Genomic DNA, 54,055 nt, shown 5'->3' on the forward strand with positions numbered 1-54,055 from the left:
ACGTTATGAGAAGAAGGCCAGCCATTTCAAGGGAATGCTGGCCTTTGCGGCTGCTCTGCTATGGCTACGCTGATACGTCAACAGAACCTAGTCTATTTTGGCCAGCCATGACAGGGGCCGAACCTTGTCACTGTCCCCATCCAACAAGGAGTGTATTTCATGCCCCGCCTGTCCCTACTGATTGCCGCTGCCCTGCTCTCTGCAGCCACCAGTGCCTCGGCCACCAGCCTCGTTGTCACCACCGATGCTGTCGGCCGCGCCACCGTCGGCAGCAGCGATGCCACCTCCGATGCCTCTTCCTCCGACGATGACGATGACAAGCTGGTGCGGGAAGCCCGCGACGACGCCGCCAGCTTCGTCGCCTCCCAGGGCGAGATCCGCGGCGCCAGGCTGGAAGCAGCCCTGCAACATATCCGCCACCAGACGCCCCAGCTCGAAGCTAGCGACATGCAACTGGCCGAGGCCATTCTCGCGCACTGAGATTGCATCGGCAGCCGGCCACGACCGGGTACCCGGGCGTGCAAGGCGCGATCATCGATCTTGCAAGGCACTGGCTGGCCAAACTCCATCGCTGCGGCATGACCAACGAATCCGCACGGGCACAGCTCCCACCGACGTTATCCACCTGTCCCGGGGTACTGGTCCATCCGCCGGGATTCCTTTAGCCTTTCCCACCCCCATGGAGGCCGGCTGTCGCTTGAGCGGCACATGCCATCGAACCATTGGCAAGCCCCGGACCGCCGCTCCAATCAATTGTCTCTTGCCGTAACCGAGATATCCGCCATGCGTCATTCCCTGCTCGCCATCACCCTGCTGCTCAGCGCCACCACCCAGGCCCAGACCCTGAAGGCCACCAGCAACATCGTGGTGCGCGCCCTCGACCGCACCGTCGACTTCACCTCCGACACCACCACCTCGATCCGCGACATGAAGGTGGTGATCGATGCTCGCGACGATGCCGCCAGCTTCGTCGCCAGCGCTGGCGAAATCCGCGGCGCACAGCTGGAAGCCGCCCTCGGCGCAATCCGCGAGCGCCTGCCGGAAACCCGCGAAGCCAGCGACCAGGCCCTGGCCGAAGCCATCCTCGCCCGGTGAGCAAACTCGGCGTCAGGCTGCTCGGCGCAGCCCTGCTGCTGGCCAGCGCCGGCCTGCAGGCCGAACTGCGCCTCACCTTGCACACCGCGGGCCTGAACGAGGCCCAGCGTCAGGCCAGCCAGACCCTGCTCGACCAAGCCCAGGCTGCTCTGCCGCCACGCCTGCGTGAACAGCTGGATCGCACTGTGGAAGTGCGCTGGAGCGGACACCTGCCGGAAAACGGCTACGGCCGCGCCAGCCGTCCCGACCGCCTCGAACTCAATGCCCGCCTGCTGCCGGGGCTGGCCGACGGCTCGGCGGCCAACGCCCGGACCGGCCGCCCCCACGGCACGGTGCGCCGCGAACTGCTGGCCACGGTGCTGCACGAACTGACCCACCTCTACGACCGCAGCCGCGCCTGGCCGGCGGAGCACCGGCTGCTGTTGAAGCGCTGCAGCCAGCAGGCCGGCAGTCTCGGCCCGGTCGGCCTGGCGGAGCGCTGCCGCGGCCAGACCGGGCGCCGCTTCACCCTTTCCGACGACCCGCGCCTGCTGGATCTGGCCGGCTGGCAGCAGGCCGTCGGTCGCCGCGGCGAGCGCGAGCGCGACAACGGCCAGGTGGCGCGCAGCCCAGATCTCTACGAGCTGAGCAATCCTCGCGAATTCGTCGCGGTGAACTTCGAGTACTTCCTGCTCGATCCCACCTATGCCTGCCGGCGCCCCTCGCTGTACCGCTACTTCCGGGAGCACTTCGGCTGGGCGCCGGCGGCGCGTACGGAGTGCCCGCCGAGCTATCCCTACCTCAACGCCGGCCGCGACTTCGCCCGCCAGCCCCTCGGCCAGCTCGATCCAGAACGGGTCTACGAGGTCGACTACCTGTTCGCCGAGGCCAACGACAACTGGGTCAGCCGCTGGGGCCACAGCATGCTGCGCCTGGTGATCTGCGCCCCCGGCCGCCCGCGCGGACCGGCCTGTCGCCTGGATCTGGAGCATCATCTGGTGCTCTCCTACCGCGCCTTCGTCGGCGACGTGCAGCTTTCCAGCTGGGATGGCCTGACCGGCAGCTACCCCTCGCGCCTGTTCGTTCTGCCGCTGTCCCAGGTGATCGACGAATACACCAAGGTCGAGCTGCGCGGCCTGGCCTCGGTCCCGCTTCGGCTCAGCGACGAGGAGCGCCGTGCGCTGGTCGAGCGCGCCGCCGAACAGCACTGGAGCTACGACGGCGACTACTGGTTTCTGTCCAACAATTGCGCGGTGGAAACCCTCAAGCTGCTGCGCACCGGCACTGCCCACGACGAGCTGGAGAGCCTCGACAGCATCATGCCCAATGGCCTGCTCGAGCTGCTGGTCGGCCGCGGCCTGGCCGATCGCAGCCGGCTGGACGATCCGCGGGAGGCGCTGCGCCTGGGCTACCGCTTCGACTCCTTCCGCGAGCGCTATCAGACAATGTTCACGATCCTGCGCCAACGCCTGACGGTGCCCCAGAAAAGCGTCGAGGACTGGCTCACCCTGCCCGCCGACGAACGCCACCCCTGGTTCGCCCGCGCCGACCTGCGTGCCAGTGCCGCCCTGCTGCTGCTTGAACAGGCCGCCATGCATCGTCAGCTGCTGCTCGCCCAGGAGGAACTCAAGCAGCGCTACCTCAGCCACCGCGAGGGCCGCAACACCGGGCCAGACATGGCCAGGGCCGGCGACACCCTGAACAAGATCCTCGCCAGCAGCGGCTTCCTGAGCCGCCCGGCGGAGCTGCTCGACGGCGGCTATGGCCTGCCGCAGGCCGGCGAATGGCCGCGCCTCGAACAGCAGAGCGCCGCCCGCCACCAGGGTCTGCGCCAGCTCAACGACGAACTCGACCGAGAATTGCGCGCCCTGCTGCTGCCCGAGCGCCTGGCCGAACTGCAGGCCGTCGAGGCCAATCTCCGTCGACTCGGCGAGCACCTGCGTGCCCTGCACAAGGCCGCCGATGGCCTGCAATTGCCCGACGCCGAACTTGTCCGCCCGGCGCCCCTCTGATGAAGACACCCACTCAGCGGAGGACACACCATGAAAAGGACCGGATCGGCCGTCTGGCAGGGCAACCTGAAAGAAGGTAAAGGCAGCCTCAGTACCCAGAGCGGCGCGCTCAAGAAGCAACCCTACGGCTTCAACACCCGCTTCGAGGACCAGCCCGGCACCAACCCCGAGGAACTGATCGGTGCGGCCCATGCCGGCTGCTTCTCCATGGCGCTGGCCAAGATGCTGGGCGATGCAGGCCTGACCCCGGAGCGGCTGGAAACCCAGGCCGAGGTCAGTCTGGAAAAGCAGGGCGAGGGCTTCGCCATCACCGCCGTCGACCTGACCCTCAGGGCCCGGGTGCCGGGCGCCACGCCCGAGCGGTTCGATGAAATCGCCAACCAAGCGAAGGAAGGCTGCCCGGTCTCCAAGCTGCTGAATGCCCGGATCAACCTGAAGGCCACCCTGGAAGGCTGAGCCCGGGGGCGGCCTTGACCGCGCGGCTGCCTCTGCCCAGGCTATTCGCGGGCAAGTCCGCTCCCCCACAGCGCTTGTGCACATCGAGCGCTTGCCTCGCATGTCCGCCCCTGCCCAAGATGATCGATCTCGGGAAGTCTGGGGATTTTCATGCCTGCTCTGCTGTTGGCCCTCTGGCCGCTGTTCGCCCTGATCGTCGGCGGCCACCTGCTGCGCCGCCGGGACCTCCTCGGCGAAGGCTTCTGGCCCGGTGCCGAGCGACTAAACTACTTCATCCTGTTCCCCGCCCTGCTGTTCCACAGCCTGGCCGGCGCGCCGCTGGACAACCCGGCCCTGCCGCGCCTGGCGGCAGCCGCGCTGCTGGGGCTCGCCCTGGCCTGGACCGCCCTGCTGCTGGGCCGGCGGCTGCGCGGCTGGCCTGCCGCACGCTTCGGCGCCCTCGCCCAGGGCCTGCTGCGCTTCAACACCTATCTCGGCCTGGCGGCGATCGGCAGCCTGTTCGGTCCGCCGGGGCTGGCTCTGGCGGCACTGATGCTGGCATTGCTGGTGCCGGCGGTGAACCTGCTGTCGGTCTGGGCGCTGAGCGCCGAGCGCGGGGTCGGTGCCCGCACACTGCTGCTGCCGATCCTGAAGAACCCGCTGATCCTCGCCTGCCTGGCCGGCGCACTGGTCAACCTGACGGGACTGGCGCTGCCCGCCGGCAGCGAACGGCTGCTGTCCCTGCTCACCGCCGCCAGCCTGCCGCTAGGCCTGCTCTGCGTCGGCGCCGCCCTGCAGCCACGGGAACTCGCCGGGGAGCTGCCGACCCTGGCCTGGAACTGCGCCCTGCGCCTGCTGGCCATGCCGCTGCTGGCCTGGGCCGTGGCCCACCTGCTCGCCCTGCCGGCCCTGGAAAGCACCGTGCTGGTGCTGTTCTTCGCCCTGCCCACCGCCCCAACCGCCTACGTGCTGACCCGCCAGTTGGGTGGCGACGGCCACCTGATGGCCGGCCTCATCACCCTGCAGACCCTGCTGGCGGCCGCCAGCCTGCCGCTGGTGCTGACACTGCTGCCCTGGACCCGGACACAGGCCGAGCCCTCCGCCCAGCGCCCGACAGGCCCCTCCTTTCGGCGAAACAGGACACTTTTATGACAGAAATATGATATGAATCAAAAAAGCGCCCCGGGCATGTTCATTGCTACAGGTGAACAGGTTGGCGTTCCTCATTGTCCTACTGCCAGGGGGGCCTCAGCATGCTAACGCTGCTTCACCTGCTGTCTGCCATCGCCCTGCTCGTGTGGGGCACCCATATCGTCCGTACCGGCATCCTCCGCGTCTACGGCGCGCAGCTGCGCCGACTGCTCAGCCACAGCATGCGCCGGACGCCCCTGGCCTTCCTCGCCGGCATCGGCATCACCGCACTGGTGCAAAGCAGCAACGCCACGGCCCTGCTGGCCAGCGCCTTCGTCGCCGAGGGGCTGATGGCCCTGGCCCCGGCGCTGGCGGCCATGCTCGGCGCGGATGTCGGCACGGCCGTGATGGCGCGGGTGCTGACCCTCGATCTGTCCTGGCTGTCGCCGCTGCTGCTGCTGTGCGGCGTGAGCCTGTTCCTTGCGCAGAAGCAGAATCCCGCCGGCCAGCTCGGCCGGGTGGCGATCGGCCTTGGCCTGATCATGCTCGCCCTCGAGCTGATCGTCGCGGCCAGCGAGCCCATCACCCATGCCCAGGGCCTGGGGCAGCTGTTCGCCGCGCTGACCGGCGACCTCCTGCTCGCCGCCGTGATCGGCGCCCTGTTCGCCATGCTCACCTATTCCAGCCTGGCCACAGTGCTGCTCACCGCCACCCTGGCCGGTGCCGGGCTGATCGATCTGCCGCTGGCCATAGGCCTGGTGATCGGCGCCAACATCGGCAGCGGCGTGCTCGCCTACCTCAACAGCAGCCTGCTGGCCGCCGCCGGACGGCGGGTCGCCCTCGGCAACCTGCTCTACAAGCTGCTCGGCCTGCTGGTGCTGCCGCTGCTCGACCCGCTGGCGGCCTGGATGCAGCAGCTGCCGCTCAGCCTGCAGGACCAGGTGATCGGCTTCCACCTGGCCTACAACAGCCTGCGCTGCCTGCTGCTGCTGCCCAGCGTCACCCTGATGGCGCGCCTGTGCACCCGTCTGCTGCCGGAACGGGCGACGGAAAAGAGCAGCACGGCCCAGCCACGCTATCTTGATCCGGATGCGCTGCCCACGCCGACCCTGGCGCTGGCCAATGCAGTACGCGAGACCCTGCGCCTCGGCGATCTGGCCGAGCAGATGCTCGGCCATCTGCAGGACGTGCTACAGGCGCCACGGGCTGAGGCGGGCCGCGAACTCCGCCGGCTCGAGGACGATCTGGACCGCCTCTACGGGGCGGTGAAGCTGTATCTGGCCAAGCTGCCGCGGGAGGCGCTGGACGAGGCCGAAGATCGCCGCTGGGCAGAGATCATCGAGCTGGCGGTCAGCCTGCGGCAGGCCGGCTATATCCTCGCCAAGATGCAGCGCAGGGCCGAACGGCAGAGCGTCACCCGCATCGACCTGGAGGAACTGGCGGAACTGCATGCCGAACTGCTGGCCAACCTGCGTCTGGGGCTGAACGTGTTTCTCTCCGGCGATCCGCGCAGCGCGCGTCAGCTGCTGCGCCAGAAGCGCCGCTTCCGCGCCCTCGAGCGGCGCCTGGCGCACGCCCATGTCGACCGCCTGCACCGCCAGGTGCTGCACAGCCCCGTGACCGGTTCGGCCCATCTGGAGCTGCTGGAGGACATGAAGCGCCTCAACTCGCTGTTCTGCTGCAGCGCCTACGTGGTGCTGGAGGCCGAGGACCAGGCCGCCGACCGTCCGGACGAGCAGCCCGGACAGGACCGGCTGGACGGCGAGTTGCGCCGCCTGCTGCTCGACGACTCGGCGAGCGGGCCGGCGGCGAGTCGGGCCGCGGGCGGCACGGCAGCAGGCTGAGGGCGTAGCGGAACGGTCGCCAGACAGGCGACCGGACGGCAGGACCCGAGCACGCCATGCCGCTAGAATTCGCCTCCCGCGCCCCGATGATGCCGTCATGCACTCCATGCCGTCCTGGAGAATCCGTCTCCAGCCCCTGATCGCCCTAGCCAGCCGCCATCCCCGCCTGCTCGCCCTGTTCGGCTTCGTATCCGGCCTCGCCAGTTTCCTGCTGGTCGAACGCAAGGAAAGTCTGGCCAGCCTCATCGCCGTGGTGATGCTGGTGAGCTGGGCCTGGCTGCTGCTGGAAAACCTGCTGACCCGCAGCCTCAGCCGCTGGCTCGGGCTGGAGTTGCCACCGCCGCTGCTGCGCTACGCGACGCAGATGATCCACCAGGAAAGCCTGTTCTTCGTTCTGCCGTTCTTCTTCACCACCACCACCTGGAACAGTGGCCAGGCAGCCTTCACCGGCCTGCTCGGCCTGGCCGCGCTGGTGTCGATCGTCGATCCGCTGTACTACCGCTGGCTGGCGACGCGGCGCCTGGCCTTCATGGCCTTCCACTGCCTGACCCTGTTCGCCGTGCTGCTCACCACCCTGCCGCTGATCTACCAGCTGGCGACGCCGCAAAGCTATCGGCTGGCCTTGGGCAGTGCCGTGCTGCTGGCCTTCCCCAGCCTGCTCGGCGCGCTGCGCGGACAGAACTGGCGACGCAGGCTGGCCCTGTTCGGCCTGCTCGCCGCGCTGGGCGGCGCCGGCTGGTGGGCGCGCGCCTGGGTGCCACCGGCCACCCTGTGGCTGAACGCAGCGGCGGTGACCCTGGAAGTGGACAGCCGCAGCCGCGAACCCGGCGCCAGACTCAAGCGCATCGGCCTGGCCCAGCTGCAGGCGCGGGGACTCTATGCCTATACCGCAATCCATGCCCCGCGCGGGCTGAACGAACGCATCTACCACGTCTGGCGACACGCCGGCCGGGAGGTGGACCGCATTCCCCTGGAGATCCACGGCGGCCGCCAGGAGGGCTACCGGGCCTGGAGCCGCAAGCAGCGCTTCCCTGCCAACGCCCTCGGCCGCTGGGAGGTTCGCGTGCAGACCGAGGCTGGCCAGTTGATCGGCGTGCTGCGTTTTAGGGTCGTCGAATAGCCCTGCCACCGCCTGAAACGGCCGTCCCAGTCTGCCGGACTGCATCTTTCGTCGTGAGCATGGCAATTAGCTGCAGGCAAATTCGCTCAATTCGGTTATCGTTGCGGCATTACGCCCCACCCCACCCTTAGGATACTAGGAGATCCGTATGGAATATGCTAACGCGCAGCTGACGATGACCGTACTGATGACGCCGGATATGGCCAACTTCTCCGGCAACGTGCACGGCGGCACGCTGCTCAAGCTTCTCGACGAAGTCGCCTATGCCTGTGCCAGCCGCTACGCCGGCCGCTATGCGGTGACCCTCTCCGTGGACCAAGTGACCTTCCGCCAGCCGATCAAGGTCGGCGAGCTGGTGACCTTCCTCGCCTCGGTCAACTATACTGGCAGTTCATCCATGGAAATCGGCATCCGGGTCGTCACCGAGAACATCCGCGAGCGCACCGTACGCCATACCAACAGCTGCTTCTTCACCATGGTGGCCCTCGACGAAAACCGCAAGCCCACCCAGGTACCGCCGCTGCAGCCCACCACGGAACAGGAAAAACGCCGCTACGAACAGGCCAAGCGGCGCCGCGAGCTGCGTCAGGAACTGGAAGCACGCTACCGGCAGATCAAGAACAAGGCCTCTTGATCCAGACGACGAATGCACAGGCGTCGGCCGGCGGATCGACTAAGCTGGGCTCGACGTTACAGGTAAAACAACAACAATCATGCTGACTCTCGCCAACCTGTTCATTCTGTTGCTGCTGGCCGGCATCGGTGCCTGGCTGTGGCATACCCATGGCCTGCGTGAGCGGGCCTTGGCCGCGGTCAGGCAGCACTGCGCGAAGACCGACGTCGAACTGCTCGACGACAACGTCGCCCTGCGCAGTTTCGGCCTGCACCCCGACGCCCGCGGCCGCCAGCGCATGGCGCGGATCTACGACTTCGAATTCACCGTCACCGGCGAACAGCGCTACAACGGCAGTATCGTCATGTTCGGCCGCCATGTCGCGCGCATCGAACTGGGCGCCCATCCCTTTCCCGCTCCCCCCCAGCCACCTCATCAATCCGCCGAGGTGATCCAGCTCGACCAGTGGCGCCGCGAACATCCCCTGCACAGGCAACACCACCACTGAGCCCCGCGCGCCTCACCCCTCCTGCAGCAGAAAGGCAGCCACCCGTTCGGCACTCTCCTCGGGCCGCTCCTGCATGAAGCAGTGCCCGCCCGGCAGTGTACGGGCGGAGACGTGGGAACTCATGGCGCACCAGCGCGCCGTCGAGCGAGCGATGAAGGGGAAGCTGTACTGGCCGTTGAGCAGCAGGGTCGGCGTGCGCACCCCGGCCAGCGCCGACCAGAGGCGCCGCGGGCAGGAGTTGAAGATCTCGACTTCACGACTGGGCGGGCATTTTAGTTCGATGCCGCCGTCCGCCGCCTCCTTCAGGGCGTGCCGGACGTAGGCACGCAGCGCCGCATCGCTCCAGCCTCTGAAGACGCCACGCCCGTGCAGGCAGGCGTAGGCGCTGGCCCGATCCGGCCAGTGCCGGCGGCGCGTCGCCGACTGGCGTGCCAGGGTGTTGAAACGCTGCAGCCCGAAGAACTCGGCAAAACCCAGCATGCCGATCATCGCCCGGCCGAACAGCACCGGATCGAGCAGCACCGCGCGCTGAAACAGCGCCGGCTCGCCGGCCAGGATCAGACAGCTCAGCACCCCGCCGAAGCTGTGCCCGCAGGCGTGGCGCGGCACCTGGCCAAAACGCCCGAAGCCGGCCTGGAAGGCCTCCAGCGCCAGCTCGGCGGTACGGTTCCAGCCCAGGAAGCGGCCGCCGTGGTCGCTGTCGCCATGCCCCTGGACATCGCACAGCCAGAGGTCGAAGTCCGCAGCCAGCGCGCGCAGCAGCGGCTCGTAGGTCCTGCCGCAGAAACCGTTGCCATGCAGGAAGTGCAGCAGCGGCCTGCCGCTCGGCGCAGTGTGCCAGCCGCGCAGGGTGAAGCCGGCCGAAGTGGCGTGGGACCAGGGATGCAGGATCATGCGCACCCTCCATGGGCGAAGAAGGACGGCCAGTGTAGCCGCCCAGTCCGGCGCGCGGCCACGCGCCGGCGGCCAGGAGACTCAGCCGGGCAGGCGACAGGCTGCCATTCCGGCCTTGAGCACGGCCTCGTCCTGGGCCTCGGCGAAGATCAGTTCAAGCCGCGAATCCCGGCGCCACTCGCTGGACTGCCAGTGGACCGGCTCGCCGTTCAGCGTGTTGCCGGACAGCCAGCCGGCCTCGCTGTGCAGGATCAGCTTGGCGCGCCGCCAGGGCAGCCCGGCCAGCCAGCGCTGGACACGCGAGCGCTCGAAACGCTGGCTGGCATGCCAGCGCCAGCCGATGCTCCAGCCCCCGGCCAAGGTCTGGCTGGCACAGACCGGACGGTCCGGATCGAGCCAGAGCTCCGCCAGGGCCGCTGCCGCAGCCGGCAGCTCAGCAGCCGATAGCCCGGCGCCTGGCGCGGCGACCAGCCCCGGCAGCAGCGCCAGCGGCAATGCGCCCAGGCAGGTCCAGTACAGCGGATGCGGCGGCAGTCGCTCGGCCAATTGCGCACGGGCCGGCCCGTCCAGCGACTCCGCCTTGTTCAGCACCAGCAGCCCGGCCAGCGCCAGCGCCAGCGCCTCCGCCTGGCTCGGCGGCAATGCCTCGCCGGCGGCCAGCGCAGCGGCATCCAGCACCAGCACGACAGGCTGCAGCGCCAGCACCCCGGCCCAGGGCGGCGCGCCGAGCTGGCGCCACAGCGCGGCCGGATGACCGAGTCCGGAAGGCTCGATCAGCAGGCGGTCGGGCCGGGCCTTGCGCAGCAGGCGCGTCAGGCCGACCTGGAAGGGCGCACCATTGACGCAGCACAGGCAGCCGCCGGCGACTTCGGCGAAGGCGATGCCGTCCGCGCCGGTGTCCAGCAGGGCGGCATCCAGGCCGATCTGGCCGAATTCGTTGACCAGCACCGCCCAGCGCTCGGCCGCCGGCTTCTGCGCCAGCAACTGGCGGATCAGGCTGGTCTTGCCCGCGCCGAGAGGACCGGCGATCAGGTGGGTGGGAATGTTCTTCAGCATCCGTGCATGGTGGGGCTTTTTGCACGGAGCGGGAAGCCCGTCGCGGCGAAGCCGCCCGATGGCGGCGGCGGGCGAACGCGGCGTGCTAGAGTCGCGCGCCCGTACCGGAGGAATCCCCATGCGCCCGCTCCTGCTGCTCCTGTCGCTCGCCCTGTCCGGCCAGGCCCTGGCCGATGCCTGCACGGTGCACAGCCGTGGCGAGCGGGTCGAGGTGCGGATCTGCCAGGAAAACCGCAGCATTCCGGCCAAGCTGTTTCGCGAAGGCTTCTGCCAGCCGCAACTGGCCGGCCAGCAGGTCGAGGTGAGCTTCGCCGAGCACTGTCCGCAGGATAGCTTCGGCGTCTGCCGCGAGGCCCGAGTCGAGGGCACGCCCTATCGTCAGGATATCCACTACTACGGCGTCGCCAGCGATGCCCGTTACCTGAAACCCGCCTGCGAAGACCAGAGTGGCGGCCGCTGGATCACGCCCTGACGCTCGGCGCCGCACGGTGAAGACCGTACGCTCCCCCCACCGCCGTTTCGTGGTCGGCGATCAGCTCGAAATCCGCGGCAATCGCCTGCACCTCAAGGCGAGCGACAACTCCGCCACCCTGGCCGACGCCAACGCCAGCGTGCGCTCCCTGCGCTGAGGGCGGCTGCGGCCCGGAACCTCCGACCGGGCCGCGATACTGCCGGCCAGGCTGAACGCAGGAGTCCGGAGGCAACATGACAGTTCCGCGCGCCCTCCTCCCTTGCCTTGCCCGGCCCCTCGCATCCGCGCCAAGCGCTTCCGCTCCGAAAACCAGCTGCGCCACATCCTCCTGCGCGAACTTCCGCCTCGTACTTCCCATTCACGGCAACACGACGCAAAAGCCTGACCGGCCAACGCGGCCCTGCCGAAACCATCCACAGGCGCCAAAAGCACAGAATTGCGCAGTCTTTCTTGATCCAGATCACTGAATGCGTGGATTTTTGTGCGAAACCAGACAAATCCTTGTCGCCATTGCCACACTTTGTCGCTCATGGCAGCAGCCTGTTTTATTAAGTAATTGATTTTTAAAGATTAATTATCTGGCACAGTTTGTGGATATCCAAAGATCAAAGGCTGATGCAACCTTCTTCGGAGGACCCGTCATGAAAAAGCTCGGCACCCTGGCTCTGACCCTCACCCTGCTGGCTGCAGGCGGTGCGCATGCCGCCGAGGTCCTTGAGGAAACCAAGGACCAGACCTCCGGCAAGTCGGTCGGCGGCATGAGCGGCATGATGGTCGGTGCCATCGGCGGTCCGATCGGCATGCTGGTCGGCGCCGGCATCGGTGCGCTGTTCGGCGGCGAAGCCCAGGATGCCGCCGGCCTCAGCGAACGGGCCTACAAGGTCCGCACCGCCGACGGCGAGGAGAAGGTGCTGCGCTCTCCGAACAACGAACTGGTTGTCGGCGAACAGGTCGAAACTCGCGGCAACCGCCTGTATCGCGAAGCCAACACCCTGGCCGATGCCCGCGACAGCTATCGCTGAGTTCGCGTTCGCAACCCTTTAAGTCGTCGGGTCTGACCGTCCTCCCATCCGGGCAGGCCTGACGCATTTCTACCGCCTGGCCTCGCTCTCTCCGAGGGACGAGGCATCCCGGTAGGCAACGAGTCTGCCCGGCAGGCGCGACTGTACGGGTCATGCGCTCGTACGGCGCTGATGTCACGATCAACCAAGAGACGGCAAGACAAGTCGCAAGAGCAGATATCCGGCCAAAGCAGCCGGTCGCCTTGCGGCGAGACAGCACGCGCCGAACGGCGCATACAGCAGGGAAGAAAAAGGAAATAGCCGGTCAGCCGGCCATGCAGCAAAGCTGCATGGCCGGATCGGCCCTTACAGGGACAGGCCGAACTCGGGAGCGATCTGGGCCAGCCAGGCAGCGACGCGCTCGTCGGTCTTGCCGCTCTGGTTGTCCAGGTCCAGCGCCAGGCCGACGAACTTGCCGTCAACCACTGCGGTGGAGCTTTCGAACTCGTAGCCGTCGGTCGACCAGGCGCCTACGACCTTGGCACCACGCTCGGTGAAGAAGGAATGCAGTTCACCCATGGCATCGAGGTAATTCTCGGGATAGCCGACCTGGTCGCCCAGACCGAACAGAGCCACGGTCTTGCCGCTGAAATCCAGGCCTTCGATCTTCGGCAGGAATTCTTCCCAGCTCTCGCTCTCGCAGTCGGTGGACAGACCGGGGAGTTCGCCATCGCCGAGGGTCGGGGTACCCAGGATCAGGAACTGGTACTGGGCGAAGTCTTCCGCGGAAACACGGTTGACGTTCACTGCATCGGACATGGTTTCGTCGTCGAAACGCTTCTTGATCGACTTGGCGACCTTGCGGGTTTTACCGGTGTTGCTACCGAAGAAGAGTCCAATCTTGGCCATAACTTAACCTCTGGCTGCGTGCATGAGATTCGTGGTCGGGGGCGCCAGTCTCCGGGCTTGCAGACCTGGCTGGCCGGTGATTGGTAGCAAGAAGCAGACCACTCACCGAAACCCGAACACATTTACCAACTTATTGATTTACAAGCATTTTTTCTGACTGCAAAAAAACCTGTCGCAAATGCGACGCTAAGAGGGCGGCAGGCAGGCAGGCCTTGTCGTTTTTACAACAGCTCTTTACAACACCTCAAAGATCGGCCGACAACACGGATTTTTCCTCCACCGCCACGGGCGAACCGGGCTGGACCCGCTCGCTGCCGTCCTCGGCCTGCCGGGTCAGGACCTGCAGCGAACTGCTGCCATCCTCGCGCTCGACCAGATCCAGGGTGCAGACCCGCAGCAGCGGCTGCGAGGGCATGTTGAACATGGTCTGCTGCAGGGACGCCTCCAGCACCGCACGCAGGCCGCGGGCACCGGTCTTGCGGGCCAGCGCCTGGTCGGCGATGTGGCTGAGGGCCGCATCGGTGATCACCAGCTCGACGCCCTGATAGGCGAACAGCTGCTTGTACTGCCTGACCAGTGCGTTGCGCGGTTCGGTGAGGATGCGCAGCAGGGTGGCGTGGTCGAGTTCCTGGAGGAAGGTGATGATCGGGAAGCGGCCGATGAACTCGGGAATCAGGCCGAACTCGTGCAGGTCATCCGGCAGCAGCGAGGCCATCAGCTCGTTGATCGATGGGGCTTCCCGGCGCGGCTGGGCATGGAAGCCGATGCCGGTGTTCTTCGGCTGGATGCGGCTGGAGACCAGCGCTTCCAGGCCGGGGAAGGCGCCGCCGGCGATGAACAGGATGTTGCGGGTATCCACCACCTGCTCTTCGCTGTGCTCGTTGCGCCGCCCAGACTTGCTGATGCGCACCTCGGCGCCTTCGACCATCTTCAGCAGGGCCTGCTGCACGCCTTCGCCGGAGATGTCGCGCACCGCCGTGCCGCCACCGCTGCGCTTGGCCAGCTTGTCCACCTCGTCGAGGTAGACGATGCCCCACTGCGCCTGCTGCACGTCGCCACCGGCCGCATCGAGCAGGCGGGTGATGATGCTGTCGACGTCATCGCCGACATAGCCGGCCTGGGTCAGGGTGGTAGCGTCGGCCATCGCGAAGGGAACCCCGAGGATGCGCGCCAGGGTGCGCACCAGCAGGGTCTTGCCGGTACCCGAGGGGCCGGCCATGAGGATGTTGGACTTCTCCAGCTCGACTTCTTCGCCGAGCTGGCAGACCGGCTCGCGGTCGCAGTTGAGCAGCCGCAGGTAATGGTTGTAGACCGCGACCGCCAGGGTTTCCTTGGCCGCTTCCTGGCCGATCACCGATTCGTCCAGGTGCTTCTTGTATTCCGCGGGGGTGCGCAACTGCGGCGCCAGCTGCTGGTTCTTGCGCCGCTGTCCCCAGCTGCTGACCACCTGATGGGCCAGCTTGACGCAGGCTTCGCAGATCCGCCCGTCATTGCCGGCGATCAGCGGGACGGTCGGGCTCTTTTCCGCACCGCAGAACGAGCAGCAGGGTTTGTCCGTTTTATCCATGGGCGAGGTTCTCCAAAGTGGCGTTTTGTTGGAGCAGGCTTTCCAGCCATTTGCGCTGATACGCCTTGCGCTGCCGGAGCTGAAGCCTGTCGCGCAGACGCGGCAGGATTTCCTCGAGGGTGAGCTGTCGGGCGGGGCTCACGCTTTCGCAGAACAGCACGTGAAAACCGATCGGCGACTCCAGCACGGGACTCAGTTCCCCCTGTGCCATCTGGAACAGGCAGGCGTCCAGTTCAGGATAGAGCGTCCCCGGAACCACCTCGCCAAGCAACCCGCCCTGCATCGCGGTGGGGCATTCGGAATGCTTCGTCGCCTGTTCCGCGAAGCGCTCCGGCTTGCCGCGCAGCCGCTTGAGGATCGCCTCGATGCGCGTCCGGGCGGCCTCGCGGGTGTTTTCCGGGAAGTCCTCGTTGATGGTGACCAGGATGTGCCGGGCCTTGTGCCGGGCAGGCACCTTGAACTGCTCGGCATGGTTGAAGTAGTAGAGGCTCACGTCGGTATCGCTGATCTCCGGCAGGCCGGCGCAGATGCAGTCGAGCACAGCCTGGACCTTGAGCTCCCGGGCCAGCATGGCGCGCATGCCGACGGCCTCCAGGCCCTGAGCGTCGAGGGCCTGCTGCAGTGCCTCGGCCGACTCGTAGCGATTGGCGATCTGCGTCCAGGCCTCTTCGACCTGGGACGCCGGAATCACCACGCCGGCCGCATCCGGGCAACGCAGCACGGCATCCTCGATGTGCTTCTGCCGGCCGATGATGCGCTCGGCCTGCTGGAGCTGCTCCTCGCTGAGCTCACCGGGCGCGCAGCCGAACCGCTCGTGGGCGATCTTCAGCAGGTAGTAACGGCTGTCGCCGTCGCCGGGATGCTCAAAGCTCATCGAGCACCTCCATCGCCGCCTCGGTCTCGGCCATCACCAGACTCTGCTCGGGCACCTGCAGCACCAGCCCGTCGCCGAAATGCACGTGGTACTGGATACCAAGCTCGGACTCATCGCGCAGCACCTTCATGATGCTGCCGAGCTGGCCCCGCGTCACCAGCACCTGGCCGCGCACGGCGAGGCTGCGGGTGGCGATCACGTTGTCGCGGAACTCGAACAGGTTGGGAATCCAGGGGGCCGAGGCGAGGATCAGCTCCTCCTCACGGCAACCGACGGTGCGCCCCTCGTTGAGAAAATGCACGCGATAGATCAGCTGGTCCTGCAGGTAGGTGCCGACGTCGTACACGCAGCCCACCGCACCGCGGCGAATGAGCAGAGCGCCGGTATCCATGCCCGGATAGGTGCCGTCGTTACGCACGTTGCGGATCAGGCGTACCTCATCACCATATTCAAACTGCGGCAGCATGGCGCCTCCCCCTTCTGTTCTCAGCTCAACAGCTGGTCGATGGAAACGAAGGTCTTCTGCGGCTCGTGCATGCGGAAGACCTTGAACACCTTCTCGGTCAGGGCATCGGATTCGACGAAGTCCAGGTAGGCGCGCGCCAGCAGCTGCTGGAACACCGCATAGCGGGCCTGCTCGTCATGCTCGTCCAGATCGCCGGCCTTGGTCAGGTAGTCGTGATAGCGCTGCATGATGTGCAGGCGGTTGACATGCACGACGTCCTGATCGAAGGGCACGCCGAAAAACTCCAGGAAGTCTTCGGCCGAGACCAGCTCGTCCATGGCCTCGTCCAGGGTCAGGTCGGAATCCGGGGAAAAGGGTTGCACGGTCATGGTCGTATCTCCGCGTTGGCCGCAGTGGGGAAAATCAGGATTTCAGCGCTGTGCTCGGCCAGCACGTCCAACAGCAGCCTGGCACCCAGGCGGTTGTCCGTGTCCAGCTCGACGACCTTGACGAGCATGGCCTTGCCCTGCTCGAACCGGCCCAGACGCAGGCTCAGATAGCCGGCGCCCTTGAGCGCCAGCAGGTAGAAACGCAGGAGACCGATGCCCCGCTCGGCCGCCACGGCAAGGTGGTCGGCATCGATCTCGCTCCAGCTCGCGGGCAGCAGCAGCCGGGGGCCGACCACCTCCAGCGCCCGCCGGGCGATCTGCAGGGCATCCCCATAGCGGTGCTGGTAATAATAGAAGCGGTACAGGCCGACCAGCACCGTCAGGTCGTCCGGGGCGAGGGCCTGCGCCTCGAGCAGCGGCTGCTCGGCGGTGCCCTCGGCGTACTGCTCGGCGGCCGCGGCCAGACGGGCCGCCACCTCCGGGGCGAGCAGCTCGTCGAAATACAGATGGGCGCTGTCGAAATCCTGCAGATCCATACTCAATCGCTCCCCTCGGCCCTGCCGCTCACTCGATCACCGGCGTGGGCGCGGCCCGCCGGCGGCCGGCCGGCTGGACCAGGGCGCCGGCACCGCCGGCGCAATCGCTCTCGCAGATGCTGTTGTCGGGATTGCAGCCCTCGTAGAACTGCTGCTGGCTGCCGGCGGCGACCAGCCCGCCCGCCTCGACCCTCTTCTCCAGCGAGTCGATGCGCTCCAGCAGGCAGGCGATCGCCTTGCCGACCGGGTCGGGAATCAGATGGTGATCGAGGTCGATGCCGTAGGGATTGAGCTGGCCGGCCTCGCGCAGCTTGACCACCTTGCCGGGAATGCCAACCACCGTGCAGCCCTCGGGCACATCCTGGACCACCACCGAGTTGGCGCCGACCCGGGCATTGGCGCCGATGGTGATCGGGCCGAGGATCTTCGCCCCGGCACCAACCAGCACACCGTCGCCCAGGGTCGGATGACGCTTGCCCTTGCGCCAGCTGGTGCCGCCCAGGGTGACGCCGTGGTAGAGAGTCACGTCCCGACCGATCTCGGCGGTCTCGCCGATCACCACGCAGGCGCCGTGGTCGATGAAGAAGCGCGCACCGATGACGGCCCCGGGATGGATGTCGACGTTGCTCACCAGGCGCGCGACGAACGACAGCAGCCGGGCGAGGTAACGCCATTCGGCGCGCCACAGACGATGGGCGAGCCGGTAGAGCATGATCGCGTGCACGCCTGGATAGGTGGTCAGCACCTCGAAGGTGGTGCGTGCCGCCGGATCGCGCTCGAACACGCAGCGGATGTCTTCACGCCATTGCGCAAGCAGGCTCATGCCATTCCTCCTGCCGCCAGTTCGGCAGTCCCCTGCTCGCACAGCTGGCGATAGAAGTCCTCCAGCTCGGCAGCCTGCGGGCTGCGCTTGGTGCGGGTGGAGAAGGCGCGGATGCGGCCGAGCAATGCCTGGCTCTGCCAGTCGGCCAGCTCGATGCCCAGCTCGCGGTAGCTGTTGCGCACCATGTGCGCGCCGGAATGCTTGCCCAGCACCAGGCTGTGACTACGGCCAAGCTCGTCGGGATTCAGTCCCTCGTAGTTGCGCCGGTGCTTGAGCAGCCCGTCGACGTGGATGCCGGCCTCGTGGGTGAACACCCCGGCACCGACCACGCTCTTCTGCCAGGCCACCTGACGCCCCGAGGCCCGCTCGACCAGCGCCGAGATGGCCGGGATGCCGCGGGTGTCGATGCCGGTGTCGATGCCGTGGAGGTTCTTGAGCGCCAGCACGCACTCTTCCAGCGCGGCGTTGCCGGCACGCTCGCCGAGCCCGTTGACCGTGGTGTTGATATGGGTCGCCCCGCCCATCACCGCCGCCAGGGTGTTGGCGGTGGCCAGCCCGAAATCATCGTGGGCGTGCACCTCCAGCTCCACATCCAGGCGCTGGCGGAGGAAACGGAAGCGGTCGAGCATGCCGAACGGCTCCATCACCCCGACGGTATCGGCGAAGCGCAGGCGGCGGGCGCCGGCGGCCTGCGCCACCGCCCCCACCCGCACGATGAAGTCCTGATCCGCCCGCGAGGCGTCCTCGCAGCCCAGGCACACCTCGAGCCCGGCCATGCGCGCCTCGCTGACCAGCCGGGCGACCTCGCCCAATGCCCAGTCGCGATCACGATTGAGCTTGTGGCGCAGCATCAGGTCGGAGATCGGCAGCGACAGGTCGACCATGGTCACCCCGGTGGAGCGCGCGGCCGAGAGGTCGAAGTCGCACAGCCGGCACCAGGCCAGCAGGCGCGACGACAGGCCGAGGCCGGCAATGGCGCGCATCACCTCGCGCTCCTCCTCGCCCATGCTGGGAATGCCGATCTCCAGCTCCGGCACGCCCAGCTCGGCGAGCGCGCGCGCGATGGCGATCTTCTCGTCGGCATTGAAGGCGACCCCGGCACTCTGTTCGCCGTCACGCAGGGTGGTGTCGTCGATGATCACGCTAGCCATGGCTTTCTCCAACAACTCGGGCGGGGCTCCCCGCGGGGGCGGTTTCCTGCGGGATGCGCTCCCGCAGGGCGGCGGCTCAGCCGTAGACCGGCGCGAAGGCCTTGCCCGGATCTTCCACCGGACCGTTGCCGCTCCAGTAGGGCGACAGCTTGCGCAGCTGGGCCACGATCGGCGGCACTTCGCGGATCACCCGGTCGATCTCCTCCTCGGTGGTGTAGCGCGACAGGGAGAAACGCACGGTGCCGTGGGCGGCGGTGTAGGGAATGTCCATGGCGCGCATCACGTGGGAGGGCTCCAGGGAGCCGGAGGTGCAGGCCGAGCCGCTGGAGGCGGCGATGCCGACCTTGTTCAGCAGCAGCAGGATGGCCTCGCCCTCGATGTACTCGAACGCGATGTTGGCGGTGTTGGGCAGGCGGTTGTCCGGGTCGCCGGTGACGAAGGCGTGGGGCACGACGGCGAGGATGCCGGCCTCCAGCTTGTCGCGCAGGCGCTTGACCTCGGTGTTCTCGTGCTCCATGAAGGCCAGCGCGCGCTCGGCGGCCACGCCCATGGCGATGATCGAGGCGGCGTTCTCGGTGCCGGCCCGGCGGCCGCGCTCCTGGTGGCCGCCGCGCAGCAGCGGACGGAAGCGGGTGCCGCGGCGCAGGTAGAGCACGCCGACGCCCTTGGGCGCATGCAGCTTGTGGCCCGACAGCGAGAGCATGTGGATCGACGAGTTCTTCAGGTCGATCGGCACCTTGCCGACGGCCTGCACGGCGTCGGTGTGGAACATGATGCCGGCCTCGTCGGCCATGCGTGCCATTTCCTCGACCGGGAACAGGGTGCCGGTCTCGTTGTTGGCCCACATCACCGACACCACGGCGACGTCGTCGCTCAGCAGGCTGGCGTAGTGGTCCAGATCCAGGCGGCCCTTCTTGTCCACCGGCAGCTTGTGTACGGTGTAGCCCTCGCTGGCGAGGTAGTCGCACAGGCTCAGCACTGCCGGGTGCTCGACCACGGTGGTGATCACAGTCTTGCGCTCGGGCTGGGCCTTGAGCGCCGAAAGGATCGCGGTGGAGTCCGACTCGGTGCCGCAGGAGGTGAAGATGATTTCCGAATCATGCTCGGCGCCGAGCAGCGCCTGCACGCTCTGCCGCGCCTTCTTCAGCGCCAGGCCGACCTGGTTGCCGAAGCTGTGCAGCGACGAGGGGTTGCCGAACTGCTCGGTGAAGAACGGCAGCATGGCCTGGACGACTTCCTCGTCCACCCGAGTGGTGGCGTTGTTGTCGAGATAGACGTCAGCCATGTCAGACCTCCATCTGCGCGTGGGCCGCGGCGCTGACCGGGATCACCTTGACGAATTCGCCGAGCTCCTCGATCAGGCGCTGCTGGATGCCGCCGAGGGTCATGGAGGCCATCTGGCAGCCGGTGCAGGCGCCGGTGAGCTTGACGTAGATGTTCTTGCCGTCGACATCGATCAGCTCGACATCACCCTTGTCGCGCTGCAGGGTCGGACGAATCGCCGCCAGCACGGTTTCGATGCGGCGGATGCGCTGCAGGTTGCTCAGCTTCGGCGGTGCCGGCGGAGCCTCCTCGGCCACCGGAGCGGGAGCCGGCTCGGGGGCGAGCACCTTGACCTTCTTCTTGGCCTTGGTCGGCGCAGCGACGAAGACCTCGCCACGGGCGGCCAGCTCCTCGCTCAGCACGCGCTCGATGCCCTCATGACAGGCCGAGCAGCCGCCGCCGGCCTTGGTGTAGTTGGTCACGTCCTCGACGGTGGACAGCTTGTTGGCGCGAATGGTGTCGCGGACCATCACCTCGTCGATGGCGAAGCACTTGCAGATCAGGGCGCCTTCCTCGTGGTCGTCCTCGAGCTCTTCGCCACGGTAGTTGGCCACGGCGGCCTGCAGGGCTTCGCGGCCCATCACCGAGCAGTGCATCTTCTCCGGCGGCAGGCCGTCGAGGAAGTCGGCGATGTCCTGGTTGCTGATCTTCAGCGCATCGTCCAGGGTCAGCCCCTTGACCATCTCGGTCAGTGCCGAGGAGGAGGCGATGGCGGAGCCACAGCCGAAGGTCTGGAAGCCGGCATCCAGGATCACGTCGGTTTCCGGATCCACCTTCAGGGTCAGACGCAGCGCGTCACCGCAGCTCAGCGATCCGACGTCGCCGATGGCGTTGGCGCCTTCCACGGCTCCGGCATTCTTGGGGTTGTAAAAATGCTCTTTGACTTTTTCCGAATAATCCCACATGTCGGCTTCATCTCCCGGTGAGTCTTTGGGGGCCGGCCCAGCCGGCGACCTCAGGGTTGCCTAATCAGCAAGCAAAAGACTTGCCACAACCACAGCTGTTGCTGGCATTCGGATTGACGAAGGTGAAACCGCTACCTTCCATGCTTTCCACAAAGTCCATGGTCACGCCATTGAGCAGAGGGGCACTGGCGTCGTCGACCAGCAGGGTGATGCCGTCGCAGTCGATCAGCTGATCGCCTTCGGCACCGGCCTCCTCCAGCTTCAGGCTGTACTTCAGACCGGAGCAGCCACCACCCTCGACCCGGATACGCAAACCGGCGACCGGCTTGCCAGTGCTGCTGATGAAGCGGGTAACCGCGCTCTTGGCGCTCTCTGTCAGGGTAATCATCGGCTTGTCTCCTCAAAACTTGGCGGTTGCATGCTCAACCTGTCGCAGTTCATCGCTGCAACCGGCATGCCACGCCGCACTTATAAAATTTTTACTTATAAATCAATAGCTTAACTTTATGCCCAATAGCCTTTGGCTGTAGCGAACAATACCTGTGGCAATGAATGTCTGATTTCCGACAAGGCTTGTCGGTCTGTCCCGCCGCGGCCCGCCCGACAGCCCGCGGCGCTCCCCGGAGCGCTCAGTCGCCGGCCAGGGCCGCCTCGCTGAAATAGGGGTTGCGATGCAGCTGCGCCGCCCCATAACGGACCACCAGGCAACCGTTGCGCTCCACCCGCTCGGCCGCACCGAGCAGGCCCTGCTGGCGGATCAGCACGTCGCCCTTGCGCAGCGCCAGGAGGCGCATGGCCTGGCCGCCCGGCGGCTCCTGGGCGCGCGCCCGCTGCAAACGCACCTCGAGCTGGCGCCAGCACTCCAGACTCGCACCCTCCTCGTGCATCCGCTGCAACTGGCTGGCCAGCGCCGGATTGCCGGCGAGCAGCCGGCGCAGCGAGCGGCGGCTGTCCAGGTGGCTGCCCGGCTGAACCTTGAGCCCGGCCTCGAGGGGAATCGGCCGCAGGGCGATCAGTACACTCAGATGAGGCGCACTGCCCGCCCAGGCATTGCAGGCGAGCAGCCCCGGCGTACCACCGTCCAGGGCATCGATGCCGAGCAGGTAGCTTCTCTCGCCGGCCAGCATGTTCAGCGGCGCGAGCAGCCGCTCGTGCAGCACCAGACCGAGAATGCCGGCTGCCTGCAGATGAAAGGCGCCGCGCTGGGGCTGCGCCTGCGGATGGACCTGGCGCTGCCCGCGGGCCGGCTCGCAGCGCAGGCGGTAGGCGGCCACCGCGGCGGCGTGACGGTCGACCAGGCTTTCGGGGAGACAGCCGCGCAGCAGGACGAAGCCGTCGCGGGCGAAGGCGAAGCTGTCGATCGGCGGTGCGATGGCGGAGCGTGCTTCCAGCATGATCCTGGACCTCCTGCGGCAATGGCATGACGGCTCGACACCGGACAGGCCGGACACGGACCGCATGCGTTATATATTTTTATATATCGATAACAACTGACAAACCTGAGTGCAAGGACTTTGCCAATACGTTAAATTACGGAAATTCAGCGGGTTGCGCTGTCTCCCGGCGTGTCTGGTTATACACAAAACTACACATATAAACCGGCCTTGTGCCCTAGCCGACAAGCCCTCCGGGAAACCCGCGCCAGCAGGATTGCGAGGGGCGGCCGGCGCCTCCCCGGTATGCCCGGACGCGCCAGCGGCGCTCCGCCCGGCCCCTTCGCGCCCCTCTGCGAGCAGCCTGCTTCCCTTACCTTTTCCGCCCCCTGGGCACGGGAGACTTCAGATGCCAGAACAGGGCCTAGACGCGCAGCTGCGCCTGCAGCAGGGCACCTTCCAGCTCGACGCCCGCCTGCAACTGCCGAGTGACGGCATCAGCGTGCTGCTCGGCCGCTCCGGCAGCGGCAAGAGCATCCTGCTGCGCGCCATCGCCGGACTGGAACGGGCCGAAGGCTTCCTGCGCGTCGGCGGACAGCTCTGGCAGGAAGGCGCCCATTTCCGCCCCAGCCACCTGCGCCCGCTGGGCTACGTCAGCCAGAGCGGCGAGCTGCTCCCGCACCTGGACGTGCGGGCCAACCTCGAGTTCGGCTACCGGCGCGTACCCCGCGCCCGGCGCCGCCTCGGCCTCGACGAGGTGGTCGCCCTGTTCGGCCTGGAGACGCTGCTCGGCCAGCATGCCGCGCAGCTTCCCAACAGCCAGCGCCAGCGCGTCGCCATCGCCCGCGCGCTGCTGACCAGCCCCGACCTGCTGCTGCTCGACGCGCCGCTGGCCGGCCTGGATCGCCACAGCCGGGCGGAAATCCTCCCGCTCCTCGAACAGCTGCGCGAGCGGCTGCAGATCCCGCTGCTCTACGTCACCGACCGGCAGGACGAAGTCACCCGCCTGGCCGACCACCTGGTGCTGCTGGACAAGGGACAGACGCTCGCCAGCGGTCCGCCGGAGCGGCTGCTGAGCGATCCGCGCCTGCCGCTCGGCCACCCCGACGAAACCGCAGTGGTGCTCATCGGCCAGGTGGAAAGCCATGACCCCCATTACCAGCTGAGCAGCATCCGGGTGCCCGGCGGCACCCTCCGCGTCGCTCTCAGCCGTCTGCCGCCGGGCGCGGAGACGCGGGTGCGCATCTTCGCCCGGGACGTGAGCCTCTCCCTCGAGCCGCCGCACAACAGCAGCATTCTCAACACCCTTGAGACACGCATCATCGACCTGTTCCACGAGCACGACTCGGCGCGGGTCATGGTGCGCCTGGACCTGGGCAGCGCCTGCATCCTCGCGCGGATCACCCGCCTGTCGGCCGACCGGCTGGAGCTGGCGCCGGAGCGGCGGGTGTATGCGCAGATCAAGTCGGTGGCGCTGATGGAGTGAGCAAAAATCTGTCGCAATTGCGCCAAGGCGCCTTGGCGATTGTCGCCAACACGACAACCACCCCATAGCAAATCATTGATTCACAAGGATTATTTATTGCAGGCACTGTGGTTGCATAAGGCCAACACCCCCGGATCCGACGACCCGGGATTTCTGCAACCATCGAAAAGAGAAACCTGCATGTCCATCAAGGAAATCAAGGCCTTCGCCGAGAAGGCCAAAGCGGACCCGGCCCTCGCCGAAAAACTGAAAACCTGCGAAAAAGTCCGCGACATCCTCGCCCTGATCAAGGAATCCGGCTTCAGCGTCATCGAGGATGCGCTGTACCCGCCGAACGAGCCGCAGTTCAGCAAGGACCAGCTGTCGCCGAAGATGGCCAAGGCCCTGCTGCCTGCCTGAGTCCTTCCGCCGGGGCATCACGCCCCGGCACCCATTCCGGCGATCAGCCGAAACCAATCAGCACCTCGTAGATCCGTCGCAGCAGTTCGCGGTCGAGCCAGGGCATGCCGATGCTCTGCGGCAGCTCGATCCAGCGGGTGCCGGGCGGCGCCGGAGGGAGCTCGTGCCCGGACAGGGCCGCCAGATAGACTGGCAGAATCTGCCCCGGCACCTCCATGTTCAGCTGGAACTCGCCGACCAGCTCCAGCTGCCAGTCGAGCGCCATCGCCTCCTGCAGGCTGCGCAGCGCGCTGGCCGGATGGCACTGCACCGGCGCCTCCTGCGCCTCGGCGATCACCGCCAGCCTGGGCAGGGCCTGCGGCAGCACCACGCCGCCCTCGGTCGGAATCAGAAAGCGCAGCCGCGCGCTCACCGGATGCTTGTGGCAGAGCAGGATCCGCCACGCCAAATCTTCAGGGGTTTGTTGTTCGTTCATGAGTCCAGACCCAACAGGGCATATTCCACCGGCCCGGCGAACAGCCGGGTACCGCCTCCTTCGGCGACCACCTGACACGCGGCCCGGGCATCCTGTACCCGTACGCCCGCCAGGTAGTTCACCCCGAACCGTCGCCAGTCGTAGATCCACGGCAGACTCGGCCCCATCAGCACCACCTGGGCGTGCGACGACAGCTCCAGCAGGCGCGGCAGGGTCTTGTTGGCCAGGCTGCTGGCGGTGATGAACACCCAGTCGGCTTCCGGAAGCAGCTGCTCGACAGCCGTATCAGGCAGGTCGCCGTCCTGCGGTTCGCGCTCGAAGCAGCGGTACGGCAGGTCCTGCCAGAGCTGCGCGAGCCCCGGATAGTGGCCGATCACCGCGACCTTCTGCCCGTCCAGACGCGGCCGGAAGTGCTCGAACACGCTCAGGTTGCCGGGCGCCTCGCCGCGCAGCGGCTGGGCCTGGCGCAGACAGGGCGAGGCGCGGTTGATCACGGCATTGAGCACCGCCAGCCCCACGGCCGACTCGGCAGTGTTCCAGGACCGCAGCCAGGGGTACAGGCGCTCGCAGGCCTGGCCGCCCAGGGTGCCGGCCCAGCTCAGGGTGCGTGGCACCTGGCGCGGGCCGAAGGCGAAGCCGAGGCTGTCACCGACTTCCGCCAAGGTCCAGCTGAGACCGAGGCAGACCCGCTCGACGGGTTCTTCGCGGGCAACGCCGGTGGCATGCTCCAGCAGCCAGTCGTACAGGCCGTTCATGAGTCGAGCGCCGGCAGCAGGCGGAGCTCGCTCTTCAGCGCCCCGCGATAGCCCCACGCGGTAGCCGCCTCGATCACCCATGCGGGCTTGCACGGGTGCGGCAGCAGCACGTCGAACTCGGCAAAGGCCTGGCCATCGCCATGGATCAGCACGCTGCCCAGATAGCCGTTGCCCGGCGTGCGCCATTCGGCATACAGGGACTGGCTGTGGTCGTAGGCGTCCTCGCGCAGTTCGACGCGGGTATGCGGCGTGCCGGACACTGCCAGGCCCTGGTCGAGTCCGGCGGCGCGCAGGCTGTCGGCCAGCGCCTGCCAGATTTCCGCAAACAGCGGCCGGGCATCTTCCAGGCGCTTTTCAAGCATCGCATCGGTCACGCGGCATCCTCCTCGAAGGAACGGGCGATCTGCAGGAAGGCGCCCCCGCCGATCTCGTCGCCGGGGTCGAGCTCCAACAGTTTTTCCAGCACCTGCCGGGCCATCGCCACCTTGGCGCGGCGCAGGCGGATCACCCCCAGCGCCTTGAGGCTGAACAGGTACAGCCGCTCGGCGCCCTGGCGCCGACTCCAGTCGGCACTGCCCGGGTGCAGGCGGCGGTAGTTGCGGTCGAAGCCGGCCACCCCGGCGGCGGCACGCAGCGCCGCCCAGACGGCCGCCTCGGCCTCTTCGTAGCGTCTGCTGACGAAGTAGAATTTGTACAGGCCGATGTGCGCGTCCGGCTCCTCCGGCCAGCGCCGGCGCGCCTCAAGCAACAGGGCCTCGACGGCATCGGGGGTCCCGGCGCAGAGGGCGTTGTTGAGCAGGTAGCGCAGCGGCTGGGGCGAGCTGTCGGAAAAGAACGCGCGCTCGCCGGCGAACAGCAGCACATCGGCCATGTCGGTTACCAGATCTCGGCAGGGGTGAGCTTGTCCGCGTAGGGCTCGCCACCCAGCAGATGCTGCTCGACGATGATCGCGGCGTCGGCAGGCTCCACCCAGCTGTACATGACCGCACCGGGGTAGATCAGCACGTTGGCGCCGGCCTGGCACGGGCCGAGGCAGCCGGTGGTGGTCAGGGCGATGCGATTGGTCAGGTTCTTCTGGATCAGCACCTGGGCGAAGGCGTTGTAGACCGGCTCGGCGCCCTTGGCGCCGCAGCTGCCGCGCGGATGCCCGGCGGGACGGTTCTGACCGCAGATGAAGATGTGGAACTCAGGCTTGGCCATGCTCTCGTCTCCTCAAGCCGCTGCGGCTTCGTGGGTGTGGCACTGCTTGGGGCAGACCTTGGCGCACGAGGTGCAGCCGATGCAGTCCTGGCCATCCTTGACGGCCATGACCATCATTTCGTCATCGTCGTCATGATCGTCGTCGGCTTCCATGAGATCGGCGCGGTCGACCAGCTCGAACACATCGCGCGGACAGACCTTGTAGCAGCGACCGCAGCCGATGCAGGTCTGCGGATTCAGTGCGGTAACAAACTGCGGAACCCACTCGGCGCCGCCACGGGTACGCCCGGTAATCATAGCCATCTACTTTCTCCTGCCCGCCCCTTCACGGTGGCGGAGGCCAAACGGTTGTCGAAATCGATAAAGGCGGTTCGAAGGCCCGCTCTCAATGCTGTTGTGCGTTGCCGCCCGGGCTTGGCCGGGCACCGCCCGGCTTCGTGGGCACGGGCGGCAGCTGCCCGCCGCCAGGGCGGGCGCAAGGATTCGGGCGGTGAAGCCCTGGTGTAGAGGACGCAGACCTCGTGAGCCCTGGTCCAGGCACGCCAGCAAGGCGTGCCGTGCTGCGGCCAAGCCGCCGCCCGGCTAGGCGGCGCCGGTCGCGTCGAGACGCGCCTTGGCTTCGGCCCACTCCAGACAGGCCTGGTGGGCCTGCCTGGCCAATTCCGGCAGCGAGTCGTAGTCGTTGAACAGGCGATCCTCGACCAGGTCGTGGATCTGCGAGGCCCACTCGGTCGCGATGCGCTTCTTCTGGCTGACCTCTTTCTTCAAGGCCTTGATGTCTTCTTCGGTCATCGGGGTTCTCTCGAATCAGAGCTCGGCGACGGTACGGTGCTCGTTGACCAGCGTGGTTGCCTTGCCCAGCTGCTTGTTGGCCTCGGTGATCAGCGCCTCGAGGGAGTCGAACCCGAAGCGGTGAACGTCACGCAGCACCTTGTCCAGGGCAACCAGCTTGCCGACCAGGATCAGGGCGCGACCGAAACCTTCGTGGGTGATGTTGATCACCGGCACGGCGAGCAGGCCGGTCTCGCGCTCGATCAGCTGGGCGAGGGCGTTGTAGTAGGCCTTGACCCGGGAAATGGTGGTCTCGTCCGGATCGCCGACCACCGGGATGGCCTTGCGGCGCTCCTTGGTCAGCACCAGCGGATCGAGCACGCGGGCATCGCTCCAGGTGTCGTAGGTGCCATAGCTGTCCATGGAGCGCAGCTGGATCACCATCTGGCGGATGAGAGGATCTTGCAGGGACTTGTCGTCTTCCTGCACCACGGGTTCTTGTTGGTCTTCGTAGTACATGTACGCTTCCTCGCTGAAAAAATGATCGGACCTACTCGTCCCAGCCTTCGGCGGCCATGGCGTCGAAACGCTTCATGTCGGGACCGCGGGTGCGCTGGATGGCCTTGGCCAGCCAGGCCGACGGGCCTTCGCGCAGCTCGGCCTGGAGGGTTTCGATGAGCTCGGCGATGCGCGCGCCTTCGGCCACCTTGACCGGCTGCACGCCGATGGCCATCAGCTGGCGCACCGCCGAGGCGCCGCAGGCGCGGCAGTACACCGCGACGCAGCCGTCGAGCAGCTCGATCTTGCTGACCAGCTTGTCCTCGTTGCCGTCCTGCTCCAGCTCGCCGAACTCGACGACCGAGAGCAGCTGGGAACGCTCGGGATTGACCCCGTAGAGGACGAAGGAGCGCGACGAGCCGAAATGCTGGTCGACCAGTTCACGATCGGACGAGGCGAAGGCGACCTTCAGCAGGGTGCCGTCGTCCTCACCATCCAGTACCTGCAATTGTCGGGTCGGGCTGGACATTGCTCAGTGCCTCCATTGCGGCTGTTCGGTTGCGGGTTTCTGCGCATAGATCGAGTGATGGGGCGGGATACCCTGGTGGTTTTCGACCAGCAGGTTGGCCATGTCGAACAGGGCCTGGGTGGTGCCGCGATAGCCGCACCAGCAACGCTGGAAGCCGCCGACCAGGTCGTACTGCGGGAAGCCGACACGCAGCAGCGGCACGCCCAGACGCTTGGCCGGCTGCAGCGCATGGCTGTTGCCCAGCACCAGCTCGGCACCCTCGGCGCGCGCGCTGTTTTCCAGGTCTTCCAGATCACCAATCTGGATGGCGGCCAGCGGCGAGCCTTCCAGCGCCGGGGCACGAGCCGGCACCACCGCAGTCACGGTGCGCGAGCCGACGCTGCGCAGCAGGCGGTCGTAGGCCAGCAGCAGGTCGGGGTCTGCGGCGATGGCCACCCGGCTATCACCCAGCATGAAATGGGTATCCAGCATGGCGTCCTGCAGTTGCTGACGCTGGCGCTGCAGACGCGGCGGCACCGGGTTGCCGCTCAGGTTCGACAGCGTGACCAGCCACTGGTCCACGGCTTCCAGCCCCATCAGCAGGCCGAAGCGATGATCCGGCACCCCGGTGCGCTCCTTCAGCAGGTCGGCGGCCGGGAACAGGCTCTCGCCCACCACCAGGGTGGCGATACTCTGGTTGCAGCTCTTCAGCTCGTCCACGGTCAGGCCGCCAGTGGTCAGCGAGTTGAGGCGCGACTCTTCCAGGTGGCCGTCCAGCGAGCCGGACAGGTCCGGGATCAACACCGGACGCAGGCCGAAGCCCTCGATGCTTTCGCTGATGAACTCCAGGTCACCGGGAGTCAGGCTGGAGGAGCACAGCACGTTGACCTGGCGCTGACGCTGGCCGACCTTGCTGCGGTCTTCCGGCAGCAGGGTATCGATGATCGCCGTCACCGTGAGGGCGTAGCCGCTCTCGAAGCTGCCGGAGAAGTCCGGGGTGTTGACGGTCACCACCGGCACGTTGTCGAACTGCGGGAATTTGCTGCGGAACTCGTGCAGCGCCGAGTGCAGGTCACAGCCCTGGGTTTCCGACAGGCCGGTGGTGACCAGGCCGATCAGGCCGGGCTGGTTCTTTTCGCTGATGACCTTCAGCGCTTCGACGATGTTGTCGTCGGCGCCCATGATCGAGGTCACCTGATCCATCGCCGTGGTCTGCAGCGGAATCGGCTCACGGAAGTGACGGACGAAGAACACCTTGGCAAAGGCGGTGCAGCCCTGGGAACCATGCATGACAGGCATGCTGCGTGCCATGCCGAGGATGGCGAGCACGCCACCCATGGTCTGGCTGGCCTTCAGCGGACTGACAGCCAGCGCCTTCTTGCGATTGATGATCTCGGCCATGTCTCTCTCCTCAGGCGCCAGTCTTCGCCGGCTGCGGGTAACCGTTGCTGTCCCACGGTGCCGGGCTGCGGGTAGCCTCCCAGACCGGACTCTCGATGGTCAGGCACAGCTGACGCACCAGTTCGATCATGCCGTCGTAGCCGGCATAGCCGAATTCACGCTCCTGGTTGATGTCGAGGAAGGGCACGCGCCCCTTGAGCGAGGTGTACAGGTTGCGGCCGCCGGCAATCAGGATGTCGGCCTTGTAGTCCTCGACGGTCTGCAGCAGGATCTTCGGGCTGCCCTCGTCCAGCATGCGGACGTCATCGCCCATCAGCTCGCGGATGCGCGCCTTGTCCTCCTCGGTGGACTTGCGGGTGCCGGTGGCCACCACCTTCATGCCCAGATCCTGCAGGGCGGAGATCACCGACCAGGACTTCACGCCGCCGGTGTACAGCAGCACGCGCTTGCCGCTCAGGCGCTCGCGCCACGGCTCCAGCGCGGCACGCACCTTGGTCTCTTCGCGCTCGATCAGCGCTTCGGTACGGGCGGTCAGGTCGGGATCCTTGATCAGCCGGGCGAAGTCGCGCAGCGCCTGGGAGGTGTCGGTGATGCCGTAGAAGCTGCCCTCGAACCACGGAGTGCCGTAGCGCTCCTGCAGCTTGCGGGCGACGTTGAGCATGGCCTTGGAGCAGACCATCATGTTCACTTCGGCGCGGTGCATGGTCTGCACCTCGCGGTAGCGGGCATCGCCGGCCAGGGTGCAGAGCACGCGGATGCCCAGCTCGTCCAGCAGCGGCAACACGTGCCAGAACTCGCCGGCGATGTTGTATTCGCCGATCAGGTTGACGTCGTGCACCTTGATGCCGGGGCGCTCGCTGCCCTCCGGCAGCGGATCGGGCTCGCGGGTGCCGATCACGTGCTTGAGCATGGCCTCGCCGGCGATGCGGTTGCCGAGGTTCTTGGTGCCGTAGAAACCGGCACAGTCCACCGGAACCACCGGGGTGTCGAAACGCTCGGCAGCCGCCTTGCACACCGCGTCGAGGTCGTCACCGATCAGTGCCGGCACGCAGGTGTTGTAGACGAACACCGCCGGCGGCGCGTAGGTCTCCACGGCCTGGCGGATCGAATGGAACAGGCGCTTCTCGGCACGCCCCATGATCACGTCGTTCTCGGTGAGATCGGTGGTCATGCCGATGCGGTACAGGTCCGGCCCGCTGGAGCGGGTACCACGGTTATCCCAGGAGCTGCCGGCACAGGCGATCGGGCCGTGCACGATATGCGCGACATCCACGATCGGCAGCAGAGCGATCTGCGCACCATCGAAGGCACAGCCACCGGCAGTGGCGCCGGGCTTGGGCTTGGAACAGCCGGACTTTTCCTTCTTGTTGTGTTCGCAGGCAGGCTCGTCGAGCAGCTCGGCAATATCCTTGGCTTTCATCGCGTACCCCTCTGGTCGTTGATGCAGCGGTTGCAATGGATCATTGCAATGCCCGTACCATAAGGTAAGCACTTGATTTTAAAGGATTTGCCGCGGGAAACCTTTGTCACAAACGCGCCTTCCTGTCAGGTTTGCAACAAGCTGGCAACCGGCAACGGGCATTCCCGCCAACGGCGGGCGAAAGACGACAAGGCTACGAAGGCCGGCGCAGGAACGACCGGCGAGGCCGCCCCGTCCGCAAGGTACGGGGCGACAGCGGGGATCAGGCGCTGCCGAGCCGCTCGGCGATCGCCAGGCGAACTTCCGGATCGGGCTCGTCGAGCTTGCGCAGCGCGGCCAGCGGCGCGTGCTCCACCGCCGCCAGACGCACCGTCCAGTCAGGGTCGTGGAGCAGTTCGAGCAGATCATCGCCACGCAGGCGCGAGGCGACGATGCGCCGGACCTCGGGCTCCGGATCCTGGGTCATCAGCCCCAGGCTTTCCTCGGGCAGACGCCTGGCCACCAGCTTGCGCACCTGGCGGTCCTCATCGCGCATGAAGCGGAACAGGCGGCCCTGGGGAATGCGCTGGACCACGTAGGCGCGCACCAGATAATCCTTGTCGGCAGCCATCTGCTCCAACTGCTCCAGCGGCAGGCGGTCGGCCACGGTGATGCGCACCTCGCGGTCCTCGTCGTGCATCAGCGCGCCGAGCTGCTCGCGGGGCAGGCGGTAGGCGACGGCGCGGCGGACCACCTCGTCGCTGTCACGAATCAGCGGGGTCAGCGCCTCCACCGGCGAATAGCGTACGGCGATGGCGCGACGCTCCCAGAAGGAGTCGGCCAGGTACTGCACGGCCAGCTGCGGATTGTTGCGGAAGAAGCGGTCGATCTGCCGCCCGCTGTCCACCGCCACGCAGGCATCGCCCGGCGTGCAGCGGCCGCCCAGCAGCAGATTCATGCGGAAACTGCAGGCCCGGCAGTCGCCTAGGGGCGTGATGTCGCCTTGATCGTCGGCCATGCCTCACCTCAATCCTCGATGATTTCCGCCAGGACAATGCCGGAGGCGGAGCCCAGGTCGTTGCTCAGCACCGAGCAGTGATCGCTGGAGTTGACCAGATAGACGTTGAAACCCGGACGCTCGGCGACCGGCTTGGCGTTGACCACGATGTCGTCGTCCATGCAGCAGGTGAAGTGCACACCGGGATGGGCGCTGCGCAGGCTGGCGAGCAGGCTTTCGTCCAGAGCCCCCTGTTCGGCCTGGCGGATGACATCGTCGAGAAGTGTTTGGCTGATCATGGCTGTGTCCTCATCCGGAGCAGTTACTGGGTGAAACGTACGCGCTGGTCGGGCTCGGCGCCCATCGCCTTGGCCAGCCAGGGAGGCGGCGCGGTGGCCAGCACCCGCTGCAGTTCCTCGACGATCTCGCGGGCCGGCTGGGCACGCGCCAGACGCACCGGATGGACCCCGGCGCGGACCACCTTGGCCGCCGCCGGACCGCCGATGCTCAGGGTGTAGAGCAGCTGGCAGTCGGCGAGCAATTCTGCCCGGCGCGCATGACGGTCTTCATCGTCGCGGCCGGGACCGGGCTCGCGCAGATCGACCAGGCGAGTCTCGCGGGGCGAAATCTGGTAGATGAGAAAGCGCGCGCAGTTGCTGAAGATGCCGTCCAGGCGCTCGCCGCTGTCGGACGCGCAGGCGATACGCACCGAGTAGGGGAATTCGCCGTCGCGATAGGGCTCGGGGATCGGCAGGGGATCTTCCGGCATGCGTACGCCGCGGCCCTTGAGCAGGCCGAGCGCGCTGTGCAGCTGACGATCGGTCAGCGTCAGCGGCGCACTGTCTCCGCACGCCTCGAGCAGACGGGCACGCAGGCGGGAAGCACGCAGTTTGCGCAGACGCGCTTCCGTGATGGGTTCGCCAACGGCGGCAATCAGGGCGCGCAGCAGGTGGGCGGTGTCCACCCCCTTGAGCGAGCGTGCCGCCAGGGCAATGCGCAGGGCCAGATGGGCCGGCAGGGGGGCCTGGCCGTACGGCGGTTGCGCACTCATGGAATCAGGCCTCGCCGGCTCGCTTGGCGCGCACGGTGATCGGCAGCTTGGGTTGCGGGATCGGCTCGATGAAGTAGCTCGAACCATCGCCGAGGGTGACTTCGCCGCCCCACAGCTCGGGGCTGTCATGCTCCAGGGACACCACGATTTCTTCCTGGTCTTTCTTGGCGATGTAGAAGGTCAGCTGACCTGCGTCGTTGCGGCGGATCATGACACTGGGCATGGGCTTGCTCCTTAGACAGATTTGGCGGTTGCCGCAGGCCGAGGATACTGAAGACCCACCACCTGCAGCCGCCGCCAAGGAAGTACCGGAGCGGCGTATGCCGCTCCAGCCAGGACCACTGAACTACGACTTAGCGAACCAGGTCGTGGTTGTAGTCGGTAGCCTGCATACCGCGGGTTTCCTCGTCCAGACGCTCCAGGATCGAGTTCACCAGGGTGGTCAGGATCTGCATGGCGCCTTCGTAGCCCATGGTGGTCTGACGGTGCAGGTGGTGACGGTCGAAGATCGGGAAGCCGATACGGATCAGCGGAACTTCGAACTCTTTGCCCTTGTGCAGGGTGTCGCGCTGGATGAACTTGCCGTAGCTGTTGCCGATCATGAAGTCAGGCTTGTCGGTGAAGACCAGCGAACGCAGGTGCCACAGGTCCTTGCCGACGTAGACGGTGGCATTCTTGCCGTAGGGCGAAGCTTCGAGGATGGCGTCGACCGCCTTCTTCCAGCGCTTGTTGCCGTTGTTGCACAGGATGTGCACCGGCTCGCAGCCCAGTTCCAGCAGGAACTTGACCATGCCCATCACGAAGTCCGGGTCACCCCACAGGGCGAAACGCTTGCCGTGCAGCCAGGTGTGGGAGTCGGTCATCATGTCGACCAGACGGCCACGCTCCTTGGTCAGGCTTGCCGGAATCGGCTGGCCGCTGATTTCGCTGACTTTCATCAGGAATTCGTCGGTCCAGTCCAGGCCCATCGGGATGTTCAGCTTCGGAACTTCGTGCTTCCAGGTGCCTTCGACCAGTTTCTTGGTCTTCTCCAACTGCCAGGGTTGCAGCAGGACGGTGCTGAGAGCGTTCGGCGCGTCCTTCATCTCTTCCTGGGTGGTGCCGCCCGCGTACATGCGGAACTGACCGTCAGCCGGGGTATCCAGCACTTCTTCCGGATCGGAGAGCAGGCTGTAGCCCACGCCCATTTCCGAGAGCATGCGCTTGATCACGCGGAAGTTGCCCAGGTAGGTTTCGAAGCCGGGGACGATGTTGAGCTTGCCGTTGCTGCCAACCACCTTGTCGTCCATGGACTTCACGGTGAAGTAGCGAGCGATGCCTTCGAACATGTTGTCCCAGCCGGTCACGTGGCTGCCCACGAAGCTCGGGGTGTGGGCGAACGGCACCGGGTACTCGTCAGGAATGAAACCTTCCTTCTTCGAGTTGTTGATGAAGGCGTTGAGGTCGTCACCGATGACCTCGGCCATGCAGGTGGTGGACACTGCGATCATGTCGGGCTTGTAGGTAGCCTTACAGTTCTGCAGACCGTCCTTCATGTTCTGCTGGCCGCCGAACACCGCCGCGTCTTCGGTCATGGAGTCGGAAACGCAGGAAACCGGCTCGCGGAAGTGACGGTTGAAGTAGGAGCGGAAATAGGCCACGCAACCCTGGGAACCGTGCACGTAGGGCATGGTCTTCTCGAAGCCCAGTGCGCACAGGACAGCGCCCAGCGGCTGGCAAGCCTTGGCCGGGTTGATGGTCAGGGCTTCACGCTGGAAGTTCAGTTCCTTGTATTCTTCAGTGGTGGTCCACTGGAACACTTCGTCGATCTTCTCTTGCGGATGCTTTTCCTCGAAGCCGTCGCGCTTCTTGGCAAGCATGTCCTTGTAATCTTCGTCGAGGAACAGCGGGTAGCTGGCTTTGATGTTATCGACTTGCTGGCTCATGACTCTCTCCTACGCCCCACTCATCTGTGGACGGCGATAGCGGATGTCGGCTGCGGGCGGGAGGCCCGCCCACAGCGGACGTTGCGTACGATTGCGGACTATCAGGCGCTGGCGGCGACTTTCTCGGCAGCTTCGGAAGCTTCCCAGGGAGCCTGCAGCTTCTTCCAGCACGGATTGTTCAGGGTCATGTCCATGTCACGGGCGAAGATGGCGAAGCCGTCGAAGCCGTGGTACGGGCCGGAATAATCCCAGGAGTGCATCTGACGGAAGGGGATGCCCATCTTCTGGAAGATGAACTTTTCCTTGATGCCGGAGCCAATCAGGTCGGGCTTGACCTTCTTGACGAACTCTTCGAATTCGTAGCCGGTCACGTCATCGTACAGCAGGGTGGAGTCACCCATTTCCTTCATGGTACGGTCGTAGTCGTCGTTGTGGGCGAACTCGTAACCGGTACCCACGACTTCCATGCCCAGATCTTCGTAGGCGCCGATCACGTGACGCGGACGCAGACCACCGATGTAGAGCATGACGCGCTTGCCTTCCAGGCGCGGACGGTACTTGGCGACCACCGCTTCCCACTCAGGCTTGTACTTGGCGATGACTTCTTCGCACTTCTTCTGGATGCTCTCGTCGAACTTGGCGGCGATGGCACGCAGCGACTCGATGGTCTTGGTCGGGCCGAAGAAGTTGTACTCCATCCATGGGATACCGTACTTCTCTTCCATGTGACGGGAGATGTAGTTCATCGAGCGGTAGCAGTGAACCAGGTTCAGCTTGACCTTCGGGGTCAGCTCGATTTCGGCGATGGAGCCGTCGCCGGACCACTGGGCGACGCAACGCAGGCCCATTTCTTCCAGCAGGATGCGCGAGGACCAGGCGTCGCCACCGATGTTGTAGTCACCGATGATGGCTACGTCGTACGGGGTGGTTTCGAAGCTGTTGTCGTCGTCACGGTTGCCCAGGACCCAGTCACGGACTGCGTCGTTGGCGATGTGGTGACCCAGGGACTGGGAAACGCCACGGAAGCCTTCGCAACGCACCGGAACCACGGTGGTGTTGTGCTCGGCACCCTTCACCTTAGACACGGATTCGATGTCGTCGCCGATCAGGCCGATCGGGCACTCGGACTGGATGGAGATGCCCTTGTTCAGCGGGAACAGGGTTTCCACTTCGTCGATCAGCTTGGCGAGCTTCTTGTCGCCGCCGAACACGATGTCCTTCTCCTGGAAGTCCGAGGTGAAGTTCATGGTGACGAAAGCGTTCACACCGGTGGTGCCGATGTAGTAGTTACGACGGCCGGCACGCGAATACTGGCCGCAGCCTACCGGGCCGTGGGAGATGTGGATCATGTCCTTGATCGGACCCCAGACCACGCCCTTGGAGCCGGCGTAAGCACAGCCGCGGATGGTCATCAGACCGGGCTGGGACTTCTTGTTGGAAGTGATGCACTTCTTCGACTGGGTCACCGCCGGGTCGTTGACGGCCAGGTGCTTGGCGCGGTCTTTACGGGCTTTCTCGGGGTAAACTTCCAGGACTTCCTGGATGAGGGATTCGACCTCTTCGCGCGACATACCGGACATTGGGTATGACTCCTCTTGCTTTGCGTTCGTGTGCGGGTAACGGATGGGCCGCACTGCGCACTGCGCAGTGCGGCACTCCGGCAGGGCCCATCTGCCCTGCCCCGTCCTACTGAAGCGGAGCTATCACTCTTCGGCAGCGGCCTTGCCGACGATGGACTCGTCTTCTTCTTCCATAACGCCGAACTCCATCAGCAGAGCTTCGAGCTCGTCCATGGTGATCGGGTTCGGGATGATCAGCATCTTGTTGTCGACAACCTTGCGAGCCAGGGTACGGTACTCGTCGGCTTGCTTGGCGGTCGGATCGTATTCGATCACGGTCATACGACGGATTTCGGCGCGCTGTACAACGTTGTCACGCGGTACGAAGTGGATCATCTGGGTGCCCAGCTTGGCAGCCAGGGCGATGATCAGCTCGTCTTCGCGGTCGGTGTTACGGCTGTTGCAGATCAGGCCGCCCAGACGCACGCTACCGGAGTTGGCGTACTTCACGATGCCCTTGGAGATGTTGTTGGCGGCGTACATGGCCATCATCTCGCCGGAGCAAACGATGTAGATTTCCTGAGCCTTGTTTTCGCGGATCGGCATGGCGAAGCCACCGCACACCACGTCGCCCAGTACGTCGTAGAATACGAAGTCCAGATCGTCTTCGTAGGCGCCTTCCTCTTCCAGGAAGTTGATCGCGGTGATAACACCACGGCCAGCGCAGCCAACGCCCGGCTCCGGACCACCGGACTCAACGCACTTGACGCCGCCGTAGCCGACCTTCAGCACGTCTTCCAGCTCCAGATCTTCCACGGTGCCGGCTTCGGCAGCCATTTCCATGATGGTGTTCTGGGCCTTGGAGTGCAGGATCAGGCGAGTGGAGTCAGCTTTCGGGTCACAACCAACGATCATGACCTTCTTGCCCATCTCGGCCAGGGCCGCCACGAGGTTCTGAGTGGTGGTGGATTTACCGATACCGCCCTTGCCGTAGATGGCGCATTGACGCATAGCCATAGTTAAGTTCCTCAGGTTGCATTTCCACTTGAAAGTTCGGCTTGTCAGCCTGAACAAGTCCGCGCACTGAACCTAATGCAGCGTCTGTGCCAGCACTCGAGGCAAACACCTAACTTATTGATTTAAATGGATTTGATACCTGACGACAGGTCCGACAAGGCGGTTTGATACATAACAATCCACCTACAAACCCCTACGCTGTCTGTTGTAATTGCTACAACCGAACAATGTCCCTACATCACTTCCCACTTCCTCGCCATCCCCGCCCCTGGATGTGACAAAACCGACAATTGTCGCGAAGCCGCGCCCCGCCGTGGCCCACAGACGCGACAAGCCCCCTTGCCAAACACCATAAATTGCTTATATTTCAGTTACTTGTTCGCATATCGCTACTGGGCGCGGTTATTGCAAGTGGTTGTCGATTCTTGCCCTTCTTTCCGCAGGAGAGTCCAGTGAACAACAGCTTATTAAAGGAAATCCTCGCCCAGCTCGGCTCGGGCGAAATCGTTCCCTACCTGGGCCAGGGCGTCCTGCGTGGAGTCGTCGACCGCGACACGGGCAAGCCGATCCCCGCCGACAGCGACAGCCTGATCCTCGCCATGACCGGCGGACAGCCGATGTCGCCCCGTCTTATGTATGAGTTCTCCCGGGCCGCCATGCACCTGGAGAACAAGAAGGGCCGCAGCTTCATCGAGCGCTTCCTGACCCAGGTCTACGGCGGCGACAACTGGACCCCCTCGGCGGTCCACCAGTGGCTGACCAGTCTCGACCTGCCCTATATCATCGACTGCAACCGCGACACCCAGCTGCAGCACTGCTATATCGCTGCCGAGCGCAAGCACACCTTGGTGGTCGGCGCCGCACGCCTCGCCGCGACCCCTTACCGCTTCGACCTGTACCACTTCGCGGACGGCAAGTACCGCAAGATCGCCCTGGAGCAGGTCGACACCGCCCTGCCGGTGATCTTCAAGCCGCACGGCACGCCGCTGCCCAAGCCCGGCTACGTGGCCTCCGATGCCGACTTCGTCGACTACATCACCGAGCTGATGGGCGGCTTCGCGATTCCCGACTGGCTCAAGCTGCACCGCAAGAACAAGCGCTACCTGTTCCTCGGCCAGCACTTCAACCGCGACACCGAGCGCATGGTGATGAGCGATATGATCTACGATGCCGCCGAACCGGCCGGCTGGGTCCTGATCGATCAGCCGAGCGACAAAGAACGCAAGGTCTGCGAGCGCAAGAACCTGCAACTGATCGAGGCCGACTGGAGCAGTCTCCTCGCCCTCGCCAACCCCAGTGCCACCGAAGTGGCCTGACTCCTCTTCCTTCACCTAGACGAGAAGCCAACCATGCTGTTGAAAAGCTACGAAGACCAATCCCTGCTGTGCAACCTCAGCGTCAAGGGCGCAACCACCGAAGCCGGCGTTGAAGCCTTCCGCGGCGATCTGGTCGTGATCGAAGGCGACATCGCCGACGACGCCGGCCGCCGCCTGCCGCCGAAAGCCGTGCTGAAGCAAGCCGGCCTGCTGTTCAAGAACGACAAGCTGAGCATGGTTTCCGGTGGCCTGGACCAACTGGCCCACATCCAGCCCTTGTTCGAGCGCTACAAGGGCGACCTGGCTGCCGACGTACAGGTGATCTTCTACGTTGGCAACCTGAGCAAGCCGGTCTACACCGAGCTCGACGGCGTCAAGATGATCCTTCAGCCCCACGAAGAAGGCGCCATCTGGAACACCATGATGGACGACCTGCGCCTGGACAAGGAAGACTTCAAGGGCCAGAGCGCCGAAGACAAGGTCATCACCATGGCCCAGGGCCTGGCCGACTACAAGCCGAAGTACGAAACCGTCGCCTTCGCCGATGCCCTGAGCTTCGTCTCCACCGTTCAGCGCGAGCACCGCGGTCCGGTTTAATCGACCGCACGGTTTTCCCCTTTTTCTTTCGGCAAGGATGCCCCACTAGGCCTGTTCGCCACTCCCCCTCCCCGCAGGGGGAGTTTTCTTTCCGGGCCCCGCCTTTCCCTCCCCCGCTCAGGCCTTGCGCCGCAGCCGGGTGAAGGCACCCAGCTCCCACTCGCGCAATGCCAGCAACATCCCCGTGCCATGCCGCTTCGCCAGCGGCGCGACCAGGCTTTCCTCGTGCAACTCGGCGAAACGCCGGCGCAGCGTGCGGATCTCCGCCTGCAGCTTGGCCAGCGCCGACTCGGTGAGCATGCCGTGGGAAAAGGCCATGACCTCGTCCGCGGCGGCGAAGTCGCTGTGCAGGAAATCCCCCAATCCCTGGCGACGGAAGAAGCTGCGGATCGGCCCTGCGGGCAGCCAGTCGAAATCCCGTGCGACGTTGAGGCGCACGCGGTTGCCCGGCAGTAGGTCGAGCAGGCGCAGGCGGTCCAGCCGGGCCAGGCGCTGGATGCACTCCGCCTCGCCGAGCCGATAGACGGCGAGGATCTCGTCGAACGTCCAGTGGTTCAGCACGCAGACCGCCACCAGCAGCAGCTTCTCGTCGGAGACCAGCTCGCGCTCCTGGACTTCGCTCAGGGTGTGCAGGCGGGTGCCGCTCAGCGCCGCCTCCTGGGCCAGCTCGGCCAGGCTGAAGCCGAGCAGGTGGCCGATCTCGAGCAGCCGGTCGAGACTGAAACGTCGGGTTGCGAACATGCGCTTGACGCTCGCCTCGGACAGCCCGAGGCGCGTGCCCAGCTCGCGATAGGTGATGCCCTGGAGTTTCAGGCGCTGCTTGAGGGTGCCTACCAGGCGGTCGAGTTCGCTCATCGGACAAAGGTATCGTTTTCCGCTACTTGTCTGGCAATTCTGCACGACTTTTTCCAACAAGGTTTCGCTTTCATCCATGAGTCGCCATGCTGGCGGCTCCTCCATGCCAGGGATCGATCATGCTCAAGCCCCTTCTGCGCCTGCTCCTCAAGATCCTCTTTCGGGTCGAGGTCCAGGGCGACCGCAACGTCTTCGGCGATCCGCGCACGCTGATCGTCGCCAACCACGAATCCTTCCTCGACGGCCTGCTGCTCGGCGTGTTCCTGCCGGTGGATGCGGTGTTCGTGGTGCACACCCAGGTCGCCAGCCGCCCGCTGTTCCGCTTCCTGCTACGCTTCGTGCCGCACCTCACGGTCGACTCGAGCAGCCCGCTGGCGATCAAGCAGATCGTCAGGCTGGTGGAAAGCGGACGGCCCGTGGCAATCTTCCCGGAAGGGCGGATCACCCGCACCGGCTCGCTGATGAAGGTCTACGACGGCGCTGCCCTGGTCGCCGCCAAGACCGGCGCCACCGTGGTGCCGGTGCGCATCGACGGCGCCGCGCGCAGCTACTTCGGCCGCCTGGCCGGCGTGTTCCCGCGCCAGGCGTTTCCCAGGATGCGCATCGCGATCCGCCCGCCGCAGCGCATCCCCATGCCCGCGCTGCCCTCGGCCCGGCTGCGCCGCCGCCGCGCCGGCGAGCTGATGCGCCACATTCTGCTCGACATGCTGGTCGCCACCCGCCCGCCGCGCACCCTCTACGAGGCCTTCCTCGACGCCAAGGCGACCTTCGGCACGCAGTACCGGCTGGTGGAGGACATCCGCCTGCAGGAGGAGACCTACGGCTCGCTGCTGAAGATGGCGCTGGCCCTGGCCCGCCTGACCTCGCGCCTGAGCGCACCGGGCGAGACGCTCGGGGTGCTCGCCCCCAACGCCGCGCCGACCCTCGGCCTGCTGCTCGGCCTGTCGCTCGGCCGGCGCATCCCCGCCCTGCTCAACTACACGGCCGGCCCCGAGGGGCTGCGCGCCGCCTGCCAGGCCGCCGACATCAAGACCATCGTCGCCTCGCGCACCTTCGTCGAGAAGGCGCATCTCGGCCCGCTGCTCGCGGCCGTGGCGGAGATCCGCGTGCACTACCTGGAGGATCTGAAGGCCGACTTCGGTCTCGCCGACCGCCTGTGGCTGCTCTGGCACCTGGCCTTTCCGCGCCACGCCGCGCTGCCCCAGCAGCCCGAGGATGCCGCCGTGGTGCTGTTCACCTCGGGCTCGGAAGGCAAGCCCAAGGGCGTGGTCCACTCGCATGCCTCGCTGCTGGCCAACGTCGCACAGATCCGCGCGGTGGCCGACTTCACCCCGCAGGACAAGTTCATGATGGCCCTGCCGCTGTTCCACGCCTTCGGCCTGACCTGCGGCGCGCTGCTGCCGCTGGTGTCCGGCTGCCAGGTGTTCCTCTACCCCAACCCGCTGCACTACCGGGTCATCCCCGAGCTGGTCTACGACCGCAACTGCACCGTGCTGTTCGGCACCTCGACCTTCCTCGGCAACTACGCCAAGTTCGCCCATCCCTACGATTTCGGCCGCCTGCGCTACGTGATCGCCGGCGCCGAGCGGCTGGCCGAGAGCGTGCGCGAGCACTGGCTCGACAAGTTCGGCATCCGCATCCTCGAGGGCTACGGGGTCACCGAGTGCGCGCCGGTGGTGGCGGTCAACGTGCCGATGGCCTGCCGCAACGGCAGCGTCGGCCAGCTGCTGCCCGGTATCGACTACGAGCTGGAGCCGGTGCCCGGCATCGTCGAGGGCGGCGCCCTGCACCTGAAGGGACCGAACCTGCTCAAGGGCTACCTGCTGTTCGACCAGCCCGGGGTCATCCAGCCGCCGCCGGCGATCCGCCCCGGCTGGTATGCCACCGGCGACATCGCCAGCGTCGACGCCGACGGCTTCCTGTACATCCGCGGCCGCCTCAAGCGCTTCGCCAAGATCGCCGGCGAGATGATCTCCCTGGAAGCGGTGGAAGGCCTCGCCGCAAGCGCCGCCCCGGACTTCATCCACGCCGCGGCGACACGCAGCGACGCCGCCCGCGGCGAAGCACTGGTACTCTTCACCACCGCCCCGGAACTCGGCCGCGAACGCCTGCTCGCCACCGCCCGGGCACTCGGCCTGCCGGAGCTGGCAGTGCCGCGCGTGATTCGCCGGATCGACGCACTGCCCCTGCTCGGCACCGGCAAGACCGACTACCAGAGCCTCAAGCGCATGGCCGAGGAGATTCCCGCATGAGTTCTTCCCTTTCCCTGCTCAGGACCCGCCGCTTCGGCCCGCTGTTCGTCACCCAGTTCCTCGGTGCCTTCAACGACAACCTGTTCAAGAACGCCCTGGTGGTCCTGCTGACCTTCCAGACCACGCAGTGGACCAGCCTGTCCCCCGGCCTCTTGGCCAACCTGGCGGCCGGCCTGTTCATCCTGCCGTTCTTCCTGTTCTCGGCGAGCGCCGGGCAGTTGGCCGACAAGTACGACAAGGCCCTGCTGGCGCGCTGGGTCAAGCTGCTGGAGATCCTCATCGTGCTGCTCGCCGGCACCGGCTTCTGGCTGCACAGCCTGGAGATCCTGCTGGCCAGCCTGTTCCTCCTCGGCCTGCAATCGACCCTGTTCGGCCCGGTGAAGTACGCCATCCTGCCCCAGCACCTGGGCGAGGCCGAGCTGGTCGGCGGCAATGCGCTGATCGAGGCCGGCACCTTCGTCGCCATCCTGGTCGGCACCCTGTCCGGCGGCCTGCTCGCCGGCGTCACCGGCGGCACCCTGTGGATCACCGCCGGCTGCCTGGTCGTCGCCGTGGTCGGCTACCTCGGCAGCCTGCGCATCCCGGTGGCGCTCCCGCCGGAACCCGGCCTGCGCCTCAATCCCAACCCGCTCGGCGAAACCTGGCGCGGCATCGGCTTCGCCCGCGCCGACCGCCTGGTGTTCCTGGCGATCCTCGGCATCTCCTGGTTCTGGCTGTACGGCGCGCTGCTGCTCGCCCAGCTCCCGGCCTACACCAAGGACGTGCTCGGCGCCGCGGAGGGCGGCGTGACCCTGCTGCTCGCCGTCTTCACCCTCGGCATCGGCAGCGGCTCGCTGCTCTGCGCACGCCTTTCGAAGCAGCATGTGGAGATCGGCCTGGTGCCGCTGGGCGCCCTCGGCCTCAGCCTGGCCGGCCTCGACCTGGCCCTCGCCTCGCCTGCCACGGCGCCGAGCGTCACGCTCGACCTGGCCGCGCTGCTGGCGGCGCCGGGCACCCTGCGCGTGCTCGCCGACCTGTTCGCCCTCGGCCTGTTCGGCGGCCTGTTCATCGTCCCGCTGTACACCCTGATGCAGCTGCGCTCGGCCGCCGCGCAGCGCGCGCGGGTGGTCGCCGCCAACAACATCCTCAACGCCCTGTTCATGGTCGCGGGCGCCCTCGCGGCGGCGCTCCTGCTGGCGGCGGGCCTGTCGATCCCCGTGCTGTTCGGCGTCGCCGCGCTGGCCAACGCCACGGTGGCGCTCTGCCTGTTCCGCCTGCAGCCGGACTTCCTGCGCCGCTTTGCCGCCTGCCTGCCAGGCCTCGGCGGCCTGCTGCGACGCGGCGCACCACGCCCGTCGGCAGCTGCGGAAAAACCGGAGGAACGGCCATGAAGCCGGCCATCCTGCGGGCCGATCCCGCCACGGCCTTCCGGACCACGGAACGCTGCCGCATCCTCGAGCTGTGCAACAGTGCCGGCGACCCGGCGCTGTCCATCGCCCTGGCGACGGTGGCGCCGGGCGAGACCACCCAGCTGCACCGCCTGCACGGGGTCGACGAGCGCTACCTGATCCTCCACGGCGAAGGCCAGGTCAGCCTCGGCCGGCAACCGCCCGAGGCGGTGGGTCCCGGCGATCTGGTGGTCATCCCGGCCGGCACCACGCAGCAGATCGCCAATACCGGCGACCGCGAATTGGCCTTCTACTGCCTCTGCACGCCGCGCTTCACCCCCGCCTGCTACGAGGCGCTGGGGGACTAGCCCAGCACCGCCCGCAGATCCAGCCGCCCCTCGCGCAGCGGCGGGCACCAGTAGTAGCCGCCGCTGACCGGCTTGCTGAAGCGGAACAGCGCATCACTGATGCCGTCCTCCAGACCGGCCATGCGGCGCAGCTGGGCTTCGAAGGCATCGAGGCTGTGACCGAAGGCGAGGAACAGCAGGCCGGCCTGCCGGTCGTCGTTCCAGGGCATCGAGCGGCGCACGACGAAGGCCTCCGGGGCGAAACTTTCCTGGGCGGTGCGCTTGACGTGGGCGGAGGCCGGCGCGTCTTCCAGCTCCTCGTTGTCGCTCTGGCGCCGGCCGACGATATGGTCCTGCTGGTCCGGCGACAGGCTGCCGAAATGGTCGAGGTCGTGCACCCAGTGCTGCACGGCGGCGAAGCTGCCACCCCGCTCGCCCTCGGGACCCGCACCGACGATGGCGGCCGCAACGGCTTGTTCGCCTTCGGGGTTTTCGGTGCCGTCCTCGTAGCCGGTCAGGTCGCGGCCCTCCCGATAGCGGAAGGCGTCGCTGCTCTGCACCAGGCGCAGCGCCGGGGCCAGGGCGGCGACGAGCTGGCGGCCGAGCTGCAGCAGCTCGCCGCGATCCTCGCCGCGCAGCCAGCACCACAGGGCATGCTGGGTCGAGGGGACGTCCACGCCGGCACCGCTCAGCGCCGGGAACACGCGCAGGCCGGCCAGCTGGCGCCCCTGTGCCTGCAGCAGCGATGCGCCGAGGCCGACGACGATCGTCTCGCCGTCGGCCAGGCTGCCGAGCCGGTCGAGCGCGACAGGCAGGGCATCTGCCGATTCGAGGGAGAAGAACAGGTGGCGTGCCTGCGAGGGTACGGCGGCCAGGATGCCCGGCTGGGAAACTGTCATGACGGCTCCTTCAGAAAAGTGCTGATTCCGAAAGGCCATTGTGCCGGAGTTCCTGCCGGCTCCGCAGCCAGGGGAGCCCCCGCTGGAACGGAGCAGCGACGCTCAGGCGCCGCCGTCTTCTGCCAGGGGCCGGCCCAGCGCGGCCCGTGCCCGGCGGTATTCGCTGCGGTAGACGGCGAAGATTTCGGCGATCGCTCCGTCCGCCATGCCCAGCCGGGCCAGGATTCGCTGCAGGTAGGCACAGCTTTCCGCGAAGCGGAAGGATTCGCAGAGCAGCTGCCGGCCGAGGGCGAGATCGCCCGGCGCCTCTCTCTCTCCGCCGCCGAGGAGCCGGCGCAGGACGGCATTCATCAACCCGGCGACTGTCCGGGCGTCCGCCCGGCGGCGCCCCTGCCGCCAGGCGCCGAGCAGGTGCTCCCGGGCCTGGGCATCGGCCCTCTCGCCGGCCCAGACCCTGGCCAGGCCACTGCAGTCGGACGGCTGCTCCGGACAGCCACAGCCGACCATGCCGGCGAGATGGGCGAGATAGTCCTCCACCGGGTTGCTCCACTGCCCGCCCTCGGCATCGAAGGCCGGCAGAAAGCGCTCGAGCAGCACCTCGTCCTGCTCGCCGTCCCCGCTCAGCAGCTCCCAGTGCTGGAGGCTCAGATCGACCACCCGCCAGGCCGCCAGGCGCAGCGCCGCGGCGAACACGTCGGCGAGCCGGGTCTCGAGCAGCAGCTCGCTTTCCAGCAGGGCGTCGCTTTCCGAGGCCTCCTGCAGATGGCGGCGCAGGCGCTCGCCAGCCGGCGGGCAACCGAGTTCGCCGGCCAGCGGGCTGAGGGTCAGGCAGCGCAGCCGCTCGAGGGCGTCCTGCTGCGGCAGGATCTGGCCGGCCAGCCGGTGCTCTTCCTCCAGGCGCTGCTGCCAGTAGTCCTGGGCGGCAGGATGGGCGAACAGGCCATCGGCCAGCAGCCGCTGCCACTGCGCATGGGCAGGCCAGTAGCCGGCGCCGCCGGACGCGCCGTCCGGCAGCGCGTCCGCTGCCGGCAGGTTGAGCAGTGCCAGGAGCTGCGGCAACGGCAGGAAGAACAGCGTGCCCTCTTCGACCAGCGCCTCCGGCAGCGGAACGTTTCCATCGGCAGTCATGACAAGGACATCCCGCTCGCGGACTTCCTGCCGGTTCGACGGCAGGGGAAGCGGTGACGACGGCATTGGGCGGTGTAATCCATGGGAAGGTTCCGGCTACGTCTGGTCTGGCGAGAGGATCTATGGGGCGGCATGCCGTGCAGGGGTTCCACGTGGAACGAGGCCCGGCGGCAGCGGACTTCGTCCACGGGAAGGTCGGCATGGGAGACGGCCTGGTCCGGAGTGCATGCCGGGATGTTAAACCTTGGCCGGTCCATCCACCACCGGGTTGTCGGCCAGGACGCCGAGCTGCCGCTGGGTCTGCTCGACCCAGGCGAAGGCGCGCTCGTTGAGGTCGGCGATGGCCCGCGGACCCTCGCCCTCGGCCTGCAGCGGCGGGCCGAAGACCACCCGGACGGTGCCGGGGGTCTTGCCCCAGCCTTCCTTGGGCCAGTAGAGGCCGGCGTCGTGGGCGACCGGCAGCACCGGCAGACCGGCGTTTACCGCGAGGGCGGCGCCACCGCGGGAGAACTTGCCGATCTGGCCGACCGGCACGCGGGTGCCCTCGGGGAAGATCAGCACCCAGGCGCCCTGCTCCAGGCGCTTGTGGCCCTGCTCGGCCAGCTGCTTGAGCGCCGCCTTGGGGTTGCCGCGGTCGATGGCGATCGGCTTGAGCAGGGCGATCGCCCAGCCGAAGAACGGGACGCGCAGCAACTCGCGCTTGAGCACCTGGCTGAGCGGCTCGAAGTAGGCGGAGAGGAAGAAGGTTTCCCAAGTGCTCTGGTGCTTGGCGAGAATCACGCAGGGGCGCTGGGGGATGCTCTCCACGCCATGCAGTTCATAGCGGATGCCGAGGATGTGCCAGGCCAGCCAGACGGCGCAGCGGCACCAGGTCTGCACGACGAAACGGTAGCGGGCGCGGAACGGCAGGAAGACCGCGACCACCAGACTGATCAGGCACCAGATGACGGTGCTCAGGGACAGCAGCAGATAGAAGATCGGAATGCGAAGGGATTGCATGGGCTCAGCCATCGGCCTTGAGAAGATGATCGACGACGGCCGCCAGGTCATCGAACACCTGGGTGCCGGGCGGCAGGATGTTTTGCAGGGTGCGCAGGCCCTTGCCGGTCTTCACCAGATAGGGGCTGCCGCCGAGCACCAGGCCGGCGTGCAGGTCGCGGTGGCTGTCGCCGACCACCGGCACGCCCTTCAGGTCGGGCAGCCGGAAGTGTTCGGCGATGCTGTGGAACATGCCGGGCAGCGGCTTGCGGCAGCTGCAGCCGTCCTGCGGGCCGTGCGGGCAGTGCACGATCAGGTCGATCCGCCCGCCCTGCTCCATCACCAGTTGCTGCAGCTTCAGGTGCATGTCGGTGAGGGCGGTCATGTCGAACAGGCCGCGGGCCAGGCCCGACTGGTTGGTGGCGACCGCCACCGTCCAGCCGGCCTTGCTCAGACGAGCGATCGCCTCGATGGAGCCGGGGATGGGAATCCATTCCTCCGCGGATTTGACGAAGGCGTCGGAGTCCTCATTGATGACCCCGTCGCGATCGAGCACGATCAGCTTCATCGCTCACTGTCCCAGCACGGAGATGTCGGCGACGCAGAGGAACAGGCCGCGCAGCTGCGCCAGCATGGCGTGGCGGTTGGCGCGGATCGCCGGGTCCTCGGCGTTGACCAGCACCGCCTCGAAGTAGGCGTCCACCGGATCGCGCAGGCTGGCCAGGCGCTCCAGCGCCTCGCGGTAGCGGCGTTCGGCGGCCAGCGGCCGGACCGCGTGCTGGGCTTGCTGCAGCGCCGAGTACAGGGAGAACTCGCAGGCGTTGTCGAAGTAGCGGGCCTCGATGGTCGCCGGCAGCTTGCCCTCGTACTTGCCGAGCAGGTTGGAGACGCGCTTGTTCACCGCGGCCAGCGCCTCGGCTTCCGGCAGCCGGCGGAAGGCCTGCACCGCCTGCACGCGCAGGTCCAGGTCGTAGGCCGAGGCCGGCTGCAGGGCACGCACCGCCAGGTAGCTGGAGACGTCGACGCCCTCGTCCTCGTAGCGCGCGCGCAGGCGGTCGAAGACGAACTCGCTGACCTGCTCGGCGAGGCCGGCGGCCTTGACCTTGGCGCCGTACTGGGCGACCGCGAAGTGGCTGGCCTCCTCGAGGTTCAGGTCCAGCTGCTTCTCGATGAGGATGCGCAGGATGCCCAGGGCGGCCCGGCGCAGGGCATAGGGGTCCTTGCTGCCGGTGGGCGGCATGCCGATGCCGAAGATGCCGACCAGGGTGTCGAGCTTGTCGGCCATCGCCACCGCGGCGCCGGTCAGCGTCGACGGCAGCTGGGCGCCGGCGCCGCGCGGCATGTACTGCTCGTCGAGGGCGCGGGCGACGTCTTCCGGCTCGCCGTCGTTGAGCGCGTAGTGGTAGCCGGCGATGCCCTGCAGCTCGGGGAATTCGCTGACCATCTCGCTGGCCAGGTCGCTCTTCGACAGGATGCCGGCACGGATGGCGTGCTCCGGATTGCCGCCGATGCGCTCGGCGATGAAACCGGCCAGCCGCGAGACGCGCTCGGCCTTGTCCAGCACGCTGCCCAGCTGGGCCTGGAAGACCACGCTGGCCAGGCGCTGGTTGAAGCTTTCCAGATTCTGCCGCTTGTCCTGGTTGAAGAAGAACTCGGCGTCGGTCAGCCGCGGGCGCACCACCTTCTCGTTGCCGGCGACGATCTGCGCCGGGTCCTTGCTCTCGATGTTGGCCACGGTGATGAAGCGCGGCAGCAGCTTGCCATTGGCATCCAGCAGGCAGAAGTACTTCTGGTTGTCCTGCATGGTGGAGATCAGCGCTTCCTGGGGCACGGCGAGGAAGCGTTCCTCGAAGGAGCAGACCAAGGGCACCGGCCATTCGACCAGCGCGGTCACCTCGTCGAGCAGCTCCTCGGGGACGATGGCGCTGCCCTGCTGCTGCGCGGCCAGTTCGGCGACGCAGCCGGCGATCAGCTCGCGGCGCTCGGCGAAGTCGGCCAGCACGTAGGCGCTGCGCAGGTCTTCCAGGTAGCTGGACGGCTGGCTGATGCGCACCGCGTCCGGGTGGTGGAAGCGGTGGCCCATGGATTCGCGGCCGGCCTTCTGGGCGAGGATCTCGCAGTCGACCACCTGGTTGCCGAGCAGCATCACCAGCCACTGGCTCGGGCGGACGAACTCGTCCTTGCGCGCGCCCCAGCGCATGCGCTTGGGAATCGGCAGCTCGTCGAGCGAGGCCTGGACGATCGCCGGCAGCAGCGCGGCGGCCGGCTGGCCGGGAATCTGGCGGCTGTAGCGCAGCTTGGCGCCGCTGCTGTCGATCTCGCTCAGCTCGACGCCGCACTTGCGGGCGAAGCCGAGGGCGGCCTGGGTCGGATTGCCCTCGGCGTCGAAGGCGGCCGCCAGCGGCGGGCCGTCGAGGTTCTGGGTGCGGTCCGGCTGCTGGGTGGACAGTTGCTCGACCAGCACCGCCAGGCGGCGCGGCGCGGCGTAGACGCGGGCGACCCGGTAGTCGAGGCCGGCGCTGGCCAGCCCCTTCTCGATGCCGGCGAGGAAGGCGGCGGCGAGGTTCTTCAGGGCTTTCGGCGGCAGCTCTTCGCTGCCCAGTTCGACCAGGAAATCTTGTGCACTCATTCTGCAGCCTCCAGCTTGGCCAGGACTTCGTCACGCAGTTCGGGGGGGGCCATCGGGAAGCCGAGCTTGGCGCGCGCCAGCAGGTAGCTCTGCGCCACGGCGCGGGCCAGGGTGCGCACGCGCAGGATGTAGCGCTGGCGCTCGGTCACCGAGATGGCGCGGCGGGCGTCCAGCAGGTTGAAGGTATGCGAGGCCTTGAGGACCATCTCGTAGGTCGGCAGCGGCAGCTCCAGCTCGATCAGGCGGTTGGCCTCGGACTCGTAGAAGTCGAACAGCTCGAACAGCTTGGCCACGTTGGCGTGCTCGAAGTTGTAGGTGGACTGCTCCACCTCGTTCTGGTGGAACACGTCGCCGTAGGTGACCTTGCCGAACGGGCCGTCGGTCCACACCAGGTCGTATACCGAATCGACGCCCTGCAGGTACATGGCCAGGCGCTCCAGGCCGTAGGTGATCTCGCCGGTGACCGGGTAGCACTCGACGCCGCCGACCTGCTGGAAGTAGGTGAACTGGGTGACCTCCATGCCGTTCAGCCAGACTTCCCAGCCCAGGCCCCAGGCGCCCAGGGTCGGCGACTCCCAGTTGTCCTCGACGAAGCGCACGTCGTGCACGTGGGTGTCGATGCCGATGCGCCGCAGGGATTCCAGGTAGAGATCCTGGATGTCGTCCGGGTTGGGTTTCAGGACCACCTGGAACTGGTAGTAGTGCTGCAGGCGGTTGGGGTTCTCGCCGTAGCGACCGTCGGCCGGGCGGCGCGAAGGCTGCACGTAGGCGGCGTTCCAGGTTTCCGGGCCGATGGCGCGCAGAAAGGTGGCGGTGTGGAAGGTGCCGGCGCCCACTTCCATATCGTAGGGCTGCAGCACCACGCAACCCTGTTCGGCCCAGTAGTTCTGCAGGGCGAGAATCAGGTCTTGGAAGGTGCGCACGGCAGGCGTAGTCTGGCTCACAAAAATCACCCTGTCCTGAGGCTGCGACGTAAAGGGCTGCGAGTATACCCGATTCCCGGCGGCCTCCACCCTGATGCGAACGCCCATGCCACGCTGCTTCTGGTGCTCCGACGACCCGCTGTACCAGGCCTATCACGACGCGGAATGGGGCGTGCCCCTGGACGATCCGCAACGCCTGTTCGAGCTGCTGCTTCTGGAGGGATTCCAGGCCGGACTGTCCTGGTTCACCGTGCTGAAGAAACGCGAGCACTACCGCCGGGTGCTGTTCGGTTTCGATGCCGGGCGCCTGGCTGTCCTCGACGATGCCGGGATCGAGCGCCTGCTGCAGGACCCCGGCATCATCCGCAACCGCCGCAAGCTCGAGGCGGCCCGGCAGAACGCCCGCGCCTGGCTGCAGCTCGAGGACCCGGCCGGCTGGCTGTGGTCGTTCGTCGGCGGCGCGCCGCGGATCAACCGCTTCCGCACGCCGGCCGAGGTGCCGGCGACCACCCCGAAGGCCGAGGCGCTCAGCCGGGCGCTGAAGAAGGCCGGCTTCGCCTTCGTCGGTCCGACCATCTGCTATGCCTTCATGCAGGCGTGCGGGATGGTCATGGACCACACCGTCGACTGCGACCGCCATGCCGAACTGGCGGAGCCGGCCGCCCGGCCCATCCCCGCGCCACGCCGCTGAGCGGCACCTCCGACCAAAGGCCGGTTCCGCCTGCCCTGCCGGCGGGCTGCATTACACTATGAGCCGTTTTCAACCCAGGAGTCCGTTTGTGGAAAAGCTCAAGGGCGCAGTGGTGATCACCTCCCTGCGCCTCTTCGCCCTGCTGCCCTGGCGCGCCGTACAGGGCGTCGGGACAACCCTCGGCTGGTTGATGGCGCATGTGCCGAACCGTTCGCGCGAGGTGGTGCGGATCAACATCGGCCAGTGTTTCCCCGAACTCGACGCCCGGGCGCGCGAGCGCCTGGTGCGCCGGAGCCTGCGCGACATCGGCAAAACCCTCACCGAAAGCGCCTGCGCCTGGATCTGGCCGGCGCGCAAGTCCCTCGCCCGGGTGCGCGAGGTGCAAGGCCTGCAGGTGCTCGAGCAGGCGCTGGCCTCCGGCAAGGGGGTGGTCGGCATCACCAGCCACCTGGGCAACTGGGAAGTGCTCAACCACTTCTACTGCAGCCAGTGCAAGCCGGTCATCTTCTACCGGCCGCCCAAGCTGCGGGCGGTGGACGAGTTGCTGCAGCGCCAGCGCGTGCAGCTGGGCAATCGCGTCGCCCCCTCGACCCGCGAAGGCATCCTCAGCGTGCTCCGCGAGGTGCGCCGGGGCGGCGCGGTGGGCATTCCGGCCGACCCCGAGCCGGGCGAGGGCAGCGGCCTCTTCGTGCCCTTTCTCGGCACCCGGGCGCTGACCAGCAAGTTCGTGCCGAACATGCTCGCCGGCGGCAAGGCGGTCGGCGTCTTCCTGCACGCCGTGCGCCTGGCCGACGGCTCGGGCTACCGGGTGATCCTCGAGGCCGCGCCGCCGGAGATGTACAGCCAGGACACGGAAACCGCCGTGGCGGCGATGAGCGCGGTGATCGGCAAGTACGTGCGCACCTATCCCAGCCAGTACATGTGGACCATGAAGCGCTTCAAGCGGCGTCCGCCGGGCGAGCGGGAGTGGTATTGAGGGCACCGCACGACGCCCGTCTTCGCCGCTCTCAGAAGAAGGTCAGCCCCACCTGGAACAGCCGCTCCACGTCGCGGATGTGCTTCTTGTCGACCAGGAAGAGGATCACGTGGTCGCCGGACTCGATCAGGGTATCGTCGTGGGCGATCAGCACCTGCTCGGCGCGGATCACCGCACCGATGGAGGTGCCCTGGGGCAGCTCGATCTCGCCGATCATGCGCCCGACCACCTTGCTCGACTTGGCGTCGCCGTGGGCGATCGCCTCGATGGCTTCCGCCGCGCCGCGGCGCAGCGAGTGCACGCTGACGATGTCGCCGCGGCGCACGTGGGTCAGCAGGGTGCCGATGGTGGCCAGCTGCGGGCTGATGGCGATGTCGATCTCGCCGCCCTGCACCAGGTCGACGTAGGCCGGGTTGTTGATGATGCTCATCACCTTGCGCGCGCCGAGGCGCTTGGCCAGCAGCGAGGACATGATGTTGGCCTCGTCGTCGTTGGTCAGGGCGAGGAAGATGTCGACCTCGTTGATGTTCTCCTCGACCAGCAGGTCCTTGTCCGAGGCGTTGCCCTGCAGCACGATGCTGCTGTCCAGGGTGTCCGAGAGGTAGCGGCAGCGCGCCGGATTGGCCTCGATGATCTTCACCTGGTAGCGGCTCTCGATGGCCTCGGCCAGGCGCTCGCCGATGTGTCCGCCGCCGGCGATGACGATCCGCTTGTTGCTGATCTCGAGGCGTCGCAGCTCGCTCATCACCGCGCGGATATGGGTCTTGGCGGCGATGAAGAACACCTCGTCGTCGGCCTCGATCACCGTGTCGCCCTTGGGCAGGATCGCCCGGTTGCGGCGGAAGATCGCCGCCACCCGGGCATCCACGGTGGGCATGTGCTCGCGGATCTGCCGGAGTTGCTGGCCGACCAGCGGGCCGCCGTAGTAGGCGCGCACCGCCACCAGCTGGGCCTTGCCGTCGGCGAAGTCGATCACCTGCAGGGCGCCGGGGTATTCGATCAGCCGCTTGATGTGGTTGGTCACCACCTGCTCCGGGCTGATCAGCACGTCCACCGGAATCGCCTCGTTGCTGAACAGCCCGGCGCGGGTCAGGTAGGCCGACTCGCGCACCCGGGCGATCCGCGTCGGGGTGTGGAACAGGGTGTAGGCGACCTGGCAGGCGACCATGTTGGTCTCGTCGCTGTTGGTCACCGCCACCAG

Annotated in this window: 61 protein-coding genes (1 of these 61 cut by a window edge); 21 read left to right on the top strand and 40 right to left on the bottom strand. The window is 66.8% G+C overall.

Translation table 11 applies throughout. From position 1 onward, the window contains the following. Positions 1 to 159: 159 nt before the first annotated feature. From EV691_RS15515 to EV691_RS15555, 9 genes are all read left to right on the top strand, one after another. Positions 160 to 480, top strand: a complete 321-nt coding sequence (locus EV691_RS15515; protein WP_131298302.1) for a DUF2388 domain-containing protein — start codon at positions 160 to 162, stop codon at positions 478 to 480. A gap of 303 nt (positions 481 to 783) precedes the next feature. After that, positions 784 to 1,095, top strand: a complete 312-nt coding sequence (locus EV691_RS15520) for a DUF2388 domain-containing protein (protein ID WP_131298300.1) — start codon at positions 784 to 786, stop codon at positions 1,093 to 1,095. Beyond that, positions 1,092 to 3,086 carry a DUF7844 domain-containing protein gene (locus EV691_RS15525; RefSeq protein WP_131298298.1) on the top strand — a complete coding sequence of 665 codons (1,995 nt, stop codon included), beginning with the start codon at positions 1,092 to 1,094 and terminating at the stop codon, positions 3,084 to 3,086. The genes EV691_RS15520 and EV691_RS15525 overlap by 4 nt, the downstream gene beginning before the upstream one ends. Positions 3,087 to 3,116: 30 nt before the next feature. Further along, positions 3,117 to 3,542, top strand: a complete 426-nt coding sequence (locus EV691_RS15530) for an OsmC family protein (RefSeq protein ID WP_131298296.1) — start codon at positions 3,117 to 3,119, stop codon at positions 3,540 to 3,542. 150 nt (positions 3,543 to 3,692) lie between these two features. Then, positions 3,693 to 4,673, top strand: coding sequence for an AEC family transporter (locus tag EV691_RS15535; RefSeq protein WP_131298294.1), 981 nt, complete (start codon positions 3,693 to 3,695; stop codon positions 4,671 to 4,673). Between the two features lie 101 nt (positions 4,674 to 4,774). Beyond that, positions 4,775 to 6,496 (top strand): Na/Pi cotransporter family protein, encoded by a 1,722-nt coding sequence (locus EV691_RS15540; protein ID WP_131298292.1) that lies wholly within the window; start codon positions 4,775 to 4,777, stop codon positions 6,494 to 6,496. Positions 6,497 to 6,602: 106 nt separating this feature from the next. Continuing rightward, positions 6,603 to 7,616, top strand: a complete 1,014-nt coding sequence (locus tag EV691_RS15545) for a DUF5924 family protein (protein WP_131298312.1) — start codon at positions 6,603 to 6,605, stop codon at positions 7,614 to 7,616. Between the two features lie 148 nt (positions 7,617 to 7,764). Next, positions 7,765 to 8,250 carry an acyl-CoA thioesterase gene (locus tag EV691_RS15550; protein WP_131298291.1) on the top strand — a complete coding sequence of 162 codons (486 nt, stop codon included), beginning with the start codon at positions 7,765 to 7,767 and terminating at the stop codon, positions 8,248 to 8,250. A 79-nt stretch (positions 8,251 to 8,329) separates the two neighbouring features. Beyond that, positions 8,330 to 8,737 (top strand): DUF3301 domain-containing protein, encoded by a 408-nt coding sequence (locus tag EV691_RS15555; protein ID WP_131298289.1) that lies wholly within the window; start codon positions 8,330 to 8,332, stop codon positions 8,735 to 8,737. A gap of 12 nt (positions 8,738 to 8,749) precedes the next feature. Here the strand turns inward: EV691_RS15555 and EV691_RS15560 are convergent, their stop codons facing one another. Both EV691_RS15560 and EV691_RS15565 read right to left on the bottom strand, forming a co-directional pair. Next, on the bottom strand, positions 8,750 to 9,631 hold the full coding sequence (locus EV691_RS15560; protein ID WP_131298287.1) for an alpha/beta fold hydrolase: 882 nt from the start codon (positions 9,629 to 9,631) through the stop codon (positions 8,750 to 8,752). Between the two features lie 81 nt (positions 9,632 to 9,712). Next, on the bottom strand, positions 9,713 to 10,687 hold the full coding sequence (locus tag EV691_RS15565; protein WP_131298285.1) for a CobW family GTP-binding protein: 975 nt from the start codon (positions 10,685 to 10,687) through the stop codon (positions 9,713 to 9,715). A 118-nt stretch (positions 10,688 to 10,805) separates the two neighbouring features. Here EV691_RS15565 and EV691_RS15570 point away from each other — a divergent pair, with 118 nt between their 5' ends. From EV691_RS15570 to EV691_RS15575, 3 genes are all read left to right on the top strand, one after another. After that, on the top strand, positions 10,806 to 11,159 hold the full coding sequence (locus EV691_RS15570; protein ID WP_131298283.1) for an NADH:ubiquinone oxidoreductase: 354 nt from the start codon (positions 10,806 to 10,808) through the stop codon (positions 11,157 to 11,159). Positions 11,160 to 11,175: 16 nt separating this feature from the next. Further along, positions 11,176 to 11,316: a hypothetical protein gene (locus EV691_RS23380; protein WP_165496536.1), complete on the top strand. Its 141-nt coding sequence runs from the start codon at positions 11,176 to 11,178 to the stop codon at positions 11,314 to 11,316. 484 nt (positions 11,317 to 11,800) lie between these two features. After that, positions 11,801 to 12,181 (top strand): hypothetical protein, encoded by a 381-nt coding sequence (locus tag EV691_RS15575; RefSeq protein ID WP_089166754.1) that lies wholly within the window; start codon positions 11,801 to 11,803, stop codon positions 12,179 to 12,181. Between the two features lie 345 nt (positions 12,182 to 12,526). Here EV691_RS15575 and EV691_RS15580 read toward each other — a convergent pair whose 3' ends face one another. The 12 genes from EV691_RS15580 to EV691_RS24165 form a co-directional block, all read right to left on the bottom strand. Then, positions 12,527 to 13,069, bottom strand: a complete 543-nt coding sequence (locus EV691_RS15580; protein ID WP_089166753.1) for a flavodoxin — start codon at positions 13,067 to 13,069, stop codon at positions 12,527 to 12,529. 244 nt (positions 13,070 to 13,313) lie between these two features. Next, the gene (gene clpX / locus EV691_RS15585; RefSeq protein WP_089166752.1) at positions 13,314 to 14,636 is read right to left on the bottom strand and encodes an ATP-dependent Clp protease ATP-binding subunit ClpX; all 1,323 of its coding nucleotides are present in this window, start codon (positions 14,634 to 14,636) and stop codon (positions 13,314 to 13,316) included. Then, the gene (gene nifM / locus EV691_RS15590; protein WP_131298281.1) at positions 14,629 to 15,510 is read right to left on the bottom strand and encodes a nitrogen fixation protein NifM; all 882 of its coding nucleotides are present in this window, start codon (positions 15,508 to 15,510) and stop codon (positions 14,629 to 14,631) included. The genes clpX and nifM overlap by 8 nt, the downstream gene beginning before the upstream one ends. Further along, entirely contained in the window at positions 15,500 to 15,976 is a 477-nt protein-coding gene (locus EV691_RS15595; protein ID WP_039800894.1) for a nitrogen fixation protein NifZ, read from the bottom strand. The genes nifM and EV691_RS15595 overlap by 11 nt, the downstream gene beginning before the upstream one ends. 20 nt (positions 15,977 to 15,996) lie before the next feature. Then, positions 15,997 to 16,344: a nitrogenase-stabilizing/protective protein NifW gene (nifW, locus tag EV691_RS15600; RefSeq protein WP_131298279.1), complete on the bottom strand. Its 348-nt coding sequence runs from the start codon at positions 16,342 to 16,344 to the stop codon at positions 15,997 to 15,999. Then, the gene (locus EV691_RS15605; protein ID WP_131298277.1) at positions 16,341 to 16,880 is read right to left on the bottom strand and encodes a hypothetical protein; all 540 of its coding nucleotides are present in this window, start codon (positions 16,878 to 16,880) and stop codon (positions 16,341 to 16,343) included. The genes nifW and EV691_RS15605 overlap by 4 nt, the downstream gene beginning before the upstream one ends. Positions 16,881 to 16,908: 28 nt before the next feature. After that, a complete protein-coding gene (gene cysE / locus EV691_RS15610) occupies positions 16,909 to 17,703 on the bottom strand; it encodes a serine O-acetyltransferase (RefSeq protein WP_131298275.1) in 795 nt (264 codons plus the stop codon). Further along, the gene (nifV, locus tag EV691_RS15615) at positions 17,700 to 18,854 is read right to left on the bottom strand and encodes a homocitrate synthase (RefSeq protein ID WP_039800879.1); all 1,155 of its coding nucleotides are present in this window, start codon (positions 18,852 to 18,854) and stop codon (positions 17,700 to 17,702) included. The genes cysE and nifV overlap by 4 nt, the downstream gene beginning before the upstream one ends. Positions 18,855 to 18,930: 76 nt before the next feature. Continuing rightward, positions 18,931 to 20,139, bottom strand: coding sequence for a cysteine desulfurase NifS (nifS, locus tag EV691_RS15620; RefSeq protein WP_131298273.1), 1,209 nt, complete (start codon positions 20,137 to 20,139; stop codon positions 18,931 to 18,933). Between the two features lies 1 nt (position 20,140). Continuing rightward, positions 20,141 to 21,082, bottom strand: a complete 942-nt coding sequence (gene nifU, locus EV691_RS15625; RefSeq protein WP_089166746.1) for a Fe-S cluster assembly protein NifU — start codon at positions 21,080 to 21,082, stop codon at positions 20,141 to 20,143. 64 nt (positions 21,083 to 21,146) lie between these two features. Next, positions 21,147 to 21,470, bottom strand: a complete 324-nt coding sequence (locus EV691_RS15630; protein ID WP_039800873.1) for a HesB/IscA family protein — start codon at positions 21,468 to 21,470, stop codon at positions 21,147 to 21,149. A 241-nt stretch (positions 21,471 to 21,711) separates the two neighbouring features. Then, positions 21,712 to 22,476: a hypothetical protein gene (locus EV691_RS24165; RefSeq protein WP_131298271.1), complete on the bottom strand. Its 765-nt coding sequence runs from the start codon at positions 22,474 to 22,476 to the stop codon at positions 21,712 to 21,714. A 388-nt stretch (positions 22,477 to 22,864) separates the two neighbouring features. Here EV691_RS24165 and modC point away from each other — a divergent pair, with 388 nt between their 5' ends. Beyond that, on the top strand, positions 22,865 to 23,941 hold the full coding sequence (gene modC / locus EV691_RS15640) for a molybdenum ABC transporter ATP-binding protein (protein ID WP_131298269.1): 1,077 nt from the start codon (positions 22,865 to 22,867) through the stop codon (positions 23,939 to 23,941). A gap of 180 nt (positions 23,942 to 24,121) precedes the next feature. Next, positions 24,122 to 24,340, top strand: coding sequence for a Nif11-like leader peptide family natural product precursor (locus EV691_RS15645; RefSeq protein WP_039800865.1), 219 nt, complete (start codon positions 24,122 to 24,124; stop codon positions 24,338 to 24,340). Positions 24,341 to 24,383: 43 nt separating this feature from the next. Here EV691_RS15645 and EV691_RS15650 read toward each other — a convergent pair whose 3' ends face one another. The 18 genes from EV691_RS15650 to nifH form a co-directional block, all read right to left on the bottom strand. Further along, complete coding sequence (locus EV691_RS15650) at positions 24,384 to 24,815, bottom strand: hypothetical protein (protein WP_232487159.1); 432 nt, start codon at positions 24,813 to 24,815, stop codon at positions 24,384 to 24,386. Further along, the gene (locus tag EV691_RS15655; RefSeq protein ID WP_207390184.1) at positions 24,812 to 25,570 is read right to left on the bottom strand and encodes a DUF364 domain-containing protein; all 759 of its coding nucleotides are present in this window, start codon (positions 25,568 to 25,570) and stop codon (positions 24,812 to 24,814) included. The genes EV691_RS15650 and EV691_RS15655 overlap by 4 nt, the downstream gene beginning before the upstream one ends. Continuing rightward, positions 25,567 to 25,944: a hypothetical protein gene (locus EV691_RS15660; protein WP_039800862.1), complete on the bottom strand. Its 378-nt coding sequence runs from the start codon at positions 25,942 to 25,944 to the stop codon at positions 25,567 to 25,569. Before EV691_RS15660 ends, EV691_RS15655 begins: the two co-directional genes overlap by 4 nt. Further along, entirely contained in the window at positions 25,941 to 26,441 is a 501-nt protein-coding gene (locus EV691_RS15665; RefSeq protein WP_131298267.1) for a hypothetical protein, read from the bottom strand. The genes EV691_RS15660 and EV691_RS15665 overlap by 4 nt, the downstream gene beginning before the upstream one ends. A gap of 5 nt (positions 26,442 to 26,446) precedes the next feature. After that, on the bottom strand, positions 26,447 to 26,770 hold the full coding sequence (locus EV691_RS15670) for a 2Fe-2S ferredoxin (protein ID WP_039800856.1): 324 nt from the start codon (positions 26,768 to 26,770) through the stop codon (positions 26,447 to 26,449). A gap of 12 nt (positions 26,771 to 26,782) precedes the next feature. Next, entirely contained in the window at positions 26,783 to 27,073 is a 291-nt protein-coding gene (fdxB, locus tag EV691_RS15675; RefSeq protein WP_039800853.1) for a ferredoxin III, nif-specific, read from the bottom strand. Between the two features lie 279 nt (positions 27,074 to 27,352). Further along, positions 27,353 to 27,562, bottom strand: a complete 210-nt coding sequence (locus EV691_RS15680) for a CCE_0567 family metalloprotein (RefSeq protein WP_089166742.1) — start codon at positions 27,560 to 27,562, stop codon at positions 27,353 to 27,355. A gap of 15 nt (positions 27,563 to 27,577) precedes the next feature. Continuing rightward, entirely contained in the window at positions 27,578 to 28,060 is a 483-nt protein-coding gene (locus EV691_RS15685; RefSeq protein ID WP_039800850.1) for a NifX-associated nitrogen fixation protein, read from the bottom strand. A gap of 31 nt (positions 28,061 to 28,091) precedes the next feature. After that, entirely contained in the window at positions 28,092 to 28,568 is a 477-nt protein-coding gene (locus tag EV691_RS15690; RefSeq protein WP_039800848.1) for a NifB/NifX family molybdenum-iron cluster-binding protein, read from the bottom strand. Positions 28,569 to 28,571: 3 nt separating this feature from the next. After that, a complete protein-coding gene (gene nifN / locus EV691_RS15695; RefSeq protein WP_131298265.1) occupies positions 28,572 to 29,948 on the bottom strand; it encodes a nitrogenase iron-molybdenum cofactor biosynthesis protein NifN in 1,377 nt (458 codons plus the stop codon). Between the two features lie 10 nt (positions 29,949 to 29,958). Then, complete coding sequence (gene nifE / locus EV691_RS15700; protein WP_131298263.1) at positions 29,959 to 31,368, bottom strand: nitrogenase iron-molybdenum cofactor biosynthesis protein NifE; 1,410 nt, start codon at positions 31,366 to 31,368, stop codon at positions 29,959 to 29,961. 262 nt (positions 31,369 to 31,630) lie between these two features. Continuing rightward, a complete protein-coding gene (locus EV691_RS15705; RefSeq protein WP_039800841.1) occupies positions 31,631 to 32,365 on the bottom strand; it encodes a 4Fe4S-binding leucine-rich repeat protein in 735 nt (244 codons plus the stop codon). A gap of 8 nt (positions 32,366 to 32,373) precedes the next feature. Then, the gene (locus EV691_RS15710) at positions 32,374 to 32,643 is read right to left on the bottom strand and encodes a DUF6129 family protein (RefSeq protein ID WP_039800840.1); all 270 of its coding nucleotides are present in this window, start codon (positions 32,641 to 32,643) and stop codon (positions 32,374 to 32,376) included. 23 nt (positions 32,644 to 32,666) lie between these two features. Beyond that, complete coding sequence (locus EV691_RS15715) at positions 32,667 to 33,395, bottom strand: dinitrogenase iron-molybdenum cofactor biosynthesis protein (RefSeq protein ID WP_039800837.1); 729 nt, start codon at positions 33,393 to 33,395, stop codon at positions 32,667 to 32,669. 4 nt (positions 33,396 to 33,399) lie between these two features. Next, complete coding sequence (gene nifT, locus EV691_RS15720; RefSeq protein ID WP_039800835.1) at positions 33,400 to 33,618, bottom strand: putative nitrogen fixation protein NifT; 219 nt, start codon at positions 33,616 to 33,618, stop codon at positions 33,400 to 33,402. A 130-nt stretch (positions 33,619 to 33,748) separates the two neighbouring features. Next, positions 33,749 to 35,320: a nitrogenase molybdenum-iron protein subunit beta gene (gene nifK / locus EV691_RS15725; RefSeq protein WP_131298261.1), complete on the bottom strand. Its 1,572-nt coding sequence runs from the start codon at positions 35,318 to 35,320 to the stop codon at positions 33,749 to 33,751. 101 nt (positions 35,321 to 35,421) lie between these two features. Beyond that, on the bottom strand, positions 35,422 to 36,900 hold the full coding sequence (gene nifD, locus EV691_RS15730) for a nitrogenase molybdenum-iron protein alpha chain (protein ID WP_131298259.1): 1,479 nt from the start codon (positions 36,898 to 36,900) through the stop codon (positions 35,422 to 35,424). 123 nt (positions 36,901 to 37,023) lie between these two features. Further along, the gene (nifH, locus tag EV691_RS15735; RefSeq protein ID WP_131298257.1) at positions 37,024 to 37,896 is read right to left on the bottom strand and encodes a nitrogenase iron protein; all 873 of its coding nucleotides are present in this window, start codon (positions 37,894 to 37,896) and stop codon (positions 37,024 to 37,026) included. A gap of 452 nt (positions 37,897 to 38,348) precedes the next feature. Here nifH and EV691_RS15740 point away from each other — a divergent pair, with 452 nt between their 5' ends. Both EV691_RS15740 and EV691_RS15745 read left to right on the top strand, forming a co-directional pair. Continuing rightward, positions 38,349 to 39,212 carry an SIR2 family protein gene (locus EV691_RS15740; RefSeq protein WP_131298255.1) on the top strand — a complete coding sequence of 288 codons (864 nt, stop codon included), beginning with the start codon at positions 38,349 to 38,351 and terminating at the stop codon, positions 39,210 to 39,212. A 33-nt stretch (positions 39,213 to 39,245) separates the two neighbouring features. Continuing rightward, positions 39,246 to 39,809: a hypothetical protein gene (locus tag EV691_RS15745; RefSeq protein ID WP_131298253.1), complete on the top strand. Its 564-nt coding sequence runs from the start codon at positions 39,246 to 39,248 to the stop codon at positions 39,807 to 39,809. Between the two features lie 117 nt (positions 39,810 to 39,926). On the opposite strand, the gene EV691_RS15750 is transcribed toward EV691_RS15745, so the two are convergent. Continuing rightward, positions 39,927 to 40,664, bottom strand: a complete 738-nt coding sequence (locus EV691_RS15750) for a helix-turn-helix domain-containing protein (RefSeq protein ID WP_131298251.1) — start codon at positions 40,662 to 40,664, stop codon at positions 39,927 to 39,929. 119 nt (positions 40,665 to 40,783) lie between these two features. On the opposite strand from EV691_RS15750, the gene aas reads away from it, so the two are divergent. Genes aas through EV691_RS15765 form a run of 3 tightly spaced genes read left to right on the top strand, consistent with a single transcriptional unit; the run spans position 40,784 to position 44,651 of the window. Beyond that, the gene (gene aas / locus EV691_RS15755) at positions 40,784 to 42,916 is read left to right on the top strand and encodes a bifunctional acyl-ACP--phospholipid O-acyltransferase/long-chain-fatty-acid--ACP ligase (protein WP_131298249.1); all 2,133 of its coding nucleotides are present in this window, start codon (positions 40,784 to 40,786) and stop codon (positions 42,914 to 42,916) included. Further along, complete coding sequence (locus EV691_RS15760) at positions 42,913 to 44,286, top strand: MFS transporter (protein ID WP_131298248.1); 1,374 nt, start codon at positions 42,913 to 42,915, stop codon at positions 44,284 to 44,286. The genes aas and EV691_RS15760 overlap by 4 nt, the downstream gene beginning before the upstream one ends. Next, on the top strand, positions 44,283 to 44,651 hold the full coding sequence (locus tag EV691_RS15765; RefSeq protein WP_131298246.1) for a cupin domain-containing protein: 369 nt from the start codon (positions 44,283 to 44,285) through the stop codon (positions 44,649 to 44,651). Before EV691_RS15760 ends, EV691_RS15765 begins: the two co-directional genes overlap by 4 nt. On the opposite strand, the gene EV691_RS15770 is transcribed toward EV691_RS15765, so the two are convergent. The 6 genes from EV691_RS15770 to glyQ all read right to left on the bottom strand — a co-directional run bounded on the left by EV691_RS15770 (position 44,648) and on the right by glyQ (position 51,208). Continuing rightward, on the bottom strand, positions 44,648 to 45,529 hold the full coding sequence (locus EV691_RS15770; RefSeq protein ID WP_131298244.1) for a Dyp-type peroxidase: 882 nt from the start codon (positions 45,527 to 45,529) through the stop codon (positions 44,648 to 44,650). The two genes, EV691_RS15765 and EV691_RS15770, sit on opposite strands and share 4 nt — an antisense overlap. Before the next feature lie 102 nt (positions 45,530 to 45,631). Then, positions 45,632 to 46,657 carry a hypothetical protein gene (locus tag EV691_RS15775; RefSeq protein WP_242672524.1) on the bottom strand — a complete coding sequence of 342 codons (1,026 nt, stop codon included), beginning with the start codon at positions 46,655 to 46,657 and terminating at the stop codon, positions 45,632 to 45,634. Positions 46,658 to 46,894: 237 nt separating this feature from the next. Then, on the bottom strand, positions 46,895 to 47,656 hold the full coding sequence (locus tag EV691_RS15780; protein WP_207390183.1) for a lysophospholipid acyltransferase family protein: 762 nt from the start codon (positions 47,654 to 47,656) through the stop codon (positions 46,895 to 46,897). A gap of 4 nt (positions 47,657 to 47,660) precedes the next feature. Further along, positions 47,661 to 48,203, bottom strand: coding sequence for a D-glycero-beta-D-manno-heptose 1,7-bisphosphate 7-phosphatase (gene gmhB, locus EV691_RS15785; RefSeq protein ID WP_131298242.1), 543 nt, complete (start codon positions 48,201 to 48,203; stop codon positions 47,661 to 47,663). A 3-nt stretch (positions 48,204 to 48,206) separates the two neighbouring features. After that, positions 48,207 to 50,264: a glycine--tRNA ligase subunit beta gene (gene glyS / locus EV691_RS15790; RefSeq protein WP_131298240.1), complete on the bottom strand. Its 2,058-nt coding sequence runs from the start codon at positions 50,262 to 50,264 to the stop codon at positions 48,207 to 48,209. Next, complete coding sequence (gene glyQ, locus EV691_RS15795) at positions 50,261 to 51,208, bottom strand: glycine--tRNA ligase subunit alpha (RefSeq protein WP_089169752.1); 948 nt, start codon at positions 51,206 to 51,208, stop codon at positions 50,261 to 50,263. The genes glyS and glyQ overlap by 4 nt, the downstream gene beginning before the upstream one ends. Before the next feature lie 85 nt (positions 51,209 to 51,293). Here glyQ and EV691_RS15800 point away from each other — a divergent pair, with 85 nt between their 5' ends. Further along, positions 51,294 to 51,878 (top strand): DNA-3-methyladenine glycosylase I, encoded by a 585-nt coding sequence (locus tag EV691_RS15800; protein WP_131298238.1) that lies wholly within the window; start codon positions 51,294 to 51,296, stop codon positions 51,876 to 51,878. Positions 51,879 to 51,966: 88 nt separating this feature from the next. Further along, positions 51,967 to 52,854 (top strand): lysophospholipid acyltransferase, encoded by an 888-nt coding sequence (locus EV691_RS15805; protein ID WP_131298236.1) that lies wholly within the window; start codon positions 51,967 to 51,969, stop codon positions 52,852 to 52,854. A 31-nt stretch (positions 52,855 to 52,885) separates the two neighbouring features. Here EV691_RS15805 and trkA read toward each other — a convergent pair whose 3' ends face one another. After that, positions 52,886 to 54,055: the 3' portion of a Trk system potassium transporter TrkA gene (trkA, locus tag EV691_RS15810; RefSeq protein WP_131298234.1), read on the bottom strand. It continues 204 nt past the right edge of the window; 1,170 of the gene's 1,374 nt are visible here — the last part of the coding sequence; its start codon lies beyond the right edge, outside the window — the gene reads right to left on this strand; it ends in the stop codon at positions 52,886 to 52,888.

The sequence above is a fragment of the Azotobacter chroococcum genome (assembly GCF_004339665.1).
GTDB classification, from domain to species: Bacteria; Pseudomonadota; Gammaproteobacteria; order Pseudomonadales; family Pseudomonadaceae; genus Azotobacter; species Azotobacter chroococcum.

Coding starts and splice junctions, on each gene's coding strand:
- EV691_RS15515 (WP_131298302.1), top strand. CDS start 160: ATGCCCCGCCTGTCCCTACTGATTGCCGCTGCCCTGCTCTCTGCAGCC.
- EV691_RS15520 (WP_131298300.1), top strand. CDS start 784: ATGCGTCATTCCCTGCTCGCCATCACCCTGCTGCTCAGCGCCACCACC.
- EV691_RS15530 (WP_131298296.1), top strand. CDS start 3,117: ATGAAAAGGACCGGATCGGCCGTCTGGCAGGGCAACCTGAAAGAAGGT.
- EV691_RS15535 (WP_131298294.1), top strand. CDS start 3,693: ATGCCTGCTCTGCTGTTGGCCCTCTGGCCGCTGTTCGCCCTGATCGTC.
- EV691_RS15540 (WP_131298292.1), top strand. CDS start 4,775: ATGCTAACGCTGCTTCACCTGCTGTCTGCCATCGCCCTGCTCGTGTGG.
- EV691_RS15545 (WP_131298312.1), top strand. CDS start 6,603: ATGCCGTCCTGGAGAATCCGTCTCCAGCCCCTGATCGCCCTAGCCAGC.
- EV691_RS15550 (WP_131298291.1), top strand. CDS start 7,765: ATGGAATATGCTAACGCGCAGCTGACGATGACCGTACTGATGACGCCG.
- EV691_RS15555 (WP_131298289.1), top strand. CDS start 8,330: ATGCTGACTCTCGCCAACCTGTTCATTCTGTTGCTGCTGGCCGGCATC.
- EV691_RS15560 (WP_131298287.1), bottom strand. CDS start 9,631: ATGATCCTGCATCCCTGGTCCCACGCCACTTCGGCCGGCTTCACCCTG.
- EV691_RS15565 (WP_131298285.1), bottom strand. CDS start 10,687: ATGCTGAAGAACATTCCCACCCACCTGATCGCCGGTCCTCTCGGCGCG.
- EV691_RS15570 (WP_131298283.1), top strand. CDS start 10,806: ATGCGCCCGCTCCTGCTGCTCCTGTCGCTCGCCCTGTCCGGCCAGGCC.
- EV691_RS15575 (WP_089166754.1), top strand. CDS start 11,801: ATGAAAAAGCTCGGCACCCTGGCTCTGACCCTCACCCTGCTGGCTGCA.
- EV691_RS15580 (WP_089166753.1), bottom strand. CDS start 13,069: ATGGCCAAGATTGGACTCTTCTTCGGTAGCAACACCGGTAAAACCCGC.
- clpX (WP_089166752.1), bottom strand. CDS start 14,636: ATGGATAAAACGGACAAACCCTGCTGCTCGTTCTGCGGTGCGGAAAAG.
- nifM (WP_131298281.1), bottom strand. CDS start 15,510: ATGAGCTTTGAGCATCCCGGCGACGGCGACAGCCGTTACTACCTGCTG.
- EV691_RS15595 (WP_039800894.1), bottom strand. CDS start 15,976: ATGCTGCCGCAGTTTGAATATGGTGATGAGGTACGCCTGATCCGCAAC.
- nifW (WP_131298279.1), bottom strand. CDS start 16,344: ATGACCGTGCAACCCTTTTCCCCGGATTCCGACCTGACCCTGGACGAG.
- EV691_RS15605 (WP_131298277.1), bottom strand. CDS start 16,880: ATGGATCTGCAGGATTTCGACAGCGCCCATCTGTATTTCGACGAGCTG.
- cysE (WP_131298275.1), bottom strand. CDS start 17,703: ATGAGCCTGCTTGCGCAATGGCGTGAAGACATCCGCTGCGTGTTCGAG.
- nifV (WP_039800879.1), bottom strand. CDS start 18,854: ATGGCTAGCGTGATCATCGACGACACCACCCTGCGTGACGGCGAACAG.
- nifS (WP_131298273.1), bottom strand. CDS start 20,139: ATGGCTGACGTCTATCTCGACAACAACGCCACCACTCGGGTGGACGAG.
- nifU (WP_089166746.1), bottom strand. CDS start 21,082: ATGTGGGATTATTCGGAAAAAGTCAAAGAGCATTTTTACAACCCCAAG.
- EV691_RS15630 (WP_039800873.1), bottom strand. CDS start 21,470: ATGATTACCCTGACAGAGAGCGCCAAGAGCGCGGTTACCCGCTTCATC.
- EV691_RS24165 (WP_131298271.1), bottom strand. CDS start 22,476: ATGCTGGAAGCACGCTCCGCCATCGCACCGCCGATCGACAGCTTCGCC.
- modC (WP_131298269.1), top strand. CDS start 22,865: ATGCCAGAACAGGGCCTAGACGCGCAGCTGCGCCTGCAGCAGGGCACC.
- EV691_RS15645 (WP_039800865.1), top strand. CDS start 24,122: ATGTCCATCAAGGAAATCAAGGCCTTCGCCGAGAAGGCCAAAGCGGAC.
- EV691_RS15650 (WP_232487159.1), bottom strand. CDS start 24,815: ATGAACGAACAACAAACCCCTGAAGATTTGGCGTGGCGGATCCTGCTC.
- EV691_RS15655 (WP_207390184.1), bottom strand. CDS start 25,570: ATGAACGGCCTGTACGACTGGCTGCTGGAGCATGCCACCGGCGTTGCC.
- EV691_RS15665 (WP_131298267.1), bottom strand. CDS start 26,441: ATGGCCGATGTGCTGCTGTTCGCCGGCGAGCGCGCGTTCTTTTCCGAC.
- EV691_RS15670 (WP_039800856.1), bottom strand. CDS start 26,770: ATGGCCAAGCCTGAGTTCCACATCTTCATCTGCGGTCAGAACCGTCCC.
- fdxB (WP_039800853.1), bottom strand. CDS start 27,073: ATGGCTATGATTACCGGGCGTACCCGTGGCGGCGCCGAGTGGGTTCCG.
- EV691_RS15680 (WP_089166742.1), bottom strand. CDS start 27,562: ATGACCGAAGAAGACATCAAGGCCTTGAAGAAAGAGGTCAGCCAGAAG.
- EV691_RS15685 (WP_039800850.1), bottom strand. CDS start 28,060: ATGTACTACGAAGACCAACAAGAACCCGTGGTGCAGGAAGACGACAAG.
- EV691_RS15690 (WP_039800848.1), bottom strand. CDS start 28,568: ATGTCCAGCCCGACCCGACAATTGCAGGTACTGGATGGTGAGGACGAC.
- nifN (WP_131298265.1), bottom strand. CDS start 29,948: ATGGCCGAGATCATCAATCGCAAGAAGGCGCTGGCTGTCAGTCCGCTG.
- nifE (WP_131298263.1), bottom strand. CDS start 31,368: ATGAAAGCCAAGGATATTGCCGAGCTGCTCGACGAGCCTGCCTGCGAA.
- EV691_RS15705 (WP_039800841.1), bottom strand. CDS start 32,365: ATGGCCGACGATCAAGGCGACATCACGCCCCTAGGCGACTGCCGGGCC.
- EV691_RS15710 (WP_039800840.1), bottom strand. CDS start 32,643: ATGATCAGCCAAACACTTCTCGACGATGTCATCCGCCAGGCCGAACAG.
- EV691_RS15715 (WP_039800837.1), bottom strand. CDS start 33,395: ATGAGTGCGCAACCGCCGTACGGCCAGGCCCCCCTGCCGGCCCATCTG.
- nifT (WP_039800835.1), bottom strand. CDS start 33,618: ATGCCCAGTGTCATGATCCGCCGCAACGACGCAGGTCAGCTGACCTTC.
- nifK (WP_131298261.1), bottom strand. CDS start 35,320: ATGAGCCAGCAAGTCGATAACATCAAAGCCAGCTACCCGCTGTTCCTC.
- nifD (WP_131298259.1), bottom strand. CDS start 36,900: ATGTCCGGTATGTCGCGCGAAGAGGTCGAATCCCTCATCCAGGAAGTC.
- nifH (WP_131298257.1), bottom strand. CDS start 37,896: ATGGCTATGCGTCAATGCGCCATCTACGGCAAGGGCGGTATCGGTAAA.
- EV691_RS15745 (WP_131298253.1), top strand. CDS start 39,246: ATGCTGTTGAAAAGCTACGAAGACCAATCCCTGCTGTGCAACCTCAGC.
- EV691_RS15750 (WP_131298251.1), bottom strand. CDS start 40,664: ATGAGCGAACTCGACCGCCTGGTAGGCACCCTCAAGCAGCGCCTGAAA.
- aas (WP_131298249.1), top strand. CDS start 40,784: ATGCTCAAGCCCCTTCTGCGCCTGCTCCTCAAGATCCTCTTTCGGGTC.
- EV691_RS15760 (WP_131298248.1), top strand. CDS start 42,913: ATGAGTTCTTCCCTTTCCCTGCTCAGGACCCGCCGCTTCGGCCCGCTG.
- EV691_RS15765 (WP_131298246.1), top strand. CDS start 44,283: ATGAAGCCGGCCATCCTGCGGGCCGATCCCGCCACGGCCTTCCGGACC.
- EV691_RS15770 (WP_131298244.1), bottom strand. CDS start 45,529: ATGACAGTTTCCCAGCCGGGCATCCTGGCCGCCGTACCCTCGCAGGCA.
- EV691_RS15775 (WP_242672524.1), bottom strand. CDS start 46,657: ATGACTGCCGATGGAAACGTTCCGCTGCCGGAGGCGCTGGTCGAAGAG.
- EV691_RS15780 (WP_207390183.1), bottom strand. CDS start 47,656: ATGCAATCCCTTCGCATTCCGATCTTCTATCTGCTGCTGTCCCTGAGC.
- gmhB (WP_131298242.1), bottom strand. CDS start 48,203: ATGAAGCTGATCGTGCTCGATCGCGACGGGGTCATCAATGAGGACTCC.
- glyS (WP_131298240.1), bottom strand. CDS start 50,264: ATGAGTGCACAAGATTTCCTGGTCGAACTGGGCAGCGAAGAGCTGCCG.
- EV691_RS15800 (WP_131298238.1), top strand. CDS start 51,294: ATGCCACGCTGCTTCTGGTGCTCCGACGACCCGCTGTACCAGGCCTAT.